51 protein-coding genes, 1 tRNA gene and 2 pseudogenes (1 of these 54 running past the window's edge) are annotated in these 57,671 nt (G+C 41.5%); 26 read left to right on the top strand and 28 right to left on the bottom strand.

Annotated elements, in window-relative coordinates:
• Window positions 1–22, top strand: the 3' end of a protein-coding gene (locus UYC_RS0104440; protein WP_016873442.1) for a lipoate--protein ligase family protein. Its footprint begins 722 nt before the window's first position; only the last 22 of its 744 coding nucleotides appear in the window; the start codon falls outside the window, past its left edge; its stop codon occupies window positions 20–22.
• 36 nt (window positions 23–58) lie between these two features.
• Window positions 59–682: a Type 1 glutamine amidotransferase-like domain-containing protein gene (locus tag UYC_RS36315; RefSeq protein WP_081588135.1), complete on the top strand. Its 624-nt coding sequence runs from the start codon at window positions 59–61 to the stop codon at window positions 680–682.
• Here UYC_RS36315 and UYC_RS0104435 read toward each other — a convergent pair.
• The 5 genes from UYC_RS0104435 to UYC_RS0104415 all read right to left on the bottom strand — a co-directional run bounded on the left by UYC_RS0104435 (window position 586) and on the right by UYC_RS0104415 (window position 5,762).
• Window positions 586–1,902, bottom strand: coding sequence for an RNA-guided endonuclease InsQ/TnpB family protein (locus UYC_RS0104435; protein ID WP_016873441.1), 1,317 nt, complete (start codon window positions 1,900–1,902; stop codon window positions 586–588). The two genes, UYC_RS36315 and UYC_RS0104435, sit on opposite strands and share 97 nt — an antisense overlap.
• Before the next feature lie 495 nt (window positions 1,903–2,397).
• Window positions 2,398–3,444, bottom strand: coding sequence for a porphobilinogen synthase (gene hemB / locus UYC_RS0104430; protein WP_016873440.1), 1,047 nt, complete (start codon window positions 3,442–3,444; stop codon window positions 2,398–2,400).
• 135 nt (window positions 3,445–3,579) lie between these two features.
• On the bottom strand, window positions 3,580–4,197 hold the full coding sequence (locus tag UYC_RS0104425; protein WP_016873439.1) for a cation efflux transmembrane domain-containing protein: 618 nt from the start codon (window positions 4,195–4,197) through the stop codon (window positions 3,580–3,582).
• A 99-nt stretch (window positions 4,198–4,296) separates the two neighbouring features.
• On the bottom strand, window positions 4,297–4,662 hold the full coding sequence (locus tag UYC_RS0104420; protein ID WP_016873438.1) for an ArsR/SmtB family transcription factor: 366 nt from the start codon (window positions 4,660–4,662) through the stop codon (window positions 4,297–4,299).
• Between the two features lie 143 nt (window positions 4,663–4,805).
• On the bottom strand, window positions 4,806–5,762 hold the full coding sequence (locus UYC_RS0104415; protein ID WP_016873437.1) for an AraC family transcriptional regulator: 957 nt from the start codon (window positions 5,760–5,762) through the stop codon (window positions 4,806–4,808).
• Between the two features lie 232 nt (window positions 5,763–5,994).
• On the opposite strand from UYC_RS0104415, the gene UYC_RS0104410 reads away from it, so the two are divergent.
• From UYC_RS0104410 to UYC_RS0104400, 3 genes are all read left to right on the top strand, one after another.
• Entirely contained in the window at window positions 5,995–6,411 is a 417-nt protein-coding gene (locus UYC_RS0104410; RefSeq protein ID WP_016873436.1) for a DsrE family protein, read from the top strand.
• 271 nt (window positions 6,412–6,682) lie between these two features.
• Window positions 6,683–7,174: a DUF4174 domain-containing protein gene (locus UYC_RS0104405; protein ID WP_235082879.1), complete on the top strand. Its 492-nt coding sequence runs from the start codon at window positions 6,683–6,685 to the stop codon at window positions 7,172–7,174.
• A gap of 131 nt (window positions 7,175–7,305) precedes the next feature.
• Window positions 7,306–8,895, top strand: coding sequence for a GH3 family acyl-acid amido synthetase (locus tag UYC_RS0104400; RefSeq protein WP_016879262.1), 1,590 nt, complete (start codon window positions 7,306–7,308; stop codon window positions 8,893–8,895).
• Between the two features lie 300 nt (window positions 8,896–9,195).
• Here the strand turns inward: UYC_RS0104400 and UYC_RS0104395 are convergent, their stop codons facing one another.
• Window positions 9,196–10,365 carry a hypothetical protein gene (locus UYC_RS0104395; RefSeq protein ID WP_016879261.1) on the bottom strand — a complete coding sequence of 390 codons (1,170 nt, stop codon included), beginning with the start codon at window positions 10,363–10,365 and terminating at the stop codon, window positions 9,196–9,198.
• Window positions 10,366–10,409: 44 nt separating this feature from the next.
• Window positions 10,410–10,601: a CbtB-domain containing protein gene (locus UYC_RS36310; RefSeq protein ID WP_071588922.1), complete on the bottom strand. Its 192-nt coding sequence runs from the start codon at window positions 10,599–10,601 to the stop codon at window positions 10,410–10,412.
• A 452-nt stretch (window positions 10,602–11,053) separates the two neighbouring features.
• On the opposite strand from UYC_RS36310, the gene UYC_RS0104390 reads away from it, so the two are divergent.
• The gene (locus tag UYC_RS0104390; RefSeq protein ID WP_016873432.1) at window positions 11,054–11,728 is read left to right on the top strand and encodes a tetratricopeptide repeat protein; all 675 of its coding nucleotides are present in this window, start codon (window positions 11,054–11,056) and stop codon (window positions 11,726–11,728) included.
• A 563-nt stretch (window positions 11,729–12,291) separates the two neighbouring features.
• Here the strand turns inward: UYC_RS0104390 and UYC_RS0104385 are convergent.
• The 14 genes from UYC_RS0104385 to UYC_RS0104325 form a co-directional block, all read right to left on the bottom strand.
• Window positions 12,292–12,438 carry a hypothetical protein gene (locus UYC_RS0104385; RefSeq protein ID WP_016873431.1) on the bottom strand — a complete coding sequence of 49 codons (147 nt, stop codon included), beginning with the start codon at window positions 12,436–12,438 and terminating at the stop codon, window positions 12,292–12,294.
• A 187-nt stretch (window positions 12,439–12,625) separates the two neighbouring features.
• Window positions 12,626–13,105 carry a hypothetical protein gene (locus UYC_RS0104380; RefSeq protein WP_016879260.1) on the bottom strand — a complete coding sequence of 160 codons (480 nt, stop codon included), beginning with the start codon at window positions 13,103–13,105 and terminating at the stop codon, window positions 12,626–12,628.
• 405 nt (window positions 13,106–13,510) lie between these two features.
• Complete coding sequence (psbH, locus tag UYC_RS0104375) at window positions 13,511–13,717, bottom strand: photosystem II reaction center phosphoprotein PsbH (protein WP_016873428.1); 207 nt, start codon at window positions 13,715–13,717, stop codon at window positions 13,511–13,513.
• A 92-nt stretch (window positions 13,718–13,809) separates the two neighbouring features.
• Window positions 13,810–15,342 (bottom strand): photosystem II chlorophyll-binding protein CP47, encoded by a 1,533-nt coding sequence (gene psbB / locus UYC_RS0104370; RefSeq protein WP_016873427.1) that lies wholly within the window; start codon window positions 15,340–15,342, stop codon window positions 13,810–13,812.
• 340 nt (window positions 15,343–15,682) lie between these two features.
• Entirely contained in the window at window positions 15,683–17,107 is a 1,425-nt protein-coding gene (psbC, locus tag UYC_RS0104365; protein ID WP_016873426.1) for a photosystem II reaction center protein CP43, read from the bottom strand.
• Entirely contained in the window at window positions 17,091–18,152 is a 1,062-nt protein-coding gene (gene psbD, locus UYC_RS0104360) for a photosystem II D2 protein (photosystem q(a) protein) (protein WP_016873425.1), read from the bottom strand. Before psbD ends, psbC begins: the two co-directional genes overlap by 17 nt.
• 31 nt (window positions 18,153–18,183) lie before the next feature.
• Entirely contained in the window at window positions 18,184–18,705 is a 522-nt protein-coding gene (gene apcD / locus UYC_RS0104355) for an allophycocyanin subunit alpha-B (protein WP_016873424.1), read from the bottom strand.
• Between the two features lie 30 nt (window positions 18,706–18,735).
• Entirely contained in the window at window positions 18,736–18,873 is a 138-nt protein-coding gene (locus UYC_RS37505) for a hypothetical protein (protein ID WP_157171211.1), read from the bottom strand.
• Window positions 18,857–21,130, bottom strand: a complete 2,274-nt coding sequence (locus UYC_RS0104350; RefSeq protein WP_016873423.1) for a phycobilisome rod-core linker polypeptide — start codon at window positions 21,128–21,130, stop codon at window positions 18,857–18,859. Before UYC_RS0104350 ends, UYC_RS37505 begins: the two co-directional genes overlap by 17 nt.
• A 121-nt stretch (window positions 21,131–21,251) precedes the next feature.
• The gene (apcD, locus tag UYC_RS0104345; RefSeq protein WP_016873422.1) at window positions 21,252–21,731 is read right to left on the bottom strand and encodes an allophycocyanin subunit alpha-B; all 480 of its coding nucleotides are present in this window, start codon (window positions 21,729–21,731) and stop codon (window positions 21,252–21,254) included.
• Window positions 21,732–21,853: 122 nt separating this feature from the next.
• Window positions 21,854–22,339, bottom strand: coding sequence for a globin family protein (locus tag UYC_RS0104340; protein WP_016873421.1), 486 nt, complete (start codon window positions 22,337–22,339; stop codon window positions 21,854–21,856).
• A 124-nt stretch (window positions 22,340–22,463) separates the two neighbouring features.
• Window positions 22,464–22,940, bottom strand: coding sequence for an allophycocyanin subunit alpha-B (apcD, locus tag UYC_RS0104335; RefSeq protein WP_016873420.1), 477 nt, complete (start codon window positions 22,938–22,940; stop codon window positions 22,464–22,466).
• Window positions 22,941–23,161: 221 nt separating this feature from the next.
• On the bottom strand, window positions 23,162–24,247 hold the full coding sequence (psbA, locus tag UYC_RS0104330; RefSeq protein ID WP_016873419.1) for a photosystem II q(b) protein: 1,086 nt from the start codon (window positions 24,245–24,247) through the stop codon (window positions 23,162–23,164).
• 30 nt (window positions 24,248–24,277) lie between these two features.
• Entirely contained in the window at window positions 24,278–25,408 is a 1,131-nt protein-coding gene (locus UYC_RS0104325; protein ID WP_016873418.1) for a photosynthetic reaction center family protein, read from the bottom strand.
• A 987-nt stretch (window positions 25,409–26,395) separates the two neighbouring features.
• Between UYC_RS0104325 and UYC_RS0104320 the strand changes: the two genes are divergently transcribed.
• The 3 genes from UYC_RS0104320 to UYC_RS0104310 all read left to right on the top strand — a co-directional run bounded on the left by UYC_RS0104320 (window position 26,396) and on the right by UYC_RS0104310 (window position 30,749).
• Window positions 26,396–27,583 (top strand): response regulator, encoded by a 1,188-nt coding sequence (locus tag UYC_RS0104320; protein WP_016873417.1) that lies wholly within the window; start codon window positions 26,396–26,398, stop codon window positions 27,581–27,583.
• The gene (locus tag UYC_RS0104315) at window positions 27,546–30,191 is read left to right on the top strand and encodes an ATP-binding protein (protein ID WP_016873416.1); all 2,646 of its coding nucleotides are present in this window, start codon (window positions 27,546–27,548) and stop codon (window positions 30,189–30,191) included. Before UYC_RS0104320 ends, UYC_RS0104315 begins: the two co-directional genes overlap by 38 nt.
• A gap of 177 nt (window positions 30,192–30,368) precedes the next feature.
• Entirely contained in the window at window positions 30,369–30,749 is a 381-nt protein-coding gene (locus UYC_RS0104310; RefSeq protein ID WP_016873415.1) for a response regulator, read from the top strand.
• 36 nt (window positions 30,750–30,785) lie between these two features.
• Here UYC_RS0104310 and UYC_RS0104305 read toward each other — a convergent pair whose 3' ends face one another.
• Both UYC_RS0104305 and UYC_RS0104300 read right to left on the bottom strand, forming a co-directional pair.
• Window positions 30,786–32,261, bottom strand: a complete 1,476-nt coding sequence (locus tag UYC_RS0104305; protein ID WP_016873414.1) for a GH1 family beta-glucosidase — start codon at window positions 32,259–32,261, stop codon at window positions 30,786–30,788.
• Window positions 32,258–32,449, bottom strand: a complete 192-nt coding sequence (locus UYC_RS0104300) for a hypothetical protein (RefSeq protein ID WP_235082878.1) — start codon at window positions 32,447–32,449, stop codon at window positions 32,258–32,260. Before UYC_RS0104300 ends, UYC_RS0104305 begins: the two co-directional genes overlap by 4 nt.
• Before the next feature lie 214 nt (window positions 32,450–32,663).
• On the opposite strand from UYC_RS0104300, the gene UYC_RS0104295 reads away from it, so the two are divergent.
• The 5 genes from UYC_RS0104295 to UYC_RS35310 all read left to right on the top strand — a co-directional run bounded on the left by UYC_RS0104295 (window position 32,664) and on the right by UYC_RS35310 (window position 39,007).
• Window positions 32,664–33,047, top strand: a complete 384-nt coding sequence (locus tag UYC_RS0104295) for a response regulator (RefSeq protein WP_016873412.1) — start codon at window positions 32,664–32,666, stop codon at window positions 33,045–33,047.
• Between the two features lie 184 nt (window positions 33,048–33,231).
• On the top strand, window positions 33,232–35,598 hold the full coding sequence (gene psaA / locus UYC_RS0104290) for a photosystem I core protein PsaA (protein WP_016873411.1): 2,367 nt from the start codon (window positions 33,232–33,234) through the stop codon (window positions 35,596–35,598).
• 93 nt (window positions 35,599–35,691) lie between these two features.
• Window positions 35,692–37,917 carry a photosystem I core protein PsaB gene (gene psaB, locus UYC_RS0104285; RefSeq protein WP_016873410.1) on the top strand — a complete coding sequence of 742 codons (2,226 nt, stop codon included), beginning with the start codon at window positions 35,692–35,694 and terminating at the stop codon, window positions 37,915–37,917.
• 282 nt (window positions 37,918–38,199) lie between these two features.
• Entirely contained in the window at window positions 38,200–38,745 is a 546-nt protein-coding gene (locus tag UYC_RS0104280) for a photosystem I reaction center subunit XI (protein WP_016873409.1), read from the top strand.
• A 61-nt stretch (window positions 38,746–38,806) separates the two neighbouring features.
• Window positions 38,807–39,007, top strand: coding sequence for a photosystem I reaction center subunit VIII (locus UYC_RS35310; RefSeq protein ID WP_016873408.1), 201 nt, complete (start codon window positions 38,807–38,809; stop codon window positions 39,005–39,007).
• A 274-nt stretch (window positions 39,008–39,281) separates the two neighbouring features.
• Here the strand turns inward: UYC_RS35310 and cas6 (UYC_RS0104270) are convergent, their stop codons facing one another.
• Entirely contained in the window at window positions 39,282–40,397 is a 1,116-nt protein-coding gene (gene cas6, locus UYC_RS0104270; RefSeq protein WP_016873407.1) for a CRISPR-associated endoribonuclease Cas6, read from the bottom strand.
• 303 nt (window positions 40,398–40,700) lie between these two features.
• On the bottom strand, window positions 40,701–41,549 hold the full coding sequence (locus tag UYC_RS0104265; RefSeq protein WP_016873406.1) for a hypothetical protein: 849 nt from the start codon (window positions 41,547–41,549) through the stop codon (window positions 40,701–40,703).
• Window positions 41,550–42,063: 514 nt separating this feature from the next.
• On the opposite strand from UYC_RS0104265, the gene cas10 reads away from it, so the two are divergent.
• From cas10 to UYC_RS0104220, 9 genes are all read left to right on the top strand, one after another.
• On the top strand, window positions 42,064–44,436 hold the full coding sequence (gene cas10 / locus UYC_RS0104260) for a type III-A CRISPR-associated protein Cas10/Csm1 (protein ID WP_016873405.1): 2,373 nt from the start codon (window positions 42,064–42,066) through the stop codon (window positions 44,434–44,436).
• A 3-nt stretch (window positions 44,437–44,439) separates the two neighbouring features.
• Window positions 44,440–45,012, top strand: a complete 573-nt coding sequence (gene csm2 / locus UYC_RS0104255) for a type III-A CRISPR-associated protein Csm2 (RefSeq protein WP_016873404.1) — start codon at window positions 44,440–44,442, stop codon at window positions 45,010–45,012.
• A gap of 3 nt (window positions 45,013–45,015) precedes the next feature.
• Window positions 45,016–46,050: a type III-A CRISPR-associated RAMP protein Csm3 gene (gene csm3, locus UYC_RS0104250; protein WP_016873403.1), complete on the top strand. Its 1,035-nt coding sequence runs from the start codon at window positions 45,016–45,018 to the stop codon at window positions 46,048–46,050.
• A 2-nt stretch (window positions 46,051–46,052) separates the two neighbouring features.
• The gene (gene csm4 / locus UYC_RS0104245) at window positions 46,053–47,162 is read left to right on the top strand and encodes a type III-A CRISPR-associated RAMP protein Csm4 (protein WP_016873402.1); all 1,110 of its coding nucleotides are present in this window, start codon (window positions 46,053–46,055) and stop codon (window positions 47,160–47,162) included.
• Between the two features lie 15 nt (window positions 47,163–47,177).
• Window positions 47,178–48,455, top strand: coding sequence for a type III-A CRISPR-associated RAMP protein Csm5 (gene csm5, locus UYC_RS0104240; RefSeq protein ID WP_016873401.1), 1,278 nt, complete (start codon window positions 47,178–47,180; stop codon window positions 48,453–48,455).
• 21 nt (window positions 48,456–48,476) lie between these two features.
• Complete coding sequence (locus tag UYC_RS0104235; RefSeq protein WP_016873400.1) at window positions 48,477–49,676, top strand: protein kinase domain-containing protein; 1,200 nt, start codon at window positions 48,477–48,479, stop codon at window positions 49,674–49,676.
• 110 nt (window positions 49,677–49,786) lie between these two features.
• Window positions 49,787–50,557, top strand: a complete 771-nt coding sequence (gene cas6, locus UYC_RS0104230) for a CRISPR system precrRNA processing endoribonuclease RAMP protein Cas6 (protein ID WP_016873399.1) — start codon at window positions 49,787–49,789, stop codon at window positions 50,555–50,557.
• Window positions 50,558–50,570: 13 nt separating this feature from the next.
• Window positions 50,571–51,809, top strand: a complete 1,239-nt coding sequence (gene csx2, locus UYC_RS0104225; RefSeq protein ID WP_016873398.1) for a TIGR02221 family CRISPR-associated protein — start codon at window positions 50,571–50,573, stop codon at window positions 51,807–51,809.
• 45 nt (window positions 51,810–51,854) lie between these two features.
• Window positions 51,855–52,364, top strand: a complete 510-nt coding sequence (locus UYC_RS0104220) for a hypothetical protein (RefSeq protein WP_016873397.1) — start codon at window positions 51,855–51,857, stop codon at window positions 52,362–52,364.
• Between the two features lie 388 nt (window positions 52,365–52,752).
• On the opposite strand, the gene UYC_RS0104215 is transcribed toward UYC_RS0104220, so the two are convergent.
• From UYC_RS0104215 to UYC_RS0104205, 3 genes are all read right to left on the bottom strand, one after another.
• Window positions 52,753–52,825 (bottom strand) — tRNA-Ala (locus tag UYC_RS0104215).
• A 31-nt stretch (window positions 52,826–52,856) separates the two neighbouring features.
• On the bottom strand, window positions 52,857–53,585 hold the full coding sequence (locus UYC_RS0104210; protein ID WP_016873396.1) for an HAD family hydrolase: 729 nt from the start codon (window positions 53,583–53,585) through the stop codon (window positions 52,857–52,859).
• Window positions 53,582–54,499, bottom strand: coding sequence for a class I SAM-dependent methyltransferase (locus UYC_RS0104205; RefSeq protein WP_016873395.1), 918 nt, complete (start codon window positions 54,497–54,499; stop codon window positions 53,582–53,584). Before UYC_RS0104205 ends, UYC_RS0104210 begins: the two co-directional genes overlap by 4 nt.
• Window positions 54,500–54,732: 233 nt before the next feature.
• Between UYC_RS0104205 and UYC_RS35305 the strand changes: the two are divergent.
• The 3 genes and pseudogenes from UYC_RS35305 to UYC_RS40295 all read left to right on the top strand — a co-directional run.
• Window positions 54,733–55,194: pseudogene (locus UYC_RS35305) on the top strand (RtcB family protein); the annotation flags it as partial.
• A gap of 392 nt (window positions 55,195–55,586) precedes the next feature.
• Window positions 55,587–56,306 (top strand): annotated as a pseudogene (locus tag UYC_RS35300) (RtcB family protein); the annotation flags it as partial.
• Between the two features lie 155 nt (window positions 56,307–56,461).
• Entirely contained in the window at window positions 56,462–57,661 is a 1,200-nt protein-coding gene (locus UYC_RS40295) for a Clp protease N-terminal domain-containing protein (protein ID WP_016873394.1), read from the top strand.
• The last annotated feature ends 10 nt before the right edge of the window (window positions 57,662–57,671 follow it).

The following is a 57,671-nucleotide window of genomic DNA, read 5'->3' as shown; positions in this document are numbered from 1 at the left end:
AAGATGGGACGTTGGTTCATAGTAGATCGGATAGAAATATCACAGAATAGATTGGAAAATGACCACAAATCGAGTTTCTCAACAAATCATTGCCATGGGCGGTGGAGGATTTTCGATGGAACCTGAAAACCCTCTGCTGGATATGTATATTCTTAGACAATCCCAGAAAGAAAGACCAAAGGTTTGCTTTATCCCTACAGCTAGTGGTGATTCTGATAGATATATTGTTCGGTTCTATTCGGCATTTGTAAAACTCTCCTGCGCACCTTCTCATTTGTCACTCTTCCAACCACCTACTGCTGATTTGAGATCGTTCGTTCTTGAGCAGGACATTATTTATGTGGGAGGTGGAAATACTAAAAATCTAATTACTCTGTGGAAGGAGTGGGGACTTGACAACATTCTTAGGGAAGCTCGGGAAAGTGGCGTTATTCTCTCTGGTTTGAGTGCAGGCTCTATTTGTTGGTTTGAAGAGGGGGTAACAGACTCTATTCCTGGACAATTAACCAAATTAAAGTGCCTTGGCTTTCTTAAAGGTAGTAACTGTCCCCATTACGATGGAGAACCAGAAAGAAAGCCTTCCTATCATCGACTGTTATCAGAAGGACTTAGTGAACTACCCAACGCTGACCCTGTAGGTACAGCGTGGGCTTCTGTACTCATAGGCGAGTGCCTTAGATGAGACTTTCGCCCCATCTTTGGTCTTACCTCCCCTCCTACAGCAGAGACGGCTGAACCATCCGCCTTTAGCATTCTGATTCCTTCTGCTCTAATATTGATGGACGCGTTCCCATCTCTGTCGTGATCAGTGCCGCAATGGGGACAAGTCCATTCCCTCACGTCTAGCGGCATTTCCCCGATCTGATAGAAACAATGAGAGCAGAGTTTGGAACTGGGGAACCATCTATCAATCTCTACTAACTTTGCACCTTTACGTTCTAGCTTGTAGGCTAAGAAGTTAGTGAACATTCCCCACCCACAATCAGATATAGATGCAGCCAACTTGTGATTACGAACCATGCCTAGAAGATGAAGATTCTCTACTATGACAGCTTGGCTATCGCTGACTAACTTGTAACTAAGTTTATGTAGGAAATCTTGCCTTGAGTTACTAACCCGTTCGTACACTTTGGCAACTACTTTTCTATACCTATTTCTTGAATTACTCCCCTTTTGTTTACGTGCTAGCTTTTTTTGCTTCCGTTTCAGGTTCTTCTCATGCTTGGCAATATGTTTAGGATTGTCGTATTTAGAAACCTTTTTACCATCTGTAACAACAGCAAAGTGCTTTAGTCCCAAATCAACTCCATAAATCTTGCCTTCTGTTGTAGTTGGTTTTTCGCCTTCTACTTCAGTCAAGATGGATGCAAGATATTTCCCTGATGGGGTTTTGCTAACAGTAACAGTCTTTATCTTCCCCTCAATTGGTCTATGTATCTTGGCTTTGACTATACCAATATTGCCAGGTAGTTTTACATTACCCTTACGGGTTCGCCAGTTCCCTACGGAGGGAAACCCTCCTTCAGGACTGGACTCACCATCAACAATTTTTACGTTTTGAGGATATTGAATAGATTGTTTACCGTGCTTAGATTTGAATTTAGGAAATCCAACCCTACCCTCAAAAAAGTTCTTATACGCTGTGGTTAGATTAAGTGTTGTAGCTTGTAAAACTTGGCTATAACAATCAGCTAACCAACAAGTATCTTCTGCTTTTTTAAGTGCTAGTAGAAGCGCGTTGAGTGCTGATCGTCCGAGTCCCTTACCCGTTTCTTTATAAGCTTCAATTGACTTATTCAAAGCATAATTCCACCACCAACGTGAGCATCCAAATGCCTGAGCTAGCTGTGCTTGTTGTTCTTTGGTTGGGTATAAACGAACTTGTACGACTTTGTGCAACACTCAACATCACCTCCTTGGTTTGTTTATTTTATCACAAAATACACTTAGCGATAAAACTAATCCTGAAATATTTGGCAACTTCTCAAACATCTTCTTCCTCGCCTTGGGACATTGGTCGAAGATGCTTTCGTCGCTGCCCGCCTTATATCCCGACGCTGAATCAATGATTACAGCGCGGGAATTACGGCGAATTAGTTAACGAAGGATATGCTGCTGACGATGGGGTGGGTTTGCATTTTATCGGAAATACATTAGAGAAAATCGTCAGTTCTCGTCTTTAAGCAAAAGCATATCGGCTGGAAAGAATAGATGCAACAGTTAAAGAAACAACTTTGGAACCAATATACTTGGGAAAAAGCTAATAGAGATGTGCCATGGCACATCTCTAAATAATTTATGCGTATTGTGATTAACGTGAAATAGTTATGAGCTAGGGCTTTAATTATCTAGTTTTGAGACAAAATTTTGTACCGCACTCATCAGCAAATACCTACATCAAATATTGGAGAACAGGTTTTTCGGCTGCAACATTAGTGCTACTTCCTTAGCAAAGTAAGTCAAAATCAAATCAGCACCTGCCCGCTTCATACTGGTTAATGTTTCTAAAATGACTCGCTTCTCATCTATCCAGCCATTTTGAGCAGCAGCTTTAATCATGGCGTACTCTCCACTGACATTGTATGCAGCTACAGGTAGATGCGTATAGTCTTTTACTTGGCGAATGATATCTAAATATGCCAATGCAGGTTTAACCATAACTATATCTGCACCTTCTTCAATGTCTAAAGCAACTTCCTTAATAGCTTCTCTGGCATTAGCTGAATCCATTTGGTAAGTCTTCTTGTCACCAAATCTGGGAGCAGAATCTAGTGCATCTCGAAATGGGCCATAATATGCAGAAGCATATTTTGCTGAGTATGCCAAAATCCTTACATCCACATATCCTTCTGCATCCAGTGCTTTACGAATTGCTCCGACTCTGCCATCCATCATGTCAGAGGGTGCAACCATATCCGATCCTGCTGCGGCTTGCGCTACTGCCATTTTCACCAAAACTTCTACTGTTGGATCGTTGAGGATCGTGCCATTTTCGTCTACTATCCCATCGTGACCGTGAGTAGTAAAAGGGTCAAGGGCAACATCGGTAATTACTAGGATTTCTGGCACAGCTTGTTTGATTGCCTTTACAGTTTGCTGTACCAATCCGTCTGGATTGTAACTTTCGCTGCCAGTATCGTCTTTCTTTGCTTCTGGAATAACTGGGAACAAGGCAATGGCACCAATCCCCAGTTGATATACTTCTGCTATTTCTTTGAGTAATAAATCCAAAGTATATCGATAACATCCAGGCATAGAAGTAATTTCAACTTTCTGCCCCTCCCCTTCCATCACAAACATGGGGTAGATCAGATCATCTACAGTCAGGATTGTTTCTCGTACCATACGACGCAAGGTAGCAGTGCGACGCAGGCGACGGGGACGATGAATCAGGTTATTAGGAGTAGATGTAGTCTTATCAATGGCAAGATTTTCTGACGACATGGGATTTAATTATTGGTTGTTCACTTAAACATAATGATAATCGTTTTCATGTAACATTTTTATTTTCAGTAAAATCTGGAAGAGAATGTAATTAAAGCTAAAAGCTGAGGAATATGGAAAACAAGTTGCTTGCTTTCACGCTTGTTGTAGCTCTCTCCAAGACTGAGAAACTACCTTTCCTGATGATTTAGCAAACACTATAGTCAGCATAAATCCCACAATTAGATCGGGCAGCAAGGAGTTTGTTAGAAATACCAATCCAGCAGCCCCAAGAACAGAAGTGTTAGCAATGATGTCATTGCGAGAACAAAGCCATACAGAAGACAAATTAATGTTGTCGTTTCTGTGTTTAGTTAACAGGAAAAGACACAGTAGATTAGCAAGCAAGGCAATAAATCCCACTGCGCTCATAACTCTGGCTTCTGGTGTTGAACCTGCAAATAGCTGGTAGCTAGCTCTAGCAAACACAGCCACGGCAGATAGGAACATAATCGCCCCCTTGAGCAGTGCAGACTTTGCCTGAGCCTTTCTCCCCTTATGAATGACGTACAAACTACTGCCATAAACTAGTGCATCCCCTAACATATCTAGGGAATCTCCTGTTAATGAAAGGGAAGCAGATTTAATACCAGCTAACAGTTCTACCACGAACATCACAGAGTTGATCAGCAAAACAGTCCAGAGAACTTTACTCTGCTGTTTTCTTAGCTTTTCTAGTTCACAGGCTTTCTTTTGGCAACAGTTATCACCCATAACAGCGCTCCAATGATTACTCTATTTATTCAAACATTCAAACAAATATTAGAATGATAGGGCAAAAAATTAGAATGCTCGCGTAATAAAAAGCAAAGATTAAATTGCTATTTGCCTGAGAACACAGTTAAGAATATCACCAATGCGCTCGTCTTTTAGGGAGTAATACGCAAGCTTACCATCATTTCTGTACTTGAGTATCTTGAGGTCACGTAGCTTTCGCAAATGATGGGAGGCTGCTGCCACCTTAACCCCCAGCATTGATGCTACATCACAGACACAAAGTTCTTGAGCAGTGCTAAGAGCATAAAGAATTTTTAGCCGAGATTTATCTGCTAGAGCGCTGAAGAGTATATGAGCATCTTCCAGAATCTCATCCTTTGGTAATTCTTCACAGACTTGAGCTACCAAGTCTGTGTTGAAACATCGTACTTGACAGATGTCATCCGGTTTTGGCTTAGTCACAGAACTTCTCAGTATTAGAACTCGTGGAAACAGTTCCAGTCTAGCGGTTTTTAAAGCCTATACACAATAAGATTAAAAGTCGTTAGGTAGCGGCTGATGACAAACTCGTCGGTTTTACCTCTAGTAGAATGAAATTGCCTACACTACCCCCAATGATGCCGCCATGTCCCAGGAGGTTTTCCTGCATAGCGCTTAAAGGCACGATTAAAAGCGGCTTCTGACTCATAACCGACTTGATAAGCAATTTTGGCAATACTCTGGTCTGTATTTTGCAGGTGGTGAGCTGCTAACTGGAGTCGCCATTGAGTGAGGTATTGCATCGGCGGTTGCCCCAAAAGTTCAGTAAAGCGGCTCGCCAAGGTAGAGCGGGAAACACCAACCTGTCTAGCTAGTTCAGAAACTGTCCAGGGATGAGCAGGATCTCTATGTATCCAGTTCAGCGCTTGACCGACAATTGGATCGTTCAGCGCAAGTACCCCTACCATTTGTTCTTTCGGAGAATTCTGCATATAGTTTCGCAGAATTTCAATAAACATGAGTTCCACTAGTCGGGTTAATAAACAGACACTTCCTGGTTGAACGCAGTCAGCTTCTTGAATAATGTACTGGACACCAGTTTTCAAGAGCGGTGCAGTCATATCTGCAAACACCTGAATGTGCATGAACCCTGGCAGACTTTTGAGGAAAGGATGCAGTAGCAGTTGCTCGCATTGCAAAAATCCGCATACTAAGCGAGTGATTTTCCCACCACCGCCATAGCTTAGGATTGGGGGTTCTTGCCAGGGTGGGGCAGGCAACAATTCGGCAATCGGCATCGGTGCTCCCTCAAGGCGATCGCCCAAAATGTGAGCATCTCCGTGCGGAAAAATAATGATATCACCAGGGGAAAGTGCCTGACAGATATCGGTTTTAGCTTTTACCCAGCAGTTCCCCTCCGCAACAATGTGAAAAGGAATAATATGAGTTGTATCAGACTGGATCGTGTGCGCAAAGTTTAAGCAGGAGGGGGTTTCAACGAGCCAGGGGGCAGAAAACTCTGGACGCAGGTCAATGACCCCAGAAAATCGAATGACCCGCAGTAGATCTGAAAGCACATCCATAGGGTGATGGGGGCTAGTAGAAGTAACTTGGCTGTGCAGCAGGTATCGCCTGGAGCTTTAGTCAAAAATCCTAGTGTTTTAGTCATTGCATATTTAATGTAAATAGTCAAGTATAAAGTTACAGAGATTGGCGACGTGGACGGAAGTTCTATAAGCCTGAGCAATTGCGGGTTACAACCTACTGTTTGCCAGTTTTCTGCAATATCTATTGACCAATCGAAGGAAAATCACTATGAAAAAGTTGGCTATTGTGATTCGAGATGACGGATACGATCGACTCTACACGCCATTGACATTTGCTTATGTTGCAGCGAAACAAGGCGTTGAAGTCGATATTTTGTTTGTGCTGTGGGCAGTACGGGTTCTGACAGAGCAGGGTGCTAAGGCAGTCAAAATGGATTGCCAGCACGCTACAGAAGAAGAGTGGTTCAAAGACAGAGTGCGGCGTGACGGCGATCCGCTTGCAATTCATGATTTCATCAAATTGGTGAAACGGATGGGTAACGTGCGGTTCTACGGATGTCAACTCGCAGCAGCCACGTTTGACGTAACTGAATCACAGCTGATTCCAGAGGCAGAGGGCATCGTAGATTCGCTTTGGTTCTTGGAAGAGAAGGCGATCAAGGCAGATCACTGCCAGTATTTCTGATGTGGGTGATTGCTCCTCCTAATTTCCCAGTCGTGCGCAAGCTGTATTAGCTAAAGTATCAAGAGTATTTTGAGAGGAGCGCGATCGCATCTCAGCCTCATCATAACTGAAACGTTATATCCCAGATGCCAAAGCTATGATTGGCTGTTGACAAACATTAGTCAAACATCACTAAAGACAGAGGAAAATTGGAAAAAGCGAATGGCACTGTGAAAAGATGCTTATAAATAACCACCAAATTTTGAGTAGCGCTAGGAGGATTGGTTCTATTTTGAATAAGTCAGTCTTAATTTTTCTTTCCCTACTAACGTCTTTGCTCCTATCGCCAGTCACTCAAATAGGAGCAACCGAAATTTTACCTAATCATGCTAAAAAAATGTCTTTATTTAATCTAAGTGAGCAACAATGGAAAAATCGCGTGCTGCTGGTTTTCGCTCCTTCCGAAAATCACAAAGCTTATCAGCAACAGATGCAACTTTTCTTGGAGCACAAAGCTGGTTTTGCAGACAGAGACTTAGTACTAGTAAAAGTTTTAGCAGTAGGTAATAACTATGTCAACGAACGACAAATAGATGAATCTTCTACTGCCAAGTTGCGCGATCGCTTTGGAATTGGCAAAGAAGATTTTCGCGTTATTTTAGTAGGTAAAGATGGTGGTGTTAAGCGCCGTGATAATGCGCCAGTTGAAGCAAAAGCAATTTTTGATGAAATAGATGCTATGCCCATGCGTCAGCACGAAATGCAACAGCGAGATAGAAATTAGCTAGAACTCTACTCAATTTAGTTGATTGCGCATTCATAAAAAATATCGTACTTTTCGCAAAAGTTATGAGAGATTTGCCAAAATTATCTCAGACTACCACGACACCAAGTCTTTCTCAAAAATGATTATGTATGCGCCAAATTATCCAGGTTTTCGGTAAAGTTATTTCTCCTGTTGCCAAGCGATTTGATTATGCTTTGAAACATCCCCAAGCAACACAGCGAAAGTTACAGGAAGAAATTTTCCAACATCTTAATCACAGTGAATATGGTAAATCATTAGGCATTAATACTATTGCTGATTGGCAGCAAATCCCAATAGTAGAATACCGCGATATTGAAACTTGGATTTTAAAACAGCAAGCAACAAAAAAGCCTCTTCTCACCAACGAACCAATTCTTTTCTATGAAAAGACTTCTGGAAGCCGTGGTGCTGCCAAATTGATTCCTTATACAAAATCTCTGCGTCGTTCTTTTAATCAGATGTTTTGTGTTTGGGCATATGATTTGATTGTACACGGCCCTAAGTTTTCTATTGGAAAGATATATTTCTGTATCTCGCCACAGTTGGGAGATAAAACAGACGCAAAGAAACAGGAGGGGGGAAGTGGGGGAGTGGGGGAGATCCCCCGATCCTCTTGTTCTGGGTTAGAAGATGATTCTCAATATTTAGATAGTTGGTTAAGGTGGTTTCTGAGTCCATTTCTGGTTTCTTTTCCACAACTAAACCGTCTGCGCAATCCTAAAGAGTTTAAACATGAGCTTTCCAAAGCGCTTTTGGTGGCAGAAAACTTGGAAATTATTTCTATTTGGAGTCCTACTTTTCTCCGGGTAATCCTTGACTATATTCAAACTAATTGCAGGCAGCTAGCTTTAGAATTAGGCGATCGCATCTCACCAAAACGCCGTCAAATATTGCTAGAATCTCCTTCTTTGTTAAATACCGAACTTCCCTGGATGCAAATTTGGCCGGAGCTTAAACTTATCTCTTGTTGGGATAGTGCCAATGCTGCCGATGGTGCGGGTTTTTTGCGTTCCCTATTCCCCACCGTGCTGGTACAGGGAAAAGGACTGTTAGCAACGGAAGCACCAATGACTATTCCTCTGATCGCTGCACAAGGATGTGTGCCTATTTTAGATCAAGTTTTTTTCGAGTTTGAAGACGAAGAAGGGAAAATTTACCATCTCCACGAACTAGAAAAGGGAAAAGTTTACGAGATGATTATTTCCCAGAAAGGAGGATTGTATCGCTACCGTATCCGCGATCGCATCTGCGTAACTCATTTCTATATGCACACACCTTGCTTAGAATTTCTTGGACGTAATCAGGAAATTAGCGATTTAGTGGGTGAAAAGCTACATTCTGATTTTGTCCGCGATGTTCTTAATCGTTTGCCATTAAAGGAAACATTTTTTAAAAGTCTTGTACCCGCCAAACAACGAAAAGAACACTATATTTTATTACTGGATCGAACTACATTACATCCTCAAGAAATTGCTACTCAATTAGACGCAGCGCTGCAACAATCTCCTCAGTATCGCCATGCAAGACTTTTGGGGCAACTTACGAGCGTGCGTGTACTGGTGCATTCACACATCCATGAAATTATGACTTTACATAAAACCCGTTCTGGTAAAAAGTGGGGAGATTTGAAACACGAAATTCTTTCTACCACACCTATTGATCAAGAATTGCTTGTCGAGTTAGAGAAATTAATTTAAAATTTGTATTTTTTTTACAGAATTAATGTGGAAAAATCTATGCGGGAGATAGATCCTTGGGTTACTATCCTAGTAATAGTAATATCTGTAATTGCAACAGCGATCGGTGTTTACAATTTTGAATTATTTTTAAACTTTATTTGTCTAATTGATACTCTGCCTGTCCACTAATGTAAGTTTAGAGACGCTCCAAACAGCGCGTTTCTACTCAAGTTCAAGATGATGCATGAAAATTTAATAGTGCGTAGCGCTGGCACTTTTATAGATATGAAAGTACAGCATCACGCACCTAGCTAATTTTTAACCGCGAACTAAGCGTTGAAACCAACGATTCTTCAATCCCAATCCGATCGCCAAACCAATACCGACAATCGCAGTAAAATAAGCCAAGCTAATTAACCGCACAAATAATGGTGGTGCAATACCTTCTACTTCTATTTCCCGTGCAACTTGCAAAGGTGAGAATTGCCGATTTGAACCGGGTTGGGGAGTTGCTGTCACTTCCACCTTATGGGGTGCGCCATCAAAGAATTGTTCCTGCCAAGCTAACTTGCCACTAGAATCGGGTATACCTTGATAGGCAAAGACAGTTAGATTATCTTCGAGGGCGATCGCTTTGACTTGAAAAAGTATGTCTTTTACTGGTTGCCCTGTGGTTGTATCTTTTAGCGAGACAGCAAAATTCGCAGGTTGTCCGACAGTTGCTAAATCATCTCCAACAAGGTGAAGTTCTAATCCCTGGGATTGCTGAACAGGGGATTGAGTTGCATGAGTATGCTCGTGTTCGTGGCTGTGCCCGTGAGCATCCAACAGTTCTGCACTAATATTGATAGCTAACAAGGCAGCGATCGCTACTACAATTAATCCGCTCAACAATAGGCGTACTCGTTGCGGGGCGATTTCTCCCTCCTGAACTATCTGCTGCCCGCCAATTACCACACCACCCAGCAATCCTACTCCTAGCAACACGATGACAAGTCCACCCAAATAATGATATTTAACTGGATTTTCTCGCACAGGGAGAGTAAGAGTTTGTTCGTAAGGGGTAAAAGCACCAGCCAACAAAGGTGAGACATTTACCCGTAGTTGATAATTTCCACGAATCGGTAACATTTGCTGGATTTCTAGCCTGCCTTGGGGTGCAGTTGCTTCCATTGCCAACAATTTTGTTCCTTCCACAATCGGGAAATCTGTTGTCCACCAAGGAGTAGATGGTGGCGTCAGAATTTCTAAGCCAATTTTGGCATTCTTGAAAGGTTGGCGTTGTGCATCTAAAGCTTGGAACGTCAAACTAACAGGAGATTGGGGTTTTTCAGTTGCCGCCTCAAAGGGAATCAGACTTTGCAGAGGTGGATCGGTGTTTAGTTGCACGCTGCGTGTAGGAGTCTGAGAATAACCTTCACCAGAAATAGAGATCAAGATCGTCAAGCAAAGAACACCAACGATCCCAAACAGCCTAAACCTTGCCATCAAATTTGTGTTATGAATTGTTACTAATTTGAGATTATGAGGATTTAGTGACAGGCAACAGAGAGGGTGTGATGACGTAATGAGTGAGTGCGGCTATGAGCAGCTGGATAGGTAGAGAAAAATACTGTCCAGATAATCAAAGAACTGAGGAACAAATAAAGTGTTGTCTGTACGGGCAACGACAGTGCAATCCCAATCGCCCGTTTTCTACTAGATACCTGAGAATGAGCAGTCATTTTAAATACCTCGCGCTTAGGCAAATCAAATCGGCAGATACTCTGACTAATTCACATTTTGGACTTCCACCAACAACCTGAAAGCGGTAGCGCCGAAACCCTGGTTAGCAGGCTGAACGAGAACTAGAGTCTCTGGCTCTGTGATTTGTCACAGTTGTGAAAGTTGGACTGAGAGCAAACTTTCCTTATTCCTTCTGGTGGCTGCTGAATTGCAAAAGAGAATTTAAGAGTTGAATTTAATACAGCTTTTGTGTTTTGACAAGTAGGTTCAATTTGATTTTAGTGACCTTAATTATACGTGCTGAATACCACCGAAACAGTGGTGAGTTAGAATTATTTTTCTCAGTCCTCTCATTCAGCACTACTGAGTGTAGCTCACTAAAATATTTGTAAGGGCAACGATTAGTTTGAGCTTGAAGAGTCACACACTGACGTGTGAAGGGGAAAGAATGATGCATATCAAGCAAGCAATTGCCATCCTGGGAATAACAAGCATGATAGCTGGAATACCTGCTATTGTGTATGCACAGGCACCACAAACGCGCGGCACCCGAATTAGCTATCAACAATACTACAATCAGGGAGTGCAAAAGCTTGAGCAAGGAAACTTTAGTGGTGCGATTGAAGATTTTAACCAAGCAGTGCAACTTAACCCTCAACTATATCAAGGTTTGTGTCTGCGAGGTATGGCTAAATATCAACTAGGAGACTTGCAAGCAGCGAAAGTAGATTTTGAACAAGCGCTCAAAATTAATCCCAACTATGCAGATGCTTACAATAGTAGGGGAATTGTATCGGCAGAAATGGGAGATACTCAAGGTGCGATCGCTGATTTTAACAAAACACTGGAAATCAATCCGCAGTTTGTCGATGCCTACTACAATCGCGGGCTTTTAAATCACAAACAAGGCAATCACAAACTAGCCATAGCAGACTTTAATCAAGCGCTTAAAATCAACCCCAAGCTAGCCGATGCTTACGGCAACCGGGGAATTGTTCAATATACTCTGGGAAATAAGCGCGGTGCTGTTACAGATCTACAAAAAGCAGCAACACTATTTCGCGAACAAGGAAACAGCGAAGGTTATCAACAAACACAATTTCTGATCCAGAAGGTTCAGGAGTAGCTACTACAAAAAGACAGTTCCTATAGACTTTCCACATTCCTAAGCATGAAAAAGGGCATTAGGCATTCAACCCTTTTAATTTTTGATTGTATCGGTGGGCAGCAATGTCCACCTTTTTTCGGCACTGAACATACAACAAAAAACAGAGACTTCCCCTCATCAAGAGCTAGCTTGACACATTTTCAATTCGACATCAGTGCATGAATCAATTCTACTTCTGTTATTCAAAAATAACACAGGTAAAAGTCATTAAAAAATGCTTATGCTTGTTTATATTTATGTGAAAAACATCTCCGATTATGTAACTTTTAATTAAGATAATCTTAGCAAATATCTATATTTGTTTATAAAGTCCAAACAGTAAGGTGGGTACTGTCTAACTTTCCTCAAACCCTTATTTTGACGTTATGGATAGTGCCCATCCTACAAAAATTGCTAAAAAAGCTCAGAAGTTATACCATTTCACATTAATTACGATACATATGAATTTTGTCCAGCCGCGATATATCGCGGCTCTACACAGTCTGTATTGGTATCAGATTTTGTGTGAAATAGTATTAGCGCTACGGCAAAGAATGGAAAAAAGTACCATATTGCAAACCAGGAAATAGATAATTCAACACAATCAAAATCACAGAAACAATCACCAATGCTAATGTAGCTATTACAGGAACAGTGGAAAGATATCTGAATAAATAACGTGCTTCCATGGCAGTTTCTCCAAAATCAATTCAAGTGAAATTTATCAAACAGAATTTAGGAGTCAGGAGCCAGAATAAATTCTTCATTCTGAATTCTACATTCTGTATTCTGGATTATTATTCAAATTTTTGTTCGGGTTTTTGAGAGGATATTTTTGAACTATAGAAAATTTTCAGATATCCTCTTATGACTATTTCAGCGAACTGAAATAGGAATTTCTTCATCTTTTGCAACTAATTCACCGGCTAATAATTCTTTGATTGCTGCCGCGGGCCAAAATAAGGCCATCACCATACAACCGATGAACAATGGTACATCAATAAACACTTCTTTTTCTTCTGCTTTCTCTTGTTTTTTAATTGCTTGCAGATAAGACCGACCGCTCCAGCCAATAAAACCAGCAGTGTACAGAAATATGGCGATTGGAATTGCTGCATCAACAGCAAAGCTAAGGCGATCAAGAGCGATTCGAGGTAAACCATCATCACCACAAAGCAACTGCGAATAAGCTTTTAATGGCTTTGTAGTGTAATAACTGTCAGGAGCATTTTTCATCCTTTCTACAAATGCAGCTGATTTGTAACAAGGCACCAATGTAGTATTTTCTGCCAATGCAGTAGAAACAGCACTAAACCAAATAAAAATGGTGAGAATCAAAGCAAATATTCTTTTCATATCTTGTTGATTGTTGAATTTTAGTTATTAGTGGTTATTTTTTAAACAATTACCTTCGATTTGCTGGATAAGTGTTTGCTGCATAAATTATTACGAGAGCGCAAAATGACACAGCTGTTATCAAACCAAAAAGAACTCCGGTTGCTGTTGAGGCAAATTGTCCCTCACCATACGCTAAAAACATGGATTGCATTTAAATACCTCCGTTTATTGGTTAGTCATTAGTCATTGGTCATTTGTTAGTAGCTAATAGCTAATGGTTAGTGGTTAATGGCTAATGGCTAATAGTTATTAGTTGGTTTATTACTCTCCTTTTCCCCTTGTCTCCGTGTCCCCTTTTCCCCGCGTCTCCCCACGTCTCAAGCTCCCCATGCTTTCCACCTGTGATTAGTTGCCCAAACTTGTTCAATTCATATTGATTCCTTCAAGCAAAATTGAGGAATTGACAATCTCTAAAATCATTAATAAAAAAACAAACAACAACAGCATCAAGCTAGCCATGAGTGGTGTAGTACCCCAACCAGGGGTAACCTTCCCTGCCTCAGTATTTAATTGTTTGAGTAGATATTGTACAGGTGCGACTTTTTTAGGTTGAAACTTTTGTGCTTGCATGGATTCCTCCGACTATATTTTGATGATATTTTTCGTAAACATTCAGTGTTGTTTGTAGTAAGCGCTGAAGCGCTCACTACAAACTTAAATATTTAGAAAACTGCTTGCTTCTTGCGTGTGGTTGTATCTCCCACTTTCTGGAAAACACCAAACTCTACTTGTTCATCAAGCTCTGGATCGATGCCAGCAAATACATCACGGTAGATGGTACGAGAACCATGCCAGATGTGTCCGAAAAACCACACTAAAGCAAAGCAAGTGTGGAAAAAGGCAAAGAAGCCCCGGTTACTAGTTCGGAAAACTCCATCGGAATTGTGGATTGTGCGGTCAAATTCAAAAGGTTCACCCAATTGGGCTTGACGTGCATACTTCTTCACCGTCATCGGATCTGTAAACGTTTGACCATCGAGTGCCCCGCCAAAGAAGCTGACATTCACGCCTGTTTGCTCAAAGCCATATTTTGCCTCTGCTCGCTGGAAGGGAATATCTGCACGCACTACACCATCTTTGTCAGTCAGAACGACTGGGAAGGTTTCAAAGAAAGTGGGCATTCGACGAACTGTCAATTCCCGCCCTTCACGGTCTTGGAATACTGGATGACCAAGCCAACTTCGAGCCACTCCATCTCCATCGACCATTCGACCAACTCGGAATAAACCACCCTTGGCAGGATTATTGCCAATATAGTCATAGAAAGCTAATTTTTCTGGGATAGCTGACCAAGCTTGTGAGAGAGTTTTACCCTGGTCTAAACCAGCTTGCACCCGCCTATCAATCTCTTGTTTGAAGTAGTTTTGATCCCACTGATAACGAGTTGGCCCCCACAGTTCAATTGGTGTGGTGGCAGTTCCATACCACATACTGCCAGCAGCCACAAAACCTGCAAAAAAGAAAGTAGCCAGCGCACTGGCAAGGACGGTTTCAATATTTCCCATCCTTAATCCCCTGTACAACACTTCAGGGGGTCGAACAACTATATGGAAAAGTCCGCCAATAATCCCCACAATCCCCGCTGCAATGTGATGGGCAACAACTCCACCAGGATTTTGAGGATTAAAACCCTCTGGTCCCCAGACTGGTGCAACTCCTTGAACGTGACCAGTTAGCCCGTATGGGTCAGAAACCCACATACCAGGGCCAAAAATACCGGTGAGATGAAAAGCACCAAATCCAAAGCAGAGTAAACCAGCTAAGAATAGGTGAATGCCAAAAATTTTGGGCAAATCTAAAGTTGGTTCGCCAGTTTTGGAGTCGAAGAATGTGGCGAGATCCCAGTAAAACCAGTGCCAGCAAGCAGCCAAGAATTGAAGACCTGAAAAGATTATGTGAGCTATGGCGACAGTTTCAAATGTCCAAAAACCAGGATCTGCGAAGTTTTCACCTGTGACGCTCCAGCCTTGCCAGGAATTCGTCACTCCCAAGCGTGCTACGAACGGCATTAAAAAACATCCCTGCCGCCACATGGGATTGAGTACTGGGTCGCTAGGATCGTACAAAGCTAGTTCAAACAAAAGCATCGAACCAGCAAAGCCTGCACAAAGAGCATTGTGCATTAGGTGTACAGCAATCAGTCGTCCTGGGTCATTTAAAACCACTGTATGAACTCTATACCAAGGTAATCCCATTGATTGTTCTTCCTTAGTCAAAAGTCAAGAGTCGATAGAGACGCTTCGGTTCCTCGCGTCTGTACAAGAGTGATGAATGCAATAAACACTCATCTGTTTAGAACAAAAGTCGTAAGTATGTACCCGATGCTGAATCAGGAAAAAAATTTTTCAAAACAAACAAAATCACACAAAAAAACATCAACAAAGTTATGTGAACTACAGAGTCAATGATTTGATTTTTGAGCAAGTACTGCATAGTCAGAATGGGGATTGGTGATTGGGGATTGGGTATCGGGTACTGGGATTTCTTTATTCCTAATCCCTAGTACCGAGTCCCTAGTCCCCTTCCGATCGCCTACTAATCTAATGGAGGCATGGACAGAACTGGCTCATCTTCTCGGTCTATACCTCTTTCAAATCCTGCTGCGGCTGCTCTGGCGCGACCAGCGTGCCAGAGATGACCAACTAAGAAAAGCAGAGCAAAGACAAAATGCGCAGAAGCTAGCCAGGCACGGGGGCCGACAAAGTTAAAGGAGTTGAGTTCGGTTGCCAAGCCACCGACAGAATTCAGGGAACCAATGGGCGCATGGGTCATGTACTCAGCAGCACGGCGAATTTGCCAAGGCTGGACATCATGCTGAAGTTTGTCAATATCTAGACCGTTTGGGCCGCGCAGAGGTTCTAGCCAGGGAGCTTTGACATCCCAAAAGCGCATGGTTTCCCCACCAAAGATAATTTCTCCGGTTGGCGATCGCATCAAATATTTCCCCAGACCTGTTGGCCCTTGTGCGGAAGCGACATTCGCTCCTAAGTTTTGGTCGCGCACGAGAAATACTAGCGCCTGAGCATTGGAAGATTCAGCAACTGTCGGCCCGTAAAATTCGCTGGGATAGGCAGTGTTATTAAACCAGATGAACATCGTAGCAATAAATGCTTGTCCGGCTACATTGCCCAAACTTTGCGAAAGATAAGCCTCTCCTGACCAAATAAAGGCTTTGTGAGTCCACTTAAAAGGCTTAGTCACAATGTGCCAAATACCACCTAGTATTAGCAGCGAACCGATCCAAATATGACCGCCGACTAAATCTTCTAAGTTGTCAACACTAACAATATTACCTGCTCCACCTGTAAAACCTTTGAACAGATAACCAAAGATGATTCTGGGGTCAAGAGTAGGATTAGTAACAAGGCGTACACCACCACCACCGGGTGCCCAGGTGTCATACAACCCGCCCCACAACATTGCCTTACCAACAAGTAAGAAGGCGGCAACACCCAAAGCAATGAGGTGATATCCCAAAATGCTGGTGACTTTATCTTTATCGCTCCAATCAAAATTGAAGAAACCAGGAAGTTTTTGCGGCCCTTTGAGGGAGTGATAAATGCCACCAAAACCCAAAACAGCAGAGCCGATCAGGTGAAATACAGCGATCGCAAAAAATGGAAAAATATCTACTATCTGACCTCCTGGCCCCACACCAAAACCAAGGGCGGCAATGTGAGGCATTAAGATCAGACCCTGGTCATACATCGGTTTTTCCGGGACATAGTGAGCGACTTCAAACAACAGCATCGCTCCTGCCCAGAAGGCAATCAGCCCTGCGTGGGCAACATGAGCACCCAAAAACCGACCAGATTGGTTAATAAAACGAGCGTTACCAGCCCACCAAGCATATCCAGTCGAAGCTTCATCACGACCTTCGCTTGGTGAATTAACGACATAAGCAGGTGTTTGAACCTCGTCTTTTGGTTTTGCAACTTTAGAATCAAAGGGCGTTTCCACGGGGCATTACCTCTTCGGGGAATTCAAACTTTTCATGGGGTTGATCTTGAGCCGCCATCCACGCTCTGGCACCTTCATTGAGTAGGATGTTCTTGGTATAGAATGTTTCAAATTCTGGGTCTTCTGCTGCGCGTATTTCCTGAGACACAAAGTCATAAGCCCGCAGGTTAAAAGCTAAACCCACCATGCCAATAGAACTCATCCACAAGCCTGTCACTGGCACAAACAACATAAAGAAATGCAACCATCGTTTGTTAGAAAAGGCAATCCCGAAAATCTGTGACCAGTAGCGGTTTGCAGTTACAAACGAATAGGTTTCTTCTGCTTGGGTAGGAGAAAATCCCCTGAAAGTGTTAAAGCCTCTGGTATCTCTAAACAAAGTGTTTTCCACTGTTGCACCGTGAATAGCACACAACAGCGCACCTCCCAATACACCGGCGACTCCCATCATGTGAAATGGGTTCAGCGTATAGTTGTGGAAAGCTTGGAAGAATAGTAAGAAACGGAAAATTGCAGCAACCCCAAATGAGGGTGCAAAAAACCAGGAAGATTGTCCTAATGGATAAATGAGGAAGACAGAAACAAATACAGAAATGGGAGCAGAAAAAGCGATCGCATTATAGGGTCGAATCCTAACACTCCGAGCAATCTCAAATTGGCGCAGCATGAAGCCGATTAAACCAAAAGCACCATGCAAAGCGACAAAAGTCCACAAACCACCAATTTGACACCAACGGACAAAGTCCCACTGCGCCTCAGGCCCCCACAGGAATAATAGGGAATGTCCCATGCTATCAGCAGGAGTGGAAACAGCCGCAGTCAGGAAATTACAGCCTTCCAAGTAAGAACTCACCACACCGTGAGTGTACCAAGAAGTAACGAAAGTCGTACCAGTAAACCAACCCCCAATCGCCATATAAGCACAGGGGAAGAGCAACAAACCCGACCAACCGATAAAAACAAAGCGATCGCGTTTCAGCCAGTCATCGAGGGCATAAAACCATTCAAACCCCCTTGTCCGCGAGGGTCTAATTGCAATGGTCATAATCAATTATCCTTTTGCTAAAAAACTTTGTTCACCAATCCAACCGACCATCATTCATAAAATAAGGAGCGCCTGGAAAGGAGAGGGTTTGGATAATATGGTCGAAATAAGGGGTGACTTCTGCAGCATCTTCATCACCAAGCAGTGCTTGAGCTTCTTCTTTAATACAGCGCACTGCCTCAACCCAATTAGAGAGTGGAATTCCTAAAGATTCATACATTTGTTGCATTCCTACTGTGCCAATTTCTGTTAATGGCTGCTCACTCCCTGCTAAAACACAATAGGCAACTAAACGGATATACCAACCTTGATCGCGTTGACAGGAAGCTGTTTTCCTCATATTGCCGCTATTACTGGGCGTGATCGGACACCGCTTCCAGAATTTTTGACTAGCTTTTTCTACAAGCCTATTTTGGTTACTAGCCAAAACTGTAGCAATGCGAATCCGTTTATCTCCCGAATGGCAAAATTTTTGAATCATGCGGATTTCTCCGGGAGTAGGATAGCGCATTTGTTCGTCAGCGTTTTCAATTACTTGTTTTACGAGACTCATATCAATTTTGGATTTTGGATTTAATGGTTATTAATCTCGTCTCCTTTCTCTATAAGAGCCAGAGGCTCTAGTTTTCGTTACCAGGTTGAACATGGTAACGAGATGGTGGGCTGCTGCCTCCGGGCTATCACCAAAACCAAATTTTTCCCTATCAGGCAGGATTGGCATAGCTGTCTTCACTTTCAGACTCAATCACTGGAGCCGCTTGCACGTATGTTAATTCTGGTTCCAGCTTTTGTTCTTGGACGTCAGCCTCACACCCATTTACCAACTCTGATAACGTTTGTGTTTGTCCGTTGCGGTGGTTGGGAACAAACCTGTCTAATTCTGATGTTGACGACAGCAAAGATTTTGCCGACAGATTTACAGCGTAAGATGATTTAGGCGATCGCATTGCAAAACCTCTGGGTGTAACATAACGTTCATAAGGAACCGTATCTTCCCCAAAAGTTTGCATATATTCTGGGCTATTGATTATTTCATCAATCAATGCGTAAAAGCCTTGATTTGCAGAGATGTCGTAGTAATGATTCATTTCTTGTCGCCCGTAGGTAGGACGGCCTAACAAGCGCCGATGGATGTATTCAATCGCCTTGGTTACGTACAGTGGTTCCCAAAACATACTGCGGAATAATTTAGATTTGGCTAGCTGGCGGATAAACTCCCGCATCGTAATTGCACCACTTAGTAACGCTGATTCTGCGACTGTTATACGCTGACCTTCAAAGACATCGCGCCCAAATACCTGCCGATAAGCTCCCTGAATCACTGCGGGCAAGGAATTTTTCGTGAGGCTGACATTGGGTGGTGTTTGTTTGCCATTCACCAGAGATGTTGTGTGTAATTTCTCTGGATGATCTAACTTAATTACCCTTCCCAAAGTGCCTGGGACTTGTCCCAAACCATTCGAGCTAATCAGAATGCGGCGGTTATCTCTACCAAAGGGTGCAGGACTGTGGAGAGTCGTTGCGGGTAAAGTATCTACAGGAAAAATTGCACCAAATTGAATTTCTAGGGGGTCGTTACCAGAACCGTAAGGATGCTGATTGGGTAAAGGTTTGGTATATTTGCCAAACAGTGTCACAAATTGGGGTACTTTGTGCACAGCAGCACTGTACTTAAACAAATCTATCTGCGGCCCCCAATTACGGCACTCTTGAGCTTCTTGTCCCAAACCACGCAGATATGGTACTGTTTCCTCGCCAAAGTAGTCAGCGTATTCTTGGGAATCTACCAAAGTATCAATTAGTTTAGGTAAACCACCTTTGGTAACTACAGCAAAGTATGCTTGGAACTCTTCGAGAGAACTTAATCCCCGCCCCAAAAAGTGACGCATTGCCAGTTCAATCACGCGGCTGATAGTATACGGTTCCCAGAAAAGTCTGCGGTAGAGGCGAGATTTACCCAAACGACGAACAAACTCCTTCATGGAAATTTGTCCACCCTTAACTTGGGATTCCAATTCATCTACAGCGAAACCATAACTAGCAGTAACATCACGCTCAAAAACTTGGCGATAGGCAGCTTTAATTACGGCTTGCTTTTCTGTCTCTGGTAAAACTGACTTCATTACATATTTGAGTCGCACGAGTGAGGCGATCGCATAACTTTGAGGCAATACCAAACCCTGCTGCTCGTTGGAAACGCCAATTCTAAGTTGGGCTGGAGGTTTTTCAACAAGATATTCCGATATCAATACTTCAAAATTGTGCTTAATAATTTCCTGCGCCTCAGCATCATTTGCAAAGTAGCTGAGAGATTGACGTTGCATTTCCTTCAGAGCAACTACAGTAGCATCTGTTACATCTTCTGGGATGACTCCGCGCAATCCTCTAGCATTAGCTGACAAAATACTAGTATCACCAGCAACAATTGCAAAAGTTATATACCGTAAAAACCATGCTAAGTCTCGCATAGACCGTTTCATTCTCGTCGGCCCGTAGCGAGAAATATTGATAAAACGGAAACCCTCCGGTAGTGGCTCTCTATCAGTGAAGAGGGTACGCGCTTGTTCCCACCAAGCGCTTAAAGGATTGAAAAACCTTGGCGTTGGTAATAAATTTACCCGTTCCTGATCCGGAACATAACCATTTCTGCGGGCTGCACTCAGGAAATCCTCACCCACATAATAACCAGAACCAGGCAATCCTAAAGGATCTTGGGGTTTTTCCAAGTAATCCATTGGAAAACCGCCAACAAAAATCCGATTTGCCCCCACAGATACAATTTCGTCTGCATTTTTAGTTAGCGTTTCTACAATTTCTAAACGCTTATTACCAGAACTAAAAAATGAATTGAGTACTTGAAGTTCAGTACGCTTTAAACAGCGGTCTTGTTGTTCTGCTTGTGAAATAACTGCAATAGGTACAGTTTGATATTGTTGTGGATGAGCAACTGAACTATTACTACTTGCTTTAGCACTCATTTAACTTTGTCCTTTGTTATTTGTTATTTGTTATTTGTCATTTGTCATTTGTTATTTTTTATGTTTTGCCGTCAGTTTTACTAACTAAGTCAATGACCAATGACTAATGACTAATGACCAATCAAGGCATCAAACTCTGAATCAAATAGTCAAAATAAGGTGCTACTTCGGCAGCGTCTTCTAAGGTAAATAAGTCTAAAGATACTTCTTTGAGGCAACGAATTGCTTCCACTAGATTGGGTAGGGGAATTTCTAGAGAGTCGTACATTTCTTTAACTCCAATAGTGCCAATTTCTGCTAGAGGCTCTACATCTCCCACTACCAAAGCATAAGTAATCAAACGAATGTACCAACTTTGGTCGCGCAAGCACGAATTCCGATACATTCTATTGCCGCTATTACTAGGCGTATTTGGACAGCGTTCCCAAAATTTTAGACTTGCCTTTTCTACAATTGTTTTTTCATTTTCCGTCAGAGTCACGGCAAAATTCAGCCGAGAAACTCCATTTTCATAAAATTCTTGGATTGCGCGTAACTCACCAGCGTTGAGATATCGAGCTTCGCGATCGGCATTAACAATTGATTTTATAATAATGCTCATTGGTAATAGAGAATTGTTAATTGGTAGTAAAAAGTATGAATTGGGAACAGTTATTCAGTTATCAGTTACCAGTTATCAATTTTTTCACTGTTTACTGTTCACTGTCCCCTCGTTTTTGGTTTTTAACTCAAGCCAGAGGCGATGTAGTCGAAATAGACACCCATTTCTTTACCTGCCTCAGCGCCTACTATACTATTAGTTACTTCCTTCATTGCTTGCACTGCTCGTATAGTTGCACCAATGGGAACGCCCAAAGAGTTATAAGTCTCCCTCAAACCATTCAGAATGCGCTCGTCTAGAATTGAGGGGTCACCAGCCAACATGGCGTAGGTAGCATAGCGTAAAAAGTAATCTAAATCTCGAACACAAGCAGCATAACGACGACAGGTATACATATTGCCACCAGGAGCGGTGATATCTGTATAAAGCAGAGATTTAGCTACTGTCTGAGTAACGATAGTTTTGGCATTTGCACTAATCGCAGTAGCAGCACGCGCTCGCATATCACCAGTGTGATAGTAATGTTGTAGCTTGTCTAAAGAATTGTTATCCAGGTATTTGCCTTGAACATCAGAAGAATTAATCAAAGAAGTAATGGCGTCTTGCATAACCTTGTGTCCTTAATTTGAGTTTTCAAGTAATCGGAGTAATAAATTTTTAAGAAAAGACGAAAAATGAAGTATAAATTTATCTTTTATTTTTCATACTTCATTCTTCATTGGCTTATCATTTCTATGACAAAGCTCTAATTATGTAATCGAAATATGGCCCTACTTCAACAGCATCTTCCTCACTCATCATGGATACAGCTTCTTCTTTAATACAGCGCATTGCTTCGACTATATTTCTGAGTGGAATCTCTAAATTGTTATACATTTCTTTAATGCCAACAGTGCCTATTTCTTCCAAGGGTTTCTCACTACCCGCCAAGACTGAGTAAGCAACTAAGCGAACATACCAACCTTGATCGCGCTGGCAGGAAGCGGTTTTCCGCTCGTTACCACTATTACTGGGAGTATTAGGACAGCGTTCCCAGAATCTTTGGCTGCCACGTTGCACAATGAGTTGTTCATTGTCTGACAAGATTTTTGCAATCCGAATGCGTTGGTCTCCTGTTTTGACAAAGTCTTGAAAAATTCTTAGCTCTTTAGGAGCAGGATAACGAGATTCACTATCAGCATTGAGAATTAATTCGGTAACGACGCTCATAAATTACTCCTGAATTTTTTAGTTAGTAGGGGCGGGTTTTGTTGATGATATTTGGGTTAAAACCGACAATTTATCTTTTAAACCCGCCCGTACAGTGGTTAGTAGTTAGTGGTTAGTAGGTTATAAATAACAACCAATAACAACTAACTAACAGCCAAAACAAATTGATTAGGAAATGGTTCAGTTGTCAGGGAGGAATCAAACTGACAACTGAAAACCAACTAGGCAGTGATGGAAGGTGCTGTGATTGCGACGGGAACAGCTTCACCACAGGCAAGATCCAGTGGGAAATTATGAGCATTCCGTTCGTGCATCACTTCAAAACCTAAGTTTGCCCGGTTCAAAACATCAGCCCAACTGGGGAGTACACGTCCCTGGGAATCAAGAATGGAATTATTAAAGTTGAAGCCATTCAGGTTAAACGCCATTGTACTGATGCCTATAGCAGTACCCCAAATACAAATCACCGGCCAAGCTGCAAGGAAAAAGTGCAAGGAACGGCTATTGTTAAAGCTGGCGTACTGGAAAATTAGGCGACCAAAGTAACCATGGGCTGCAACAATGTTATAGGTCTCTTGTTCTTGACCAAATTTGTAACCGTAGTTCTGCGATTCTAATTCTGTCGTTTCACGGATGAGACTAGATGTCACTAGCGAACCGTGCATTGCACAGAACAACGAACCTCCCAAGACTCCAGCGACTCCAATCATGTGTAAGGGATGCATGAGAATGTTATGTTCGGCTTGGAACACAAACATAAAATTGAAAGTGCCGCTAATACCCATAGGCAGCCCATCAGAAAAGCTACCTTGTCCAATTGGGTAAATCAAGAATACTGAAGTTGTCGCAGCAAGAGGAGCGCTGTAGGCAACTGCAATCCAAGGACGCATACCTAGACGGTATGATAATTCCCATTCACGCCCCATGTAGCAAGCAAGGGCAGGAATGTAATGGAAACCTATCATCTGATATGGCCCGCCATTGTAGAGCCATTCGTCCATAGAAGCTGCTTCCCAAATTGGGTAAAAGTGCAATCCAATCGCGTTGGACATGGGAACTACGGCGGCGGTAATGATATTGTTGCCGTAGAGTAGTGAACCGGATACTGGTTCGCGAATGCCGTCAATATCCACTGGGGGAGCGGCAATAAAGGCGATCGTAAAGACGCAGATCGAAACACCTAACAGAGGAATCATCAAGACACCGAACCAGCCAATATACAGGCGATTTTCGGTACTAGTGACCCAGTTGCAAAACCTGTCCCAAGTTGGGAAACGGCTTGTTGGTCGTGTGGAAATAGTAGTCATAAAAAATTCCAAATTGAAAATTCAAGATGCCTACTTCCAAGGCACTACTTCACCTGCTGTTAAGTTTTCAGGGAAGTCATAAATATGGCGTTCATCTAAAACTTTTATCCCTAAAGAAGCCCAATCAATTGTGTCTGCCCAAGTGTGAATAATCTGCCCTTGGCTTTTGAGCTCAGGCTGATGAAATTGCAAGTAGTCAAAGTCAAAGGCAGCAATGTCTACACCTAAAGCCGCAGACCAAATTCCTGCTACTGGTAAAGCTGCCAAGAAGAAGTGCAATTTGCGAGAGTTAGGAAAACTAACACGCTGCCATATCAAGTGCCATAAATAAACTTGGGCAGACCTAAAATTATAGGTTGGGTGTTGTTGACCAAGTTTGTAGCCTTTGTTAATTGATTCAGACTCGCTGTGATTGTGACTGCGAATGAGGGTAGATGTGACTAAGGAACCATGCATTGCAGCCGCAAAAGCACCGCCCAAAACCCCAATCACTCCTAATTGATGCAAAGGACTCATTAAGATGTTGTGGTCGGCTTGAAACTGCAACATGAAGTGAAATGTGCCAGATATTCCTAAAGGCATTCCCGCAGATAAACTACCTTGTCCAACTGGATAAATTAACAACACTGAAACGGATGCGGCGACGGGGGCGGTAAATGCTAGAGAAATCCACGGACGCATTCCCAAACGGTAACTGAGTTCCCATTCCCGATCTTGATAGGCAATAATGCCAATCAAAAAATGCAGCACAATCAGTTGATATGGCCCGCCATTGTAAAGCCACTCATCAATGGAAGCTGCTTCCCAAATAGGATAAAAATGCAGACCAATTGCAGCCGATGTTGGTACAACAGCGGCAGTGATAATGTTATTTCCAGAAAGTATTGAACCGGAAATGGGCACACCTATGCCATCCATGTCTACAGGAGGAGCGGCGATAATGGCGATGATAAAAACAGTTGCTGCTGTTAAGACGCAAGGAATCATCAATACACCAAACCAGCCAACATATAATCTGTTTTCTGTGCTGGTAACCCATGAACAAAATTTTTCCCAATAATTAACTTTTTTGCGTCTTTTTGAGAGTTTGTTTGCTGTTGGCTCAGAAGTGTAATCGCTACTATCTGAGGTTGCAATTACATGATCTGACTCTAGCTTCATACTTAATACATCCTTACGGAATGGGCAGGAGTTTCCATCGCAGCGCACTCTCACACTAGAGGCGATGGGCTATATGTTTGCAGTCAAACCTTCATCAGCTACGACGAAAATATTGTTCAAGATTTATGAAAAGCACAATAGTGAAAAAACATGAAGAACTAATGAAGAAATAAGTAATCTTTACAAAACTTTACTAACTACTTGTCGATAAGTTAATTTGAGCAGGTTTGAGATAGTGGTTCGCAGTCAGAACCTTAGTGGTGGCTTTGCCTTGACACGCTACAAAAGGAGATCCTTGACTTCTTGGAGAAGTCGGGGTTCTGTAAAAAGCGCTCTAGCGTTTATAAAAATACGTAAAGAAACGTAAATATTATTAAAGCTAAGTAACTAAGTTTGTGAGATATCTGTTAATAATGAGTGTTAATCTCAAACAAATATACTTAGTCGCTCAGTTCTTCTAGAATGGGGCAATGCTAGTAACATTTGTTGTGAGCAATCAGTTATTTTTTATTAACCAAATTTTTTGATTTCCCTGATTTTGATTTTTTGGTGTTTAGCTCCGAATTAATTTGTCGCTGACGCATTTTAACAACATACATTCATTGTGTAGTCCTAGCTTTTCCAAAGATTGTGGAGCGATGCTCCGTTCGCGCAAGCGTGCCGGAGGCATTAGGAGCCGCTCCGCGATCGCATGGCAATTCTGAAACGCTGCTTGTTAAAAAATGAAAGATAAAAAGGTGAGTATTCCCTGTTTATCTTTCTCTTAAATGCTTTATTTAACATCATCACAAGATGTATGGAAAAGTCAACTGAATTAATTACGAATATCACGCTTGAGCAATCGGCATAGAAATTGTCAAATCAGTGAACAGTGAACAGTAAACATTGAAGAAATTTATAACTGGTAACTGATAACTGATAACTGTTAAAGTCCAAAACCCAAGCGTGTAATTCCATATATTCCGATTACTAACAGGGCGATATTTCATGAGACTTTTACTAGTAGAAGATGACGAGTGCATTGCGGATACTCTAGAAAAGATCCTTGGGAATCACCATTATGTTGTCGATGTTGCAAATGATGGGGAATTGGGCTGGGAGCTTGTAGAGGCTTTCAACTATGACTTAATTTTGTTGGATGTCATGCTGCCGAAGTTGGACGGGATTCAGCTTTGTCAAAGGTTACGTTCTCATAACTATCAGGCTCCCGTGCTGCTATTAACAGCGCAAAATTCTAGCACTCATAAAGTGATGGGATTAGATGCTGGAGCGGATGATTATCTTGTTAAACCTTTTGATATGTCAGAATTATTAGCTCGAATTCGGGTTTTATTGCGACGGCGGAATTCACCTATCCAAACGGTTTTGGAATGGGAAAACCTACGTCTCGATCCTGGTAAATGTGAAGTTCTCTATAACAATCATCTTCTAAATTTGACTCCCAAGGAATATCGTTTGCTAGAGCTTTTTCTTCGCAACGGGCATCAAGTTTTTAGCCGCAGCGACATTTTAGAACACTTGTGGGCAACAGAAGAAGCTCCCCAAGAGGATACAGTTACGGCTCATATCAAAGGTTTGCGACAAAAACTTAAACAAGCAGGAGCGGAGAATGATTTTATTGAAACGGTGTATGGACTGGGTTATCGTCTGAAAGTATTTACATCTTCTCAAAAAATGTCACAAAAAACAAAAGAAAATCACAGATTAAATGGTGCAAAACCAAGTACAAAACAACAGGCAGAAGATTTATTTTATGAGGTTCAAGATTTACATAATGGTATACAACAAACAAAAGCAGCGTTAACTAAATTATGGGAGAAGATAAAAGATAAGAGTTGCGATCGCATTATCATTTTAGAGCAAGCCACAGCAGCATTATTAGAAAACAACCTGGGCGACGAATTAAGACAAAAAGCACAACAAGCAGCACATAAACTGGCGGGGGCTTTGGGCATCTTTGGTTTTAGCAAAGGTTCGCGTTTGGCTTTTGAAGTTGAGCAGATGTTGCGATCGCAAAAAAAAATTAATCAAAATCAAATACTACATTTGTGCAATTTGGTTATAGCCTTGAAGCAAGAAATACAGCAGCCTGCGTTTGCAGAACTAGAGAAAATACTTTGCCATGATGTTTTAGATGATGCCATCGAACAATCCCCATTCAAAGGCGTTAAATGACACTAGCAATGCTGGTGAAAAGCAAATTACTTCCTTGGAAGTTTTGCTATATCGGATGATGAATCGCATCCGTCAATCTGTAGAATTGCCAGCAATACTGTCAGTAACTGTTGCCGAAATCCGTGGATTTTTAGAGACTGACCGCGTTAAAATATATCGATTTGATACAGATGGTAGTGGTGAAGTTGTAGCAGAGTCTGTGAACGAAGAACGCTTACCATCCTTGTTAGGGCAACACTTCCCGGCTGAGGATATCCCATCTGAAGCTCGTGAGTTATTTTTGTTGGCTCGTCAGCGTTCAATTGTAGATGTAGCAGCGCAACAAATTGGACTGAGTCCGGTTCCAGAAGCTGAAGAATCTATCGAACTCAAACATGACATTCGGTTTCGAGCAGTAGATTCTTGTCATGTAAAATACCTCACCTCAATGGGAGTGCAATCTTCTTTAGTCGTGCCAATTTTGCATCGTGAGCATTTATGGGGTTTGTTAGTTTCCCATCATAGTTTGCCACGTCAAGTCACAGAGCAAGAATTACAGGTAGTGCAGTTAGTAGCAGATCAATTATCAATTGCGATCGCTCAAGCCATCCTCTTAGAGCAAAGCCGCCTTCAAGCCCAACAAGAAGCCACAATTAATCGTGTTGCCAAGCTGCTACACTCTATGACTGAGATGCAACTGCAACAAGCACTAGAGTTAACTGTATCAGCCCTACAAGGTGCGGGCGGCAGAATTTGTATCACACCCCAAAACCCTGCTGAGAAAACACAGTTGTTCACTACTGGTAAACAGCCGATTTCTGCTGTTAAAGACAACAGCGGGAGAAACGAACAAGGAGAACAATCTTCCCCCAATTCCCCAGTTCCCGATCTCCTCGAAGAACATCCTAGCTGGCGAGAATGGTTAAGAATGGAAGCAACTGTTGCAGAGGGAAAGCAAGTTTGGGCTGTTGATGATTTGTATCAAGCGGCACTGCAATCAGATTTAGCGCAGATGTTTTTGGGGGCTGGAATTCGCAGTTTACTGATTATTGGCTTGCAGTATCGACAGCATTTTTTGGGTTACTTAAGTATTTTTCGTGATGAAATTGACATAGAAACTATCTGGGCGCGACGACCAGACCGCAACGATCAAAGACATCTGTATCCGATTATATCCTTTGAGACATGGCGAGAATTGAAGCGGGGTCAAGCCCAACCATGGCAAGCCACAGAAATTGAACTTGCCCAAGCTTTGGCTAGCCACTTTGCCATGGCAATTCATCAATATCAACTGTATCAGCAAGTTCATGCTCTCAATGCTGACTTGCAGTGCGATATCGAAGAGCGCAAGCAGGCTGAGAAAAAAATTTCTGCATTGAATGCCGAATTAGAGCAACGAGTCCACGAACGAACAGCAGAGTTACGAAGAGCCAATCGGCGATTGTTGCAAGAAATTAGCGAACGAGAACGCGCACTTCGCGATCGCAAGCAAACACAAGCCTCACTAGAACGCCTCAGTCGGCAAAGCGAGTTAATTTTAAACTCAGCTGGCGAGGGAATTTACGGTTTAAATTGTCAGGGCAAAATCACTTTCGTGAATCCAGCAGCAGCAAGAATGCTGGGATATACAGTCAAAGAACTAATTAATCTGTTTATGCACGAAATTGTTAAGCATTCTCGACCCGACGGTATCCGTTATTTTTTTGAAGACAATCCCATCTATGCCACCTTACAAGATGGGACAGTACAGCATATTACTGACGATATTTTTTACCGTCGCGATGGCTCAAAATTTCCAGTCGAGTATGTCTCTACACCGATTCGAGAACAAAAAACAATTGTCGGTGCTGTAGTTATTTTTAAGGATATTACCGAACGACAAATCATAGAACGGATGAAGGATGAATTTGTTTCTGTTGTTAGCCATGAATTGCGAACACCTCTGACTTCAATTCGCAGTGCTTTAGGTTTGTTGGCGCGAGGTTCCTTAAACAATCAACCCGAAAAAAGTCAGCGGATGTTAGAAATAGCCTTTGATAACACCAACCGTTTAGTGCGTTTGATCAATGACATCCTTGATATTGAGCGCATCAATTCAGGCAAAGTGACGATGCACAAACAGACTTGTAACGCCGCGGACTTGATGATTCAGGCTGTGGATGAAATGCGAGCAATGGCTGAAAAAGCAGAAATTCACCTAGAACTGACACCAGCATCAGTGGAATTATGGGCAGATCCAGATCGTATCATCCAGACAATTACTAACTTACTCAGCAACGCCATTAAATTTTCGCCTCCAGGTAGCACTGTCTGGCTGAGTGTTGAGCTTCAAAAAGAAGGGGAAATGAAGAAAGTGGGTGATGTGGAAGAAAATAAACTTATCACTTCTTCTAGCCCCCATCTGTTATTCCAAATTCAAGATCAAGGGCGAGGTATTCCTGAAGATAAACTAGAGACAATTTTTGACCGCTTTCAGCAAGTCGATGCTTCTAACTCCCGTCATCAAGGCGGTACTGGTTTGGGATTGGCGATTTGTCGCAGTATCATCCAACAGCATGGAGGCAAAATCTGGGCTGAGAGCAGTTTAGGGAAGGGTAGCACCTTCTATTTTACGTTACCTATTAGTTAGCGATCGGGGAGCAGGGATTGGGGATTGGGGGACAAGGAGACAAGGAGACAAGGGGAAAGCTAACCACTAACTACTGTACGGGCGGGTTTAGAAGATAAATTATCCATTTGAACGGCAAGATTATCAACAAAACCCGCCCCTACTAACTACTAACTAATGACTAATAACTAATGACAAATGACAAAACGCATTTTGATTATTGATGATGAACAGGATATCCGAGAAACTACTCAGATGTGTTTGGAGATAGCTGGCGAATGGGAAGTCCTCACAGCAGTTTCTGGTAAAGAAGGTTTGGTCAAAGCTGCTGCCGAACAACCTGATGTCATTCTCTTAGATGTAATGATGCCAGATATGGATGGGTTGACAACCTTGCAAAACCTCCAGAAAAATCCTCAAACTAAGAATATTCCGGTAATTTTGCTCACAGCAAAAGCACAAGCTGCCGAACAACGTCAGTTTACTCAACTCAAGATCGCGGCAGTCATTACCAAGCCCTACGATCCTTTTACCTTATCCGATCAAGTGCTACAGGCATTGGTTGATAGGTCAGTGTGAATATATTTCAGCCATACCAAGGTTTGGTAGGCGGCTTTACACCACACTGTTTCGAGCGATTACCTCTCGATAGAACGATGCGCTTAATTTCGGCGTGCGTTTCAGCGTCGTATAATCCACATAGATCGCTCCGAAGCGTTGGGCGTAACCAGCAACCCACTCAAAGTTGTCCAGCAAACTCCAGAGGAAATAGCCGCGCACGGGCGCTCCTTCAGAGGTTGCACGTTGCAGTTGCGTCAAGTAACTACGCAAGAACATAATGCGATCGCTATCATATACTTGGCCGTCTTTAGCCACTTCGTCGCTGGTAGCGCATCCGTTCTCGGTGATGTAAATTTCCTTCACATTCCAGAGTTTCTGCAATAGACGTGGTGCCCAATATAGCGTTTCCGGGCCGAGCCGATGCCAGGACGAAACCATTCGTGGGTGAGATTTGTTGAACGGAAGGGATTGATAACCAGGAGGTTTGTTACTAGCACTGATGTAATAATCCGGCGTATAGATATTGATGCCGACGAAATTTATCGGGGAAGCGATGGCTTTCAAGTCTTCGGAGGTGAATTTGGGTGCATCCGCTCCTGCAGCTTTAAGATACGCATCGGTATAACGACCTTCTAGCATGGCGGTCAAATAACCTGCATTCAGCTCGCGCATGGCAATCTCGGTTGCCTTGATATGTTCTGGTGTCTCAATGATGGGTACGACAGCGAAGATGTTTTCTGCTGGCCCCACTTTGGTTCCCCGACGCGCCTTGGCGCGAATCGCCTGAACTGCGAGACCATGGGCGAGAATTGCATGATGCCTAACCTGATTCAATCGGGCAGGCGGCAGTTTAAATCCTGGTGCGAGGATGCCGGATTCATGTCCCCGATCTACGAAGGTGCGGATTTCGTTGAGTGTGAAAAAGCGTTGGACGCGATCGCTCAGTTTTTCGGTGACGTAACCCGCGTAATCGGCGAACGCCAGAGCCGTTTCGCGAGATTCCCAACCACCATATCGCTCTTGCAAAGTCTGAGGCAAATCCCAGTGATAGAGGGACGGAAATGGTTCGATACCGTTGGCGAGTAGTTCATCCACGAGGCGATTGTAAAAATCGAGACCCTTTGGATTCACCTTGCCCTTGCCCTCTGGGAATATACGGGGCCAGGCAATGGAAAAGCGGTATGCCTTCGTTCCCATCGCCTTCATCAACTGTACGTCTTCTTTGTACCGATGATAGTGGTCTACGGCAACATCCGCGTTAGTTCCATCGAAGATCTTGCCAGGTGTGTGCGCAAACCGATCCCAAATAGATACACCGCGACCATCTTCCTTAACAGCGCCTTCAATCTGATAGGCTGATGTAGCGGTTCCCCAGACAAATCCCTTCGGAAAACTGCGGGCGTTGTTTGCAGCGGCAGGTTCGGGCTTTGCAGTCTTTAATACTCCGCTCCCTTCCTCACCCGCGACTTTCACAGGAATTGCAGTGGCTAAACCGCCCAACGCAGTCTGCATCAGTTGCCGCCTATTCATAAAAACATCTCCTGTGCATAACTTACCTGAAGTTTGGTATCAGATTTAGACACTAATGTTATGTTGCAAATAAAGTCGTCAATAGTCTCAATGATTACAAAGTCTTGTCGATACTTACCCTGGACAACTAGATGTTCTGTTATATACCTAGTTGCAACGTGGAAATCCTGAAATTTTAACAGGGTCATGTTTGTGTCTCCAATGATTAAAAAACTTCCAATTGCAGACCCAACCATTTATTGTACAGATTTTGGCAAGGTTGGGTTTAAACCAAATTTCGATAGGTAGATGCTCCCAAAAGGCTGACTCTCTTCATTGGTTATTCAGATTTTTTGCCTACTCTACAAGAAGCTGGAATTGTAATCTGCCAGCTAATTTCAGGCAGAAAGGTAAATCTTAGCAGTGATAACCCGGCGCATTTTACTGATTGAAAATGAAAACGTTATTCGGGAGTTAACCCAGCTTTGCTTGGAAACAGAGGCAGGCTGGGAAGTGCTGACAACAGCATCCAGTTATGAAGCGATTGTTAAAACTGAGACAGAGCAACTCGATGCCATCCTCGTGGATGTGGACGCATTCGTTTGCGAACAGGATTTATCTGTAACCTTGCAACAGCTGCAGAGCAATCCTGTAACCTATCATATCCCTGTAATTTTATTAACAACGTTAGCGAATGGAGAGATATCCCAGATGGTAAAACTTGGGGTGAGGGCTGCGATCGCTAAACCTTTTGATTTAATGACTCTGGCTCAACAAGTAGCTGAAATACTAAATTGGAAATATTAAAAATGTAATATTTTGTTAAAAACTAGCTTCCTTCATCAGTTCTTCATTTTTTTTGCTTATTCTCTACTCCAAGGGTTATGTAGCTAATAGTTAATCCCCTAACGAACAACTAACAACAAACTTAAATACAACTACTTTGAGTAAAGCAAAGTTCTCATTTCTTTAATAGAAGAGGGAGAGTTCAATGACTCTTACGCCAGAGCGAGAGCAAGAGGCGAGGGTTGTAGTTGATAACGATCCAGTAGCAACTTCTTTTCAGAAGTGGTCGCAGCCAGGACACTTTGACCGCACCCTTGCTAAAGGTGCCAAAACCACAACCTGGATTTGGAACTTACATGCTAACGCCCACGATTTCGATACTCATACTAGCGATTTAGAAGATATATCGCGCAAGATTTTTGCTGCCCATTTTGGACATCTAGCGGTGGTATTTCTTTGGTTAAGCGGGATGTATTTTCATGGTGCTCGCTTTTCCAATTTTGAAGCTTGGATGACAAACCCAACTGGTATTAAACCCAGCGCTCAAGTTGTTTGGCCCATATTTGGCCAAGAAATTTTGAATGGAGATATGGGTGGTGGTTTCTACGGCATTCAAATCACATCTGGGCTTTTCCAAATGTGGCGTGCTGCTGGTTTTACCAATACATTCCAATTGTACTGCACTGCAATTGGTGGTTTAGTGATGGCAGCGCTGATGCTGTTTGCTGGTTGGTTCCACTATCACAAACGCGCTCCCAAACTGGAGTGGTTCCAGAATACTCAGTCGATGTTAAATCATCACTTGGCTGGGCTGTTGGGTTTGGGTTCGTTGGGTTGGACAGGACACCTCATCCATGTTTCTTTACCAACTAACAAGCTGTTGGATGCTGGAGTAGCTCTTGAGGATATTCCTTTGCCGCACGAGTTCATCTTGAATCCCAGTTTGATGAACGAGTTGTATCCCCGTGTAGATTGGGGTTTTGTGAAGGGTGTAGTGCCTTTTTTCACCTTGCAGTGGGGACATTTTGCTGACTTCCTCACTTTTAAGGGTGGTCTTAACCCTGTCACAGGCGGCTTGTGGTTAACAGATGTTGCACATCATCATTTGGCGATCGCGGTAATGTTCATCGTTGCCGGTCATATGTATCGTACCAATTGGGGTATCGGTCACAGCATCAAAGAAATGCTGGATGATGCCAGAACTCCTAATATGCTGCCATTCTTGAGCTTTATCGGGCCTGTCGGTCATAAGGGTCTATTTGAAGTTCTGACGACTTCCTGGCACGCTCAACTGTCAATTAATTTGGCAATGTTGGGTTCTTTGAGCATTATCATCGCCCATCATATGTATGCGATGCCGCCCTATCCCTATTTGGCAACAGACTATGCAACTGTGGTATCTCTGTTCACTCATCATGTGTGGATTGGGGGTTTCCTGATAGTTGGCGCGGCAGCCCATGCAGCGATTTACATGGTACGGGACTACGATCCAGAAGAAAATTACAATAATGTGTTGGATCGGGTACTACGCCATCGGGATGCAATTATTTCTCACCTGGTTTGGGTGTGTCAGTTCCTTGGCTTCCACAGCTTTGCTATGTATTGTCACAACGACACCATGCGGGCTTTTGGTCGTCCTCAAGATATGTTCTCAGATACAGGCATTCAACTACAGCCAGTGTTTGCCCAGTGGTTGCAACACATCCATACGATGACTATAGGCAATCCAGCTCTGCAAGTTGCTGCACCTTTGGGTCATGCTTTTGGCGGCTTGCGAAATCTAGAACTAACAGGATTGGGAACCGCAGCTCCTAATTTGCACGAGCCTGTCAGCTATGCTTTCGGTGGTGGTGTAGTGGCTGTAGCTGGGAAAGTGGCAATGATGCCCATTACCTTGGGTACAGCAGATTTCTTAATTCACCACATTCACGCCTTCACAATTCACGTCACTGTTCTCGTACTGCTGAAAGGGGTTTTATTTGCCCGCAGTTCTCGGTTAATTCCAGATAAAGCTAATTTAGGCTTCCGCTTCCCCTGCGACGGGCCGGGACGGGGTGGTACTTGCCAAGTATCGGCTTGGGATCATGTCTTCCTGGGTCTATTTTGGATGTACAACTCTCTGAGTATGGTGATTTTCCACTTCTTCTGGAAGATGCAGTCAGATGTCTGGGGGACGGTAGGAGCAGATGGGGTGGTTACTCACATTACTGGTGGAAACTTTGCGACTTCGTCAATTACGAATAACGGTTGGTTGCGTGATTTTCTTTGGGCGCAATCACAACAGGTGATTACATCTTACAATTCATCACTTTCGGCTTACGGTTTAATGTTCCTGGGCGGGCACTTTGTCTTTGGCTTTAGTCTGATGTTCTTATTCAGTGGTCGCGGCTACTGGCAAGAACTGATTGAATCGATAGTTTGGGCACACAATAAGTTGAAAGTTGCCCCAGCTATTCAACCTCGTGCTTTGAGCATCATTCACGGTCGGGCTGTAGGAGTTGCTCATTACCTTTTAGGAGGAATTGTTACTACTTGGGCTTTCTTCCTGGCACGAATGACAGCACTTGGATAGTAGTCCTGAGTCATTAGTGATTCGCAAATGACAAAGAACTAATGACTAATGACAAAAAACAATAAATTGACAAGCAAAACGGCTATCTAAATTATGGCTACTAAATTCCCAAAATTTAGCCAAGACCTTGCTAGCGACCCGACAACGCGGCGTATTTTCTATGCGATCGCCACTGCTCACGATTTTGAAAGTCACGATGGGATGACGGAGGAAAATCTCTATCAAAGGATTTTTGCCTCTCACTTTGGTCATCTAGCAATTATCTTTCTGTGGGCGTCGGGGATTTTGTTCCACGTTGCTTGGCAAGGTAATTTTGAGGTCTGGATTAAAGATCCTGTGCATGTGCGTCCTATTGCCCACGCAATTTGGGATGCTCAATTTGGGCCGGGAGCGATTGAAGCTTTTACCCAAGCAGGAGCGAGAAACCCTGTAGATATCTGCTATTCTGGCGTCTACCACTGGTGGTACACGATCGGATTGCGGACAAATACTGAATTGTATGTTGGTGCATTGTTCCTAATTCTGCTAGCGGCAGTTTGGTTGTTTGCAGGATGGTTGCATTTACAACCTAGATTTCGCCCGAACCTGGGTTGGTTCAAAAATTCAGAAGCTCGCTTAAATCATCACTTAGCAGGTTTGTTTGGTGTTAGCTGCCTAGCTTGGGCTGGTCATTTAGTACACGTTGCTATCCCCGAATCTCGCGGTCAACACGTTGGTTGGGATAACTTTTTGTTTACTCCACCCCATCCCGCTGGTTTGTGGCCATTTTTCACGGGTCATTGGGCAGCATACGCTCAAAATCCTGATACCGCCCAGCATATATTTAATACCTCTCAAGGTGCAGGTACAGCAATTCTCACATTCTTGGGTGGTTTCCATCCCCAGACGCAATCCCTGTGGCTGACGGATATGGCACACCATCATTTAGCGATCGCAGTCTTGTTAATTGTTGCGGGTCATATGTACCGCACTAACTGGGGTATCGGTCACAACATCAAACAGATGATGGACGCTCAGACTTTCTTTGGTAGAAAAGTTGAAGGGCCATTTAATCTACCCCACCAAGGGCTGTACGAAACAGTAAATAATTCTTTGCATTTTCAACTCTCTTTGGCACTAGCTTGTCTGGGCGTTGCCAGCTCTTTGACAGCACAGCATATGTATTCCATGCCGCCTTATGCTTTTATTGCCAAGGACTTTACCACGATGGCGGCCTTATACACGCATCATCAATATATTGCCGGGTTCTTAATGGTGGGGGCATTTTCCCATGCAGCCATCTTCTGGATTAAAGATTACGACCCAGAACAGAATAAAGGTAATGTCTTAGAGCGAGTGTTGAAGCACAAAGAAGCGATTATTGCTCATCTAAGTTGGGTATGCCTATTCTTAGGCTTCCACACCTTGGGTCTGTACGTCCACAATGATGTAGAAGTGGCCTTTGGCGCGGCTGATAAGCAAATCTTGATTGAGCCAGTGTTTGCTCAGTTTATCCAGTCGGCTAACGGTAAGGTTTTGTATGGATTTAACACACTACTATCAAACCCAGATAGTATCGCTTTCACAGCATGGCCTAACCATGCCAATGTCTGGTTACCCGGATGGTTGGATGCAATCAACAATGGCACTAATTCATTGTTCTTGACTATTGGGCCGGGTGATTTTTATGTTCATCACGCGATCGCTCTCGGTTTGCACGTCACCACTTTGATATTAGTAAAAGGTGCGTTGGATGCTCGTGGTTCCAAGCTCATGCCCGATAAAAAAGACTTTGGCTATGCCTTTCCTTGTGATGGGCCTGGTCGGGGTGGTACTTGTGATATCTCAGCTTGGGATGCATCTTACCTTGCCGTCTTCTGGATGCTGAATACTCTAGGTTGGGTAACGTTCTACTGGCATTGGAAGCATCTATGCATATGGCAAGGGAATGTTGCTCAATTCAACGAATCTTCTACCTATCTCATGGGTTGGTTCCGAGACTACCTTTGGGCAAACTCCGCTCAGTTGATTAATGGCTATAACCCTTACGGAACTAGTAACTTAGCTGTTTGGGCTTGGATGTTCCTGTTTGGACACTTAGCTTGGGCTGTTAGCTTTATGTTCCTAATTACATGGCGGGGTTACTGGCAAGAGTTAATCGAAACTCTAGCTTGGGCACACGAACAGACGCCTCTATCCTTTGGCTACTGGAGAGATAAACCCGTTGCTTTGTCAATTATTCAGGCTCGTTTAGTCGGCTTAACTCACTTTACTGTTGGTTATATCGCTACCTACGGAGCCTTTTTAATTGCCTCAACGGCAAGTAAGTTTGGTCAATAAATCAACTGTTGACAGTTAAATTTTAGCTGTCAACAGTTAACAAATAAATATCAGTTTTCAAGGTTATACTTTATTATTTTTATTTCAAAAATCCAATTATTAAAAATATAAAGTTTCGACCTCCTCTCTTGCTTGACTGAGCAAGAGACTTTTCTATTTCTGTTTATATAATTTGTTAATTTTATTATTAAAAATCTCTAAAATTGGATTTGATAAAATCAATAATTGATATATTTGTAATTAAGTTAAAAATAAATCTGTTTAACACAAAGGATAATAATAATGTCTAATACAGTTGACACGATTGATACAGTTGATACAGATATAATAAAATCCTTCAAAGGCGATCCTTGTCTTGGTAATCTATCCACCCCTATTAATGATTCTCCTTTAGCTAGAGCTTTCATTAATAATTTACCTGCCTATCGTAAAGGGTTAACTCCTTTCATGAGAGGACTTGAAATTGGTATGGCTCACGGGTATTTTCTTGTCGGGCCAGAAGTTGTAATTGGCCCTTTACGAGAATCAGCACATGGAGCAAATCTCAGTGGATTAATAACTGCAATATATATAGCTGTGTCTGCTTGTTTGGGAATTTCCATTTTTGCGATTACAACATTCCAAGGAAATCCGAAAGGTTCTTATAGTTCTTATTCCACAGACTCATTAAGACCATTGAGAAGTCGTGAAGAATGGAGTCAATTAAATGGTGGAATTTTTCTTGGTGCAATGGGTGGTGCAGTATTTGCATATTTGCTACTCGAAAACTTTGACTCTTTGGATGCCATCCTTAGAGGAGCAGTTAATGTTAGCTACCTACCGTTTTAATTCCACTAATTTTACTTTGGATAAGTTGGAGTTTCAATTTTGAATTGTAGAGGAGTACATCATGGTAGATATGACACAACTAACAGGTGACTATGCTGCTTCATGGTTACCCTGGATCATGATTCCCCTAATTTTCTATATTTTGCCTTTTCCCGTGTTTGCCATACTATTTTTATGGATTCAAAAAGAAGATTCCGAGCAAATTCAAGAAACAGATAGCAATCTTGCAAAAGTTGGGGAGCTTGAAGCGCCTAAACCGTAAAAGAGTGTTTCTTGAAAGTGACATTTTCACGGGGGTGCTAATTTAGCTGTCAATAAACCCTCTTTAATGAGAAGAACTTACTCGTACACACTGCTCAAAGCTTAACACTGCAAGCGTTTCGCGGGGGACAAAGAAAGAATAGGTGTTTGGGCGATCGCCATATCCTCGCGAAAAATTTACGTATAGAAAGTAACAAGAGGTACTCTTCTTTCTAATTGGAAACTTAAAATTAAATTGTCAAGGTTCTGTTTTTTCCTTTGAGGAGTACAACAGATCACTTTTGTATTTTCAAAGCCCGACGCGCCAACTTAGCATAAGTTTTTACAGTTTCATAAGGCATCCCCAAATCCTGCGCTACCACCTGCAACGATTCCCCCATTTCCCGCCGCGCTAAGATTGTCGCCCATTTTGAGGCTATTTCATCTGCACGTTCTCCCCCTGTACGCTTGCGTTGTGCCTTAAAAATTTCTGTCAAATCCTCAATTCGTTTTGCCAGCATACTTTGTACATCGGGTATATCTTGTACAACCTCAGATGTCCACCCCAAACGTGTTTGTCCCAAACCAAAAGTAGTTTTATGACCTGTACCGCAGTAGGGTGCAAGTTTCCCCAAAGCATAAAATAATTGTTGAAACTCTGACTGATGAGATGCTTCCTTAGTCAAACCAAATTCAATTGCCCCAGTAAATCCTGTAACTGCGCCTTTTTTACCAGCTAATACTTTCATAGTTGTAAGTTGACAGCGAGTAATTAATACGCAACTATCCACCCAATCGAGAAATGCATCCTGATCGACAGGCATTCCTGAAAAGTCATTCCAGCGCCGCAAGTAGCTGTGAAAGACATTTACTGGTACTGGTAAGGGAAAGTGATGGCCTTTACGACGAAAACTGGTAGGACTCAAAAATTTCAGAGTCAGTGTCTCCCCATGCTCAGAATTTAGCAGTTCGGCATAGGTCGTGGGAACATGGGCAATTTGACAAGAACGTATTTTTAAGGGTGCATTTCGCAAATCAACTACACTTGGCAAACTTTCTACCCACTGCGCCAGCCACTCTTGCACTCGACGAGATAAAGCTGTGACACACCAGCGATAGGAGGTGCTGGCAGATAGTTTTACCTGTCTGCCGCTACTGGTTATTTCTCCATCTAAAGCAGAAATAGTAAAAGGTTTTTCTGATTCACCATCGTGGAGATAAGCAGAAAGTTCTGGATCTTGTGAACGCACTTGATCGAGAAACCAAGCGTGGAGTCCTATGGTGTACTGCGGATAAAGGTAAGCATCTTTTTCGGGAACTAACTCAAATTCTAAGCCGATTAACTCCGTCTGTGGTGACCATGTAAGGCGAGATGGAGGTGTATTTGGTTTTTTTTGAGAGCGTCGGGGCATGGTATCATTTGAGCCATGTTTTTTGTATTTTATCTAGTTTTCATCCCCATATGGGGATGAAGGTATGAATAGTTGCTAGTTTCTGAATCGGGCATGATTGCACTATTAGCAAGCACAAATAATTCTTCATAACTCGATTAGCTCAAATTGCAGTACGAGAGCCAGAGGCTCCAGTTCTCGTTACCAGGTTGAACCTGGTAACGAGGGTTTGTGGGCTTGTGCCTCCAGACTGTTGGAACTGGCGCAAGATGTGAAGTAACAAAAACACAGCTTATAAAGATGTAAAGACTGTGCTACCCGCAACTATTCGTTACCGTGAATAATGGGAGCAACTTCAATACCAATCGGGTTAATTTCACCAACTGGCAATGGATTACCTTGCCAGTCACGTTGGGCATCCATATATTGCATCCGTCGCTTAGGTGGAATACAAGCCATAGCTAGCGCCATAGTCATCATCTTTGTTCCACCTGTAATGTCAGCAACTACAGCCTCGTCTTTGTAATCTGATTCGCGGAAAATTTTATCTGCCAAATCCCAAAGTTTTTTGTAATTCCAATCCTCCACACAAAAACCTTGGGAATGGACTTCCAAGCGCTGTCCGTATTGAAAGCTTAAATAGTGTAACAAAATTTGTGCTGTAATTTCAGAACCTTTTACTTGATCGTAGCTTTGGCTGCTAATTAACCAAACATCCCGGAGGTTACCTTTCTCGATATGGTATTCTACAGCTTTTATCTGCGGAAAAAGATTGGAGTTAAATAAGTCGATATTTTGAAAATCTGCAAGTTGCAACTTTTCAATAGGTGTATTGATAATATGTTCTACAAGTGGTTTTAGCTGTTTTTCATCTCGCAACGACTCTTGACGAGGCGAATAGGGACTAAGCAAGAGAATAAGTCCTTTAGCGCCTTTGGGAGGTTCTTTATCAACAACAAACCTTAATCTTTGAGATAGCTTTTTAACGCGCCGACGGTCTAACCACAACCAGTAAATAAACAAAACTCCTACTCCTAAAAATCCGAGGGGATCTGCGCCAGATAGTAAATTAATAATGACTCCAACCACTGCAAAACCTAAAAAATCTAGCGGAGAGCGGGGAGAAAATATATTTTCTAGCGGAGAATTTTGGTTCTGTTTGGGTGCAAGCATTTTGGTTTTTTAGAATATAGTTAACTGAAGCTCTGGCAAATGAATTTGCGGCTACACAAACAAACTTCGCCGACGCGAACTAAGGCAAAATCAAGTACAACAAATAACACTTGCTTTTTTCGGCATTCGGAAGGTTTTAGAAGTAAGAAAACATCATAGTAACTCATATGTAGAACATAGGCTCATTCAGTCTGGTAATTTGCTAATTCTTGCGTCGCCTCTGCTGTCATTTGTTGCCGAATCGATAGGGGTGCAATAAAAAAGTAGGGTGACTGTAGGCAAATAAGCGATCGCCTGATAGAACCGCAGATATAAAAAATCTAGAACTGCCCTCAGTGCATCAGTCGGAACCATATTTAGAAATTACTAGCGGTCTTTAGGTGCGGCGGCAGGTAAAAACTGTTTATGAAAATTTACTTAAGCAAATCAAATAAATTTTTGTATCAAAATTATAGTTAATTTACTCAAATATTCGGAATTTACTGTAAAAATAGATATCTAGTCCCTTGTTATCATGATAAGTTTGCATAATACGTCACATCTAGAAGCTTTAACTGTCATTCAACAAGCAGTATCATATTTAGCTAACTGGGCAGGCTTGCAGTTACCTAGACCTGCTGATTCTAGTGCTATTGAAAAGGCTAGAGAGTATTTGCAATGGCCAAGCGATCGCACACCCAAACCGTTAAGGTTATTATTTGATTTTGTTAAGCTAGAGCCGTCGCCAGGTCAAAATAAACAACATTTTTGGCAACCAAATCTCATTACAGATAAATACCCTACTATTCCCTACCCACAACTTCAAGAACCAACAAAAACTGAACTGGAAGTTTTACAACAGCAGATAAAAAAAGAAATAGGTTTTTTGCAGGACAGCCCGCAAGACAGGGAAAATCTTTCGCTGCTAACGCTAATTCTAGAAAAATTTGGTTCATTCATCAGCTATGGTGAAGAAAATGTGGCATTAATTGATATAGCAAGAACTACAGCTGCGGTTGCGGCTGCCATAGTAAATACAGAAGATTTAAAAACAGCCAAACTTAGCATTGTTGCTGGCGACTTATCGGGAATTCAAAACTTTATTTACACCATATCTTCTGACGGTGCGCTCAAATCATTGCGGGCGCGTAGCTTTTATTTAGAATTAGTTACAGAGGAAGTTGTAGCCCAACTTTTGACACACTTAAACCTTCCCCGCACTAATGTCATATATGCAGGTGGCGGCAATATATATATACTTGCTCCAGGTAATGAAGTGACAAAAAACACTGTAAAGCAAGTTCGGTTGCAGTTTAACCAATGGTTGCGAGAGAAATTCCAAGGAAAAATTTATCTTGCTCTCGATAGTTCAAATGAATTTCCTGTTGCAGATATAGGTAATACTGAATTTAGTAAACATTGGTCGGAAGCTACTAAAAAACTTGCTGCTTATAAAGCGCGTAAATTTGGCGATCACGTTGATGAACTTATCGCATTAACTAAACCATATTACGCCCATACCCCTTGCAAAGTTTGCCATCGTGATGACGAAGAAGTTTTAGAACCGCTAAATAAAAATGAACCAGGTTCGCCGATGGCTTGTAGTACCTGTCGCACCATGTTCGGGTTAGGAGAAAAGCTATTTCGCGTTGATGCCATTGTGCGATCGCAACCGCAAAAGGTGATAGGTAAACAGAAAGATGAGGAGGATAAGCTCTGGTTTCAGCTAGCTGCAAGCGATGGACGTGAAATCAATATTTGTTATCAGCTATTTAGCTATTGGAAGCAAGTAGACTCTAATTCCGATAATGTTTTATTAGTTAATGATTGGAATTTAGAGCATTATAAATTCCGTAGTTTTCGTAATTGTGCGCCAATTCTCCTTGGTAATTATGGCAAGAAAGCGAAAGACGACAATCGTTTTCTGCGTGTCGAAGAGATGGCAGATATTTCTCAAGGTATCAAACGAGTCGGTTATTTACGAATGGATGTTGATAGATTAGGTCAAATCTTTGCTAAGGGTTTGAAGGACAATCAAACATTGCCAAGATTAGCTGGATTATCACGGCAAATGAGCTATTTTTTTAAAGTATATCTCAATAGTCTGGCTACTAATCGCAGGGATAATATTCCAAGAGAAATTAAACAATTACCTAATAGTAGTAAATCACCAAACAATAATAGTACAGACAAAACATCATCTGACGATCAGGGTAAAAATATACTTTTTATCTACGCTGGAGGAGACGATTTATTTGTTAGTGGTGCTTGGAATGAAATTGTTGATTTTTCCTTCGATATTTACCAATGCTTTCGTGCTTATACAGGGCATCATCCAGATATTACACTTTCAGCAGGTGTTAGTATTGCCGAGCCTAAGTTTCCTCTTTATAAAGCGGCTGAGGAATCAGGAGATGCAGAAAAGCAAGCTAAGAATAACGGACGCGATAGTTTAAGTTTATTCAACCAAGTATTTAAATGGGATGAATGGTTAGGAATTGAAATAAAAAATCTTCAGCATTTAGATGAAGAAGATGAAGTACAAAAGAAAATTATTGGATACCTTAAACAAGAAGATAACCCAGCCATTTGGGGTATATTACCTTTTGTAGATAGATTAGAACGCCAAAATATTGGAAAAGACTTTTCCCGTAACTTTGTCCGTAATTTATTGATTACAGCAGAACTTCAAGAGCAAGCTTTAAAAAAGATTGAAGACAAAAAATCAAATTATGCAATAGAAACACGTTATTATCTACACCTTCCTAAAATAGCCTATACGTTAGCAAGATTACCGCAAAACGTATTAGAGGATGATGAATTCCGCACTTCCTTGAAAAACCCACATAACGCTCCTTACTTTCGAGCGATCGCAACTTGGATTGAACTACTAAATCGCAACTCTTAAAATATGTCACAAACCGATATTCAAAAACCAATTGTTGACCAAATCAAGATAACTATTACAGGATTGAAAGATGGGCTAAAAACCTATCCCATACGTGACTTAGTTAAACACGCCGAAAAATTTGGCCCGTATCTCAAACAACAGCGTCTGGAAACCAACCAAGTTCGCAAATTTCTAGATGCCATTAATCAAATAAAAGCTCTACTTGCACAACAAGATGAGGATAAAAATCTGCAAGAAGAATTAGAAAGCATTCAAAGACAAGCAGAAAAAGAAAAGGAAGAGACTAAGAAAGACAAAAAGATTACGGAAGATAATTTGAACGTTAAACTCCAAAATATCCAAAAACAAGCTGATGACAAGAAAGACAAATTGATTTTTGCAAAAATAGAGGCTGATGTTGTATTACTAAAACCCAAACTTGCTTATGCAGCCGCACGCCAGCGTTCCGCCAAACCGTTAGAAGAAGTAATTTCAGTAGCAATTGATAAAGTTGAAAGTGCAAAAGATTTTGAACGCCTGGTTCAATTAATCGAATCAATCATTGCCTATCATAAAGCCGAAGGTGGAAAATAATTTATGCCCGCATCCCTCGAACAAAAATCCTTAGTTGGTAAATTTATCCTAAAAAGCCAAATAGAGGTCAAAACCGGCTTGCATATTGGTGGAGGTGGTGAAAACCTGGATATTGGCGGACTTGATAAACCTGTTATACGCGATCCTTTAACGCAGTATCCCTATCTTCCTGGTTCTTCTATCAAAGGTAAGTTACGTGCGATTACAGAAAGGTTAACAAATAAACCTCTCAATCGCCCTAGTGGTAGTAATACTTATCGCTATGAAAGCGATGATTTAGCGGATGGATTTAGCGAAGTCGGTGGACTCTTAATTCGTTATGAAGGTGCGTCTACTTGTCTAGTTTCTCGATTATTTGGTTCGACAGGTACTAATTGTTGGATAGATACAGATACAGTCGCATCTCAAGGATTGGAAAGCGTACAAAATGCTCAACGCCGACATATTGCTTGGGCTACTAATAGTCGCACGGGTAGGTTTGTTGAAAATGCTAACAATCAATTAAATGCAGGGGAAACAGTTGGAGAATACATCAAAGTCAAAGGACGCAACTGTCCAGCACGCTTAATTGTCCGCGATTCCCATTTATCACCCCAATCAGCCGAACAACTCAAAAAAGTAGACACAGGTCTATTTATGACCGAATGGAAATTTGAAAACGGTATAGATCGCGTTACCGCAGCAGCTAATCCTCGGCAATTTGAGCGTGTTCCCGCAGGTTCGATATTTGAGTTTGAGCTTGTTTACACTGTCGAAAATCCTGAACAAGCCATTAAAGATTTAGAAAATATTGCGATCGCTCTAGCAATTCTTGAAGACGATGCTTTAGGAGGTCACGGTTCTAGAGGTTACGGCAAAGTAGAATTTAAAAAATTCAATTTCTTTTACCGGGATTTAGAGTATTACCGTCGAATTACCAATACTCCTAACGATAGTTCAGAGACAGAAGAAATTCCATCTGCTAATAATATCCAAGAACTTTTAGATAACTTTACTGGGTTAAGCGAAAACATCCAACGGCGATTACCAGGGAGCTAAATATGGGTAAATGGCAACTTGTCAAACTCAACTTCGGACTGTCAAGCGTCCATTTCGGGGAGCTGGGTATCGGCATGGAAGAGTCAAAAGAACGAGTACGTTCAGATACTTTGTTTAGTGCTTGGGTAAGTAATTACGCACGGCTATTTGGGAAAAAACCCGTTGAAGAATTGTTAAAAAAGTTTCTTCAACCCAAACCCCCGATGCGAATAAGTTCGACTTTTATCTACCGCGAATGCAAGAATAATACCAAAAATTATACTATTTTCTACCTTCCCCGCCCCTTGAAATTTCCTATTAATTATCCACATGGTGGTGATTTAGATAGTAAACAAGATGATTTAACCTTCTTTAAAACCTACAAATCTCTTAATTACTTACCGCTTGATATTTGGCAGCGTTGGTATCGGGGAGAAGGGTTTACTAAAGAAGATGCTCAAGAACTGACTGATAAAACCAAAGGTAACGCTAAAGGTAAACTTAAAGAAGCTGGTACGTTTGATTACAAAGAAGCATTCAAAAATCACAAACTTCCTAAAGTTGCCATAGATAGGACAACTAGCACCACTAATTTTTACCATACAGGATACGTAAAATTCAATTGGGAGCAAAATGGTAGCAGTATCAAAAGCTTATCTGGGCTGTATTTCCTAGTATATTTCGAGGATAATAACCCCCAACTTATTACAGAATTGAAAGCAGCATTGGACTTGCTGGGAGAAGAGGGGATTGGGGGAGAACGTTCAAGCGGTGCAGGGCTATTCAAAGCCGAATGGTTAGATTTAAAGGATGTTTCCCCTACTTGGGAAAATATCGTCAAATCCTCAGATGAATTAGCTTATCAGTGCTTAATTAGTTTGTTTTGGGATGACGATAAATCTATCCTTGAGCAATTAATGAATTCTCACAGCAGCTACGACATCCAAGAACGGGGTGGATGGTTTTCTGATGGCAATATTCGCCGCCAGATGGTAAGGATGTTTGCAGAAGGTTCGGTGTTTCCAATTGCACCGCAGGGAAAACTAGCCGATGTAACTCCCAGTGAATTCAAAGCACACAAAATATATCGTAGTGGAATTGGTTTAAGTCTTCCTATCAAAGTACAAATCTAAAATTTAATATCTAAAATGCTTCCTTCTATTGCCCTCAAAAAGCCCGAAGTTTACGAGTCAAAAAAAATACAATTAACTAGCCCTATCTTGCATATTGGTTCGGCAGTATCGAGGTTAAACCCTTTTGAATACGTGCAAACATCCAAAAAAGTTTATCTTCCCAACCAAGATGCCCTTGCCAAAGCCCTGCACAAGAAAGGTGGTAGATATCTCAATGACTATATCCAAGCAATTAGCGATCGCCAAGATATCAGCAACCTACTTAAAGATGCGTTTGGGGAACAGTGGTGGAGTGCGACTGATAGCAACGGAGAGTTGATTTTCCCGAAAAATGCCATTAGCCAAAAGCTGACAGACGATCGCATCACCGATTTGCGTCCGATGATTCGTAATGGCATGGGGCAGCTATATATACCAGGTTCGTCGATTAAAGGGGCAATTAGAACTGCGATCGCATATTACTTGCTCAAACATGGCGATCGCTACAACGTACCCAAAAATCAAAAAGTTAGCGACATCGAAAAGGTTTTAAGAAATAAATTAGGAACTCTTAATAAGTATCAGCAAAAATCTGCTGATGACGATATATTTATGGACACTTTATTCTCAGAATACACTCTTATATATCAAGGTAAAAGATATAACGGTAGCAGTCAAAACACCGATTTTTTTAGAGCGCTAAGTGTTAGTGATTGCGAACCTCTAATTGAAGGTAAGATTACCACTAAAAAAGGACAATCAATCCCCATTAACTTACCCGTTGTTGCCGAAATAATTGTATCCAGTCGCTTTCCTGATTATCTAGCAAAGTATAGAGCATCTCTTTACGTCGAGATGGTACGAAATGTCCAGACAACATTTACCGTGACACTCGATACAGAAATGCTTTCTTGGTTTCAGCATAAACAAGGAATGAAATTACCATTTCAAAATCTAGACGAACTTATCAAAATTTGTCACGAGTTTAGTCAAGAACAATGGGATTATGAACACGATTATTGGAACGATATTATAAATAATCCACATGCAGCAGGAAGGGATTTAGATTTTAATGACATTCGCCAATTTTACGAACCTGAAGAATGCCCATTTACCATACGATTAGGTTGGGGTAGTGGAATGATGGCAACAACTATTGGTTTATGCCTTGACGATGAAGTAAGAGAAGAAATTCGTAATACTTGTGGTTTAAAAGCACCGGGTTTTGAAGCTCCAAAGTCTAGACGATCAGTAGTGAGTTCAAATGGCAAAATTAAGTTTACACCAGGATGGCTTAAGCTCAAAGTCTTATAGTTATTATTTTTATTTAATCTTATGATTGGAAAAATAATTCGTGAGCAATATAAGCTCACATACCTTTTGGGAGGAGGAGGATTTGGTCGTGCTTATCTAGCTAAAGATGCTAAGTCGTATGATAGTATTTGGTGTGTTGTAAAACAACTTTATCCTTCAATAAATCCATTCAATCCAGTAGATTTTAAGACAGCTAAACGTCTATTTTACACTGAAGCCGAAACTCTTAAACTTTTAGGACAGCATGATAGAATTCCTAAACTATTTGACTTTTTTGAAGAAGACAACCAATTATATTTAGTAGAAGAGTTTATAGATGGATATGAATTAAGTGAAGAGTTAGAAAATAGAATTTTTAGTGAAAAAGAAGTATATGAGTTAGTAGTAGATATTCTTGAAATACTTCAATTCGTACAGATAAATAATGTAATTCATCGTGATATTTCACCTGATAATTTAGTTAAAAGGAAACAAGATAACAAATTAGTTCTGATTGATTTTGGCTCTGTAAAACAGGTATTGATTGATAATGATGGTCAACGAAGGCGCACTAAGACAATTACAATTGGTAAAAAAGATTATATGCCAGATGAACAAGCAAATGGTAGACCAGGGTTTTTTAGTGATGTATATGCTGTGGGTGTAATTGCAATTCAAGCCTTGATTGGTAATGTACCATCACGAGATTATGAGACTGGTGAAATTATGTGGCGCAATATTATAAATATTAATCAAGATTTGGCAGACATTTTAGATAAGATGACAAGTTGTTATTTTAAACACCGTTATCAATCTGCATCAGAAGTCTTGATTGATTTACAAAAAATTTCATCTAATTATATCAATTTAGAAATTATTCGGTCACAAAATTTCAAATATAGTTATAGTCAACAATGGTATATTAGAGGCAATTATCTTAAAAATAGAAAACATCATGAAGAAGCTATTTTGCTATATAAAAAAGTTCTAGAAATAAATCCTACACATTGTAAAGCTATTTTTAATATAGGTATTGCACATAGTTATTTGAAAAATTATAGTGCTGCAATAGAGGTATATGATTATTTGCTAAATATAAAACCAAATTGTATCGAAGCTTTATCGCATAAAAGAATAATTTTAAATAAATTAAGGTCATACGAAGAAGCTATCATAACCTTGAGAATGGTAATTCATTGTCAACCCAACCAAGCGCTCTATTTTATCAGGCACTTGTGCTAAAAGAAATCATCGAGTAAAAAAGCTTTATGTAACCATCAAAAAGCAATTAAATTAAAATATATTTATACAAATCTTCTTACTTGAATAGTTAAATAAAAATATTATTAACAATGGTAATTTATTCAACTTGGACATTAACCGTATCTGAACCCACTATTTTACCGCGTTCTTACAATCTAGAACTCGTCAAAGTCTTACATAATCAAATAGGATTAGAAATTGGAACTGAAAAAATTTCCTCAACATCATTTTCTGGAATATGCGGTCATTTTTTCACAGAACAGGATTTTATAATTTTTGAACCACAAAAATTTTATCAATTATCTTTATGCGGTTTAAAACAAAACTCAAGTAAAACTATTGCTGAAGTAAATCTCAACGAATACCTCGAATTTCTTGGTGCTAAGTTTAATATCATCAACCGTGAAGATAAAATTACCAGCTACGAAGAACTTTATACTCAATTAGTCGCAAACGAACCTGAACCAGTACGTCGATTTGATTTGCAATTTACAACTCCAACAGCCTTTAGACAATCTAGTGGTAGCCTACCTTTACCGTTACCTTCTTTAATGTTTCGCAGTTGGTTGGAACGCTGGAATAATTTTGCTCCTATTTATTTAGGTGGAGATGAATTAATTGCCTATTTAAGTAATGCTGTTCTCCTTAAGCATCACAAAATTCAAACACGCAGTTGGCAATTACAAAAGGGTTATGTCAATGGATTTGTGGGTGATGTGACTCTACAAATTTCTCACCGCACAGATTCTTTACTAGCAAATGTAGCAAATTTGTTGGTGCAATATTCTCAATTTGCAGGAACTGGTATCAAAACCAGATTAGGAATGGGACAGACACAAGTAAAAATTAACAAAATTTAAAGGTGTTTTTACTATGCGAACTATCATTACATTTCTTAATGATAAAGGTTTGAAGTCAGGAACCGTTTATAGTTGGCAAGATAAAGAATATGAAGGTGGTGTATTTAGCCTAGCACTGCGTCAGTTTGTAGAACATGACCGAATGTTGGTGTGCAATACTCCAGAAGCTGAAGAGAAAACATGGCCTGCACTACAGGCTTTAAATGATTCCCGAATTCAACCCATCGCAATTCCTAAAGGGGAAAATACAGCCGAAATGTGGGAAATTTTCAACGCTATTACTGCACAAGTTAACCACGGTGAAACAGTAATATTTGATATTACCCACGGGTTACGATCGCTTCCGTTTTTAGTATTTTTGTTTGCTGCTTACCTCAAATCAGCTAAACAGGTAAGTATTGATGCTATTTATTATGGTGCTTTTGAATTAGGTAAACCAGCCCCAGTTATTGATTTATCCGAATTTGTCAGTATTATTGATTGGCTGATAGCTACCAATCAGTTTGTAAAAGCAGGCGATGGAGAGGTGCTTTCTGATTTATTAAAAAAAGGAATGCCATCCAGTATCGAACTACGCGATGATATCGATGATGCACGAAAACTTAACAATCATCTTAAATCAGCATCTACAGCTATTGAATCTATTTCTTTAGCCTTACGCCTGACTCGACCAATAGAAACGATGCAGCAGGCAACTAAACTAGAAAAAGCTTTAGAAAAAGCTGCCCCTAGCATTGCCAAACGAGCGCAACCATTTAGTATTTTAGCCAATCAAGTAGTTCAAGAATACGGTCAATTTGCACTTGAGAAACCAAGAGATAATTCACAATTAGCTACCAATTTACGGTTACAGCTAAACATGATTCAATGGTATCGTGATAGACAGCAAATAGTACAAGCAGTAACTTTAACACGGGAATGGATTGTTTCTGTTTTAGCCCTCGAATTTGAAGAACCAATGTTTGATAATAGAGATGGACGGGCTGAAGTAGAACAAGCTTTAAATAATGGAGTAAAGAAAAGGCAGAAAAAAGCAATTGATAAGCCTAGCCGTTGTGATGAAAAGCTTGAAGTCTTACCAGATATAGATGAATTAATCAATCGTTGGCAGCAAATTACAGAATTAAGAAATGATATTGCCCATGTTGGAATGAATCTTTTCCCCAAAACAGCCCAACAACTTCAAAATAGTTTTGAGAGAATATATCCATTTCTTCCAGAACTAGCACAATCGCTGTTATCAGCACAATAATACATTATTTAACTTCATTGGTTAAAACCATATTTTATTGTATTTATGCCCAAAATCCTCTTCGTTCCCGTCGGCGGTTCCTTCCAACCCATCGTCACCGCCATCCGTAGCTTACAACCCGATCGCATAATTTTCATTGCCTCCGATGGCGAAAAAGGTAGCAAGTCACAAGTCATCGGCGAAGGAACCCCTTGTGAAGTGCGTAGAGGTGCAGAAGTTATTGAAAGATTACCCAATATTCCCACACAGTTAGGGTTAGGCGATCGCTTTCAAGAACAACGGGATTTAATTTTGGTACAAAACCCAGACGATTTAAGCGAATGCTATCCTAAGATTCACGCTTTCATCCGCAATTTGCAGCAACAAGCAAGCCATGAGATTATGGCTGACTACACTGGTGGAACTAAAACTTTATCGGCGGCGTTAGTAATGGCGGCAGTTGATTGCGGGATTTCTCTGTACCTCACCATTGCAGCAAGGGATAACCTGGTGAAGGTTGAACGGGGAGAATTGACGCAAAGAGTAGACACGAGTTTTCGCCGCTACAGTAATTAAATGCGATCACATTCTCACAGCCAGCATTCCGTTTTTGCAAAAAGCCCTGCATTCTAGAAGGGTGAGGCTATACAAAGCAAACCCACATAGGCGGGCTGAAATATATTAGCCCACGAAGGTGGGCTTTGTCTGTGTAGCGATACCCTTCTAGGGTATTGCGTCAAAATAGAGATGCTTCCTGCTTTTCAATTGAAAACTTAATGTTGATCTAATATGTAATTGTCAAGGTTCTAAATTTTATTCCCAGCAGTGTAACAGATTACTCCTTAACTTTCTACCAGCGATCGCATCTTAAATGATTGTAGTGTGATGCACACCTTAACTGGTTCAATCCCAAAAAAATCCCTCGAATCGATAAAGTATTGTCGGCGTCAATTTAATGTACAAATGGAGAATACCGGATTTGAACCGGTGGCCTCTGCGGTGCGATCGCAGCGCTCTACCAACTGAGCTAATTCCCCAAACTGCCAGTGTTTTCCGCCATTAGCCATTCTAGCATTCACTTGCTGTAGGTTGGCATTGGCGCTGTAGGTAAACTTCCTGTACCCGTTCTAGTTCCAAGTCAGTTAGATAATCTACAGTCCAGTTTGCCTGACGCTGAAGCATATGAAAAGGGTAAGTATTCGCTACACCCACTACTTGCATCCCAGCTTGTTTTGCTGCTTGAATTCCTGCGGGAGTATCTTCTATCACTAAACATTCATTTGGTTGAAGATTTAGTTTGGGATCTGCTTGATTAAGGTATTCCACAGCTAATAAATAACCGTCTGGCTCTGGTTTACTAGCAGTAATATCATCTCCAGCTACGATTACACAAAAGTGTTGAGCTAATTTAGCGCGTTCTAGTACAAGTTCTATTTCTTTACGGATTGCACCACTAACTAAAGCTAACTTTAAGTTACGCGATCGCACTTGAAATATCAAATCATCTAAACCAGGATACAAAGGCAGTTTTTCCAGCTTTTCTAATTCCTGCACGTACAGATGTGCCTTCTTTTGCAACAACTGAGTTAAATATTCTTCACTTACAACTCGACCGCGATTTTTGAGTATATCCCGCACACAGGCGCGATCGCTGCGTCCGAGGCAAATTTCTTTGTACTCACCCGGTTTGAGAGTAAGATTTTCTTCGATTAGGATTTGCTTAATCAGTTGTTCGTGGATCGACTCATCATTAATGATGACGCCATTAAAATCAAACAGAACTGCCTTTAGAGTCATGCCGTTGTATTGAAAGCTGGAGAGGGAAAGCCCTGCAAATCTTTGTTGTCTAATGTTTTATTTGTTGGTGTAGAAGTGTACTGCCGCATATTCACTTCAGCAACTTCTTCTGCTGTTGGTATCGGTTTTATGCCGCTAGAAACTTGATGTATCCACCATACATCCTGGGTTTGCACTGCTTCAAATCCTGCTGCACCCATCCATGCATCCATATTGCCAGCTGCATACTCACGAATATACGGCTCCTCAAACACATCATTGAGCCATTCTAACTGACTTAGGGTCTTTTGATTACCATCGAGAATCAGTACTTGTCCACCTACCTTCAGCAATCGGAAGCTTTCTTGCAGAATTGCCTGTGATACTCTTGACGGTGTTTCGTGAAATAACAAAGCAGCCGTCACTAAGTCAAAAGAATCGCGAGCAAAACCTGTCTTTTCGGCATTACCGTATCGCCAGTGAATATTTAAAGCTGCACTTTCGGCTTTATGGCTAGCTCTTACTAGCATATAAGGCGACAAATCTAAACCAATAACTTCTGCTTCTGGGAAAGTTTGCTTGAGCATTAATGTTGTCGATCCTGTACCGCACCCTAAATCCAGAATGCGACGTGGCTGTACTTTGACAGCATCAATTAAAGCCTGGCGTACCCAAACCTCATTTGGTGGTAGTACGTACTGAGTAACAGCGTCGTAGGTAACCGCCGCGCCAGATTTTAGATATCCGCCCTGAATGCCGTGAAAGTTTTGAGTGCTGTAGTAAGCAGGAACTGTAACGTCAGCACGTCGGAAGCGATCGCTTTCCTTCTCCCAATCCACACTCTCAGCGTAGCGCCGCAACCCCTCTTCATCGATGAAATAACGTACTACAGGAGACAAAAAACGCTCCCAAATTGTATCTTGACGAACTGCCATAGGATTGTTTCAGAATGGATGACTGTTTCTACTACAGTCATTTTCTTTACATATTTTAATATATCTGTGCGAAAGATACTTTCCTCCTTTAGGGATAGGCTTGACATTTGTTAGCTTTAATAATACATTAATAATACATACACAATACATAAATTACTGCCTCTCAAAAAGAAGGAAGCAATTTAAATTGTTAATTGTGTTTTTATTAGTAGTTAACCACCAAAATCTTATATATGCCTTACGAAGAATTAGAAATTTCTACACCATCTCCAGTTTTATCTTGGGCAAATCACCCTTTAGGCTCAGAAGAAATTAAGATGGCAAAAAATGTAGCATCATTGCCATTTGTATTTAAACACGTAGCATTAATGCCAGATGTTCACTTAGGAAAAGGAGCTTTAGTTGGTTCTGTAATTGCTACAAAAGAAGCTATTATCCCTGCGGCTGTGGGTGTAGATGTTGGTTGCGGTATGGGTGCAATTAAAACTCCATTCAAGGGTGAACAACTAGAAGGAAAATTAAAGAAAATTAGGCAAGATATTGAAGCAGCAATTCCTACTGGTTTCAATGAAAATAAAGATGTAGAAAAAAGTGTTACCAATTGGCAACGATGGCGTGATTTTCCTGACTTGCATTCAGGAGTGCAAGACTTACAAGGCAAAGCCATGAGACAAATGGGTTCTCTCGGTGGGGGTGAAAGATTGCCCCTTACTGTAGTAATACAGTAATCAAAACTCGTCCAAATCGGTGAAAGCTGAGATTGCTAATACCGAGGGAAGCGGTAAAACGCCCCGTAGAGAGCAGAGGGACTTGGGCATCCTAAAATCATTTAGGATGAAAGTGTGCTCCGAACTATACCGAATCGGAAGGTATAGAATCAAGCAGAAATGTCTTGGTCGATTGCAACTTTCATTCGTGATATTGGGGAGTAATGAAACCACAAAAATTTTTGGACACCTGAAGAAGATAAATTTATTACTACCCATTCGGTTGAGCGTTCGATGAAAGTGTTAGGTAGAAGTCGAAACAGTGTTGAAATGAGACTGTGGAGACTTGGCAAGCTTAACAAGCAATTAGTAACAAATTGAATCATTTTATTGAAGTTTGTCTCGATACAGAAAACCAAGTTTGGCTGATGTTGCATTCCGGTTCCCGCAATATCGGTAATATGCTTGCTCAGTGCCATATTAGTACAGCCAAGGAATTGGCTAAGATGGCAGGTAATAAATTAGCCGATCCGGATTTAGCCTATTTTGTAGCTGGTACGCCGGAATTTCAGGCATATTGGCGAGATTTGCAGTGGGCGCAGGACTATGCGCGTTTCAATCGCAATGTGATGATGGCCCGTTTCAAGCACATTATCGAGAAGCACCTGGCGGGTGGAAAGGCAACTAAACCCTTATTAGAAGTGAATTGCCATCACAATTACGCCGAAAAAGAAGTGCATTTTGGCGAGGAAGTATATGTAACTCGCAAAGGTGCAGTCCGCGCCCAACAGGAAGATTACGGCATTATTCCTGGTTCAATGGGGGCAATATCTTATATCGTCAAAGGTAAAGGTCATGCCCATAGTTTTTGTTCTTGTTCTCACGGTGCAGGACGTTTGCTATCAAGAAATAAAGCAAAAAATGTCTATACTCTTGATGATTTGATAGAGCAAACAAAAGGTGTTGAATGTCGAAAAGATACGGGTGTTTTAGATGAAATTCCTGGAGCTTACAAACCAATCGACCAAGTTATGGAAAATCAATCTGATTTGGTGGAAATTGTGGCAACTCTCAAGCAGGTTGTTTGCGTGAAGGGATGAATCAACACTTTACTGAAGGCAGGAGGAAATATAGCATCAGTCTCTGTAACGCTTTGACTGATTGTGTAAAGTAAACTTGACATTAAGAAAAGTTTGCTTTACTATAGCCGTGTAGCGGTAAAAAAGAGCTATGCAGATAAATTCGTTTGCAAGTAATGAAAAACCGTCTACGCATTCTTAGAACTGAGCATAATTGGTCACAAGCAGAATTGGCAGAACGCCTGGGTGTGAGTCGCCAAACCATTAACGCTATCGAGACGGGCAAGTACGATCCAAGTCTTCCGCTTGCTTTCCAAATTGCCCAGCTATTTGACTCCTCAATTGAAGAAATTTTTTTTCCAGAGGAAGGGGCTATGTTCCTACAGCCACAATCACTAAAAGCTGAACAGCTACTTAAATCTCCGTTTGTGAGATTTACGCCTAAAGCAGTAAGAGTTATTGAGCTTGCCCAAGAAGAGTCTCGCCGTCTAGGTCATAATTTTGTCGGCACAGAACAAATTCTGATTGGATTGATTTTAGAAGGAACTGGAATTGCAGCCGAAGTTCTGAGAACATTTGGAGTAACGTTGGAAAATACCCGCGCGGAAGTAGAAAAAATTATCGGTCGTGGATCTGGGATTTTTTCTGTAGGGATACCTTTCACACCTAAAACCAAACTTATGTTGGATTTCGCTGTTGAGGAATCCGACACATTGGGACATTACTACATTGATACGGAAAGTCTTTTACTAGCCTTACTTCGGGTAACTGATGGGTTAGCGGTGAAAGTCCTGAAAAAACAGGGGGTAGATCTAGAACATCTGAGGCTGAAAGTTTTGGAAGTAGCGCCAAGAGGCTCGGATATACAAATAGGGAAAGCGATCGCCGCCCAAATAAAAAAAGGAGGACAATATTTGGGTGAAACTCCCATAGATTTTACCTCTGGGGAAATTAGCGCTAGATTTTGTGCATTGTTGTTTGCTTGGGTGGAACCTCGGAAATTAGGCCATGTGATTGGCTCTAGTACTGGATTCCAGCTGCCTAACGGGGATGTATTGGCTCCACGAATTTCTTTTGTGTTGCGCGATCGCCTCAAACGAGCACCGCGAGTTTATCCAGAATTAGTGCCAGATTTAGTAGTAGAAATTAAATCTGCGTTTGATCAATTCGCACCTTTGCAAGAAAAAATCCAACGGTTTTTAGAACTGGGAGTGCAGGTAGGATTGCTAATTAATCCAGATGAGCGGACTTTAGCTGTTTACCGTGCTAACAATCAGGTGACAGAATTAACAGATGAAGACAAGCTCGCTATTCCAGAGTTGTTACCTGAGTGGGAACTTTCAATATCTCAACTATGGCCACCCGCATTTAAGTGACGTACGCAAC

Origin of the sequence: Chlorogloeopsis fritschii PCC 6912 (genome assembly GCF_000317285.1) — a bacterium.
GTDB classification, from domain to species: Bacteria; Cyanobacteriota; Cyanobacteriia; order Cyanobacteriales; family Nostocaceae; genus Chlorogloeopsis; species Chlorogloeopsis fritschii.
Note: the sequence above shows the minus strand (reverse complement) of the source record. Positions and strands in the feature narration are given on the sequence as shown.

Excerpts from the sequence above, each read along its gene's own strand:
- psbD (WP_016873425.1), bottom strand. The coding sequence starts at position 18,152 with ATGACCATTGCAATTAGACCCTCGCGGACAAGGGGGTTTGAATGGTTT.
- UYC_RS0104340 (WP_016873421.1), bottom strand. The coding sequence starts at position 22,339 with ATGCAAGACGCCATTACTTCTTTGATTAATTCTTCTGATGTTCAAGGC.
- psaB (WP_016873410.1), top strand. The coding sequence starts at position 35,692 with ATGGCTACTAAATTCCCAAAATTTAGCCAAGACCTTGCTAGCGACCCG.
- cas6 (WP_016873399.1), top strand. The coding sequence starts at position 49,787 with ATGGTAATTTATTCAACTTGGACATTAACCGTATCTGAACCCACTATT.
- apcD (WP_016873420.1), bottom strand. The coding sequence starts at position 22,940 with ATGAGCGTCGTTACCGAATTAATTCTCAATGCTGATAGTGAATCTCGT.
- UYC_RS0104210 (WP_016873396.1), bottom strand. The coding sequence starts at position 53,585 with ATGACTCTAAAGGCAGTTCTGTTTGATTTTAATGGCGTCATCATTAAT.
- csm2 (WP_016873404.1), top strand. The coding sequence starts at position 44,440 with ATGTCACAAACCGATATTCAAAAACCAATTGTTGACCAAATCAAGATA.
- psbB (WP_016873427.1), bottom strand. The coding sequence starts at position 15,342 with ATGGGATTACCTTGGTATAGAGTTCATACAGTGGTTTTAAATGACCCA.
- UYC_RS0104385 (WP_016873431.1), bottom strand. The coding sequence starts at position 12,438 with ATGGAAGCACGTTATTTATTCAGATATCTTTCCACTGTTCCTGTAATA.
- UYC_RS0104265 (WP_016873406.1), bottom strand. The coding sequence starts at position 41,549 with ATGCTTGCACCCAAACAGAACCAAAATTCTCCGCTAGAAAATATATTT.
- apcD (WP_016873422.1), bottom strand. The coding sequence starts at position 21,731 with ATGAGCATTATTATAAAATCAATTGTTAATGCCGATCGCGAAGCTCGA.
- UYC_RS0104320 (WP_016873417.1), top strand. The coding sequence starts at position 26,396 with ATGAGACTTTTACTAGTAGAAGATGACGAGTGCATTGCGGATACTCTA.
- UYC_RS0104235 (WP_016873400.1), top strand. The coding sequence starts at position 48,477 with ATGATTGGAAAAATAATTCGTGAGCAATATAAGCTCACATACCTTTTG.
- UYC_RS0104220 (WP_016873397.1), top strand. The coding sequence starts at position 51,855 with ATGCCCAAAATCCTCTTCGTTCCCGTCGGCGGTTCCTTCCAACCCATC.
- UYC_RS40295 (WP_016873394.1), top strand. The coding sequence starts at position 56,462 with ATGAAAAACCGTCTACGCATTCTTAGAACTGAGCATAATTGGTCACAA.
- csm5 (WP_016873401.1), top strand. The coding sequence starts at position 47,178 with ATGCTTCCTTCTATTGCCCTCAAAAAGCCCGAAGTTTACGAGTCAAAA.
- apcD (WP_016873424.1), bottom strand. The coding sequence starts at position 18,705 with ATGAGTCTCGTAAAACAAGTAATTGAAAACGCTGACGAACAAATGCGC.
- UYC_RS0104400 (WP_016879262.1), top strand. The coding sequence starts at position 7,306 with ATGCGCCAAATTATCCAGGTTTTCGGTAAAGTTATTTCTCCTGTTGCC.
- UYC_RS0104315 (WP_016873416.1), top strand. The coding sequence starts at position 27,546 with ATGCCATCGAACAATCCCCATTCAAAGGCGTTAAATGACACTAGCAAT.
- UYC_RS0104390 (WP_016873432.1), top strand. The coding sequence starts at position 11,054 with ATGCATATCAAGCAAGCAATTGCCATCCTGGGAATAACAAGCATGATA.
- csm3 (WP_016873403.1), top strand. The coding sequence starts at position 45,016 with ATGCCCGCATCCCTCGAACAAAAATCCTTAGTTGGTAAATTTATCCTA.
- UYC_RS36310 (WP_071588922.1), bottom strand. The coding sequence starts at position 10,601 with ATGACTGCTCATTCTCAGGTATCTAGTAGAAAACGGGCGATTGGGATT.
- UYC_RS0104310 (WP_016873415.1), top strand. The coding sequence starts at position 30,369 with ATGACAAAACGCATTTTGATTATTGATGATGAACAGGATATCCGAGAA.
- UYC_RS0104205 (WP_016873395.1), bottom strand. The coding sequence starts at position 54,499 with ATGGCAGTTCGTCAAGATACAATTTGGGAGCGTTTTTTGTCTCCTGTA.
- UYC_RS36315 (WP_081588135.1), top strand. The coding sequence starts at position 59 with ATGACCACAAATCGAGTTTCTCAACAAATCATTGCCATGGGCGGTGGA.
- csx2 (WP_016873398.1), top strand. The coding sequence starts at position 50,571 with ATGCGAACTATCATTACATTTCTTAATGATAAAGGTTTGAAGTCAGGA.
- UYC_RS0104425 (WP_016873439.1), bottom strand. The coding sequence starts at position 4,197 with ATGGGTGATAACTGTTGCCAAAAGAAAGCCTGTGAACTAGAAAAGCTA.
- cas6 (WP_016873407.1), bottom strand. The coding sequence starts at position 40,397 with ATGCCCCGACGCTCTCAAAAAAAACCAAATACACCTCCATCTCGCCTT.
- UYC_RS0104280 (WP_016873409.1), top strand. The coding sequence starts at position 38,200 with ATGTCTAATACAGTTGACACGATTGATACAGTTGATACAGATATAATA.
- psaA (WP_016873411.1), top strand. The coding sequence starts at position 33,232 with ATGACTCTTACGCCAGAGCGAGAGCAAGAGGCGAGGGTTGTAGTTGAT.
- UYC_RS0104410 (WP_016873436.1), top strand. The coding sequence starts at position 5,995 with ATGAAAAAGTTGGCTATTGTGATTCGAGATGACGGATACGATCGACTC.
- UYC_RS0104325 (WP_016873418.1), bottom strand. The coding sequence starts at position 25,408 with ATGAAGCTAGAGTCAGATCATGTAATTGCAACCTCAGATAGTAGCGAT.
- psbH (WP_016873428.1), bottom strand. The coding sequence starts at position 13,717 with ATGCAAGCACAAAAGTTTCAACCTAAAAAAGTCGCACCTGTACAATAT.
- cas10 (WP_016873405.1), top strand. The coding sequence starts at position 42,064 with ATGATAAGTTTGCATAATACGTCACATCTAGAAGCTTTAACTGTCATT.
- UYC_RS0104305 (WP_016873414.1), bottom strand. The coding sequence starts at position 32,261 with ATGAATAGGCGGCAACTGATGCAGACTGCGTTGGGCGGTTTAGCCACT.
- UYC_RS0104395 (WP_016879261.1), bottom strand. The coding sequence starts at position 10,365 with ATGGCAAGGTTTAGGCTGTTTGGGATCGTTGGTGTTCTTTGCTTGACG.
- UYC_RS37505 (WP_157171211.1), bottom strand. The coding sequence starts at position 18,873 with ATGCCAATCCTGCCTGATAGGGAAAAATTTGGTTTTGGTGATAGCCCG.
- UYC_RS0104300 (WP_235082878.1), bottom strand. The coding sequence starts at position 32,449 with ATGACCCTGTTAAAATTTCAGGATTTCCACGTTGCAACTAGGTATATA.
- hemB (WP_016873440.1), bottom strand. The coding sequence starts at position 3,444 with ATGTCGTCAGAAAATCTTGCCATTGATAAGACTACATCTACTCCTAAT.
- UYC_RS35310 (WP_016873408.1), top strand. The coding sequence starts at position 38,807 with ATGGTAGATATGACACAACTAACAGGTGACTATGCTGCTTCATGGTTA.
- psbA (WP_016873419.1), bottom strand. The coding sequence starts at position 24,247 with ATGACTACTATTTCCACACGACCAACAAGCCGTTTCCCAACTTGGGAC.
- UYC_RS0104380 (WP_016879260.1), bottom strand. The coding sequence starts at position 13,105 with ATGAAAAGAATATTTGCTTTGATTCTCACCATTTTTATTTGGTTTAGT.
- UYC_RS0104415 (WP_016873437.1), bottom strand. The coding sequence starts at position 5,762 with ATGGATGTGCTTTCAGATCTACTGCGGGTCATTCGATTTTCTGGGGTC.
- UYC_RS0104350 (WP_016873423.1), bottom strand. The coding sequence starts at position 21,130 with ATGAGTGCTAAAGCAAGTAGTAATAGTTCAGTTGCTCATCCACAACAA.
- csm4 (WP_016873402.1), top strand. The coding sequence starts at position 46,053 with ATGGGTAAATGGCAACTTGTCAAACTCAACTTCGGACTGTCAAGCGTC.